At 56.3% G+C, this 56,508-nt stretch carries 54 protein-coding genes, 1 tRNA gene and 1 pseudogene (2 of these 56 cut by a window edge); 26 read left to right on the top strand and 30 right to left on the bottom strand.

Translation table 11 applies throughout. The features are described 5' to 3' along the window. Positions 1–105, bottom strand: the start of a protein-coding gene (locus ACR0BI_RS00880) for a Zn-dependent hydrolase (RefSeq protein ID WP_170563162.1). It extends 1,146 nt beyond the left edge of the window; 105 of the gene's 1,251 nt are visible here — the first part of the coding sequence; it begins with the start codon at positions 103–105; its stop codon lies off the left edge, out of view. 171 nt (positions 106–276) lie between these two features. On the opposite strand from ACR0BI_RS00880, the gene ACR0BI_RS00875 reads away from it, so the two are divergent. Together ACR0BI_RS00875 and ACR0BI_RS00870 are read left to right on the top strand one after the other, a co-directional pair. Then, complete coding sequence (locus ACR0BI_RS00875; RefSeq protein ID WP_170393378.1) at positions 277–885, top strand: TetR family transcriptional regulator C-terminal domain-containing protein; 609 nt, start codon at positions 277–279, stop codon at positions 883–885. 37 nt (positions 886–922) lie between these two features. Further along, entirely contained in the window at positions 923–1,144 is a 222-nt protein-coding gene (locus ACR0BI_RS00870; RefSeq protein WP_480561695.1) for an N-(5'-phosphoribosyl)anthranilate isomerase, read from the top strand. A gap of 51 nt (positions 1,145–1,195) precedes the next feature. Here ACR0BI_RS00870 and preA read toward each other — a convergent pair whose 3' ends face one another. The 3 genes and pseudogenes from preA to ACR0BI_RS00855 form a co-directional block, all read right to left on the bottom strand. Further along, positions 1,196–2,500: an NAD-dependent dihydropyrimidine dehydrogenase subunit PreA gene (gene preA / locus ACR0BI_RS00865; protein WP_170731922.1), complete on the bottom strand. Its 1,305-nt coding sequence runs from the start codon at positions 2,498–2,500 to the stop codon at positions 1,196–1,198. Between the two features lie 45 nt (positions 2,501–2,545). Next, positions 2,546–3,880: an NAD(P)-dependent oxidoreductase gene (locus tag ACR0BI_RS00860; RefSeq protein WP_170405122.1), complete on the bottom strand. Its 1,335-nt coding sequence runs from the start codon at positions 3,878–3,880 to the stop codon at positions 2,546–2,548. A gap of 159 nt (positions 3,881–4,039) precedes the next feature. Next, positions 4,040–4,672: pseudogene (locus tag ACR0BI_RS00855) on the bottom strand (cupin domain-containing protein). 152 nt (positions 4,673–4,824) lie between these two features. On the opposite strand from ACR0BI_RS00855, the gene ACR0BI_RS00850 reads away from it, so the two are divergent. The 3 genes from ACR0BI_RS00850 to ACR0BI_RS00840 all read left to right on the top strand — a co-directional run bounded on the left by ACR0BI_RS00850 (position 4,825) and on the right by ACR0BI_RS00840 (position 7,900). Continuing rightward, positions 4,825–5,820: a hypothetical protein gene (locus tag ACR0BI_RS00850; RefSeq protein WP_480561696.1), complete on the top strand. Its 996-nt coding sequence runs from the start codon at positions 4,825–4,827 to the stop codon at positions 5,818–5,820. 72 nt (positions 5,821–5,892) lie between these two features. After that, the gene (locus tag ACR0BI_RS00845; RefSeq protein ID WP_170393386.1) at positions 5,893–7,185 is read left to right on the top strand and encodes an O-acetylhomoserine aminocarboxypropyltransferase/cysteine synthase family protein; all 1,293 of its coding nucleotides are present in this window, start codon (positions 5,893–5,895) and stop codon (positions 7,183–7,185) included. A gap of 4 nt (positions 7,186–7,189) precedes the next feature. Further along, positions 7,190–7,900 carry a GNAT family N-acetyltransferase gene (locus ACR0BI_RS00840; protein ID WP_170662233.1) on the top strand — a complete coding sequence of 237 codons (711 nt, stop codon included), beginning with the start codon at positions 7,190–7,192 and terminating at the stop codon, positions 7,898–7,900. Position 7,901: 1 nt separating this feature from the next. Here the strand turns inward: ACR0BI_RS00840 and ACR0BI_RS00835 are convergent, their stop codons facing one another. Further along, entirely contained in the window at positions 7,902–8,597 is a 696-nt protein-coding gene (locus ACR0BI_RS00835) for an SIMPL domain-containing protein (RefSeq protein ID WP_170421149.1), read from the bottom strand. 164 nt (positions 8,598–8,761) lie between these two features. Here ACR0BI_RS00835 and ACR0BI_RS00830 point away from each other — a divergent pair, with 164 nt between their 5' ends. Then, a complete protein-coding gene (locus ACR0BI_RS00830; protein WP_170801161.1) occupies positions 8,762–10,648 on the top strand; it encodes a hypothetical protein in 1,887 nt (628 codons plus the stop codon). Positions 10,649–10,704: 56 nt separating this feature from the next. Here ACR0BI_RS00830 and hppD read toward each other — a convergent pair whose 3' ends face one another. Then, positions 10,705–11,802, bottom strand: coding sequence for a 4-hydroxyphenylpyruvate dioxygenase (gene hppD, locus ACR0BI_RS00825; protein ID WP_170393394.1), 1,098 nt, complete (start codon positions 11,800–11,802; stop codon positions 10,705–10,707). A 147-nt stretch (positions 11,803–11,949) separates the two neighbouring features. Here hppD and ACR0BI_RS00820 point away from each other — a divergent pair, with 147 nt between their 5' ends. Beyond that, the gene (locus tag ACR0BI_RS00820; RefSeq protein WP_170405101.1) at positions 11,950–12,405 is read left to right on the top strand and encodes an Lrp/AsnC family transcriptional regulator; all 456 of its coding nucleotides are present in this window, start codon (positions 11,950–11,952) and stop codon (positions 12,403–12,405) included. Between the two features lie 20 nt (positions 12,406–12,425). Further along, positions 12,426–14,309: a monovalent cation:proton antiporter-2 (CPA2) family protein gene (locus ACR0BI_RS00815; RefSeq protein WP_170393396.1), complete on the top strand. Its 1,884-nt coding sequence runs from the start codon at positions 12,426–12,428 to the stop codon at positions 14,307–14,309. Here ACR0BI_RS00815 and cobT read toward each other — a convergent pair. After that, a complete protein-coding gene (gene cobT, locus ACR0BI_RS00810; RefSeq protein ID WP_480561697.1) occupies positions 14,306–15,316 on the bottom strand; it encodes a nicotinate-nucleotide--dimethylbenzimidazole phosphoribosyltransferase in 1,011 nt (336 codons plus the stop codon). The two genes, ACR0BI_RS00815 and cobT, sit on opposite strands and share 4 nt — an antisense overlap. A gap of 79 nt (positions 15,317–15,395) precedes the next feature. Here cobT and cobS point away from each other — a divergent pair, with 79 nt between their 5' ends. Then, positions 15,396–16,160 (top strand): adenosylcobinamide-GDP ribazoletransferase, encoded by a 765-nt coding sequence (gene cobS, locus ACR0BI_RS00805; RefSeq protein WP_480561699.1) that lies wholly within the window; start codon positions 15,396–15,398, stop codon positions 16,158–16,160. Here the strand turns inward: cobS and ACR0BI_RS00800 are convergent. The 6 genes from ACR0BI_RS00800 to ACR0BI_RS00775 all read right to left on the bottom strand — a co-directional run bounded on the left by ACR0BI_RS00800 (position 16,157) and on the right by ACR0BI_RS00775 (position 22,061). Further along, positions 16,157–16,918 carry an ion channel gene (locus tag ACR0BI_RS00800; RefSeq protein WP_170406404.1) on the bottom strand — a complete coding sequence of 254 codons (762 nt, stop codon included), beginning with the start codon at positions 16,916–16,918 and terminating at the stop codon, positions 16,157–16,159. The genes cobS and ACR0BI_RS00800 overlap by 4 nt on opposite strands. A 124-nt stretch (positions 16,919–17,042) precedes the next feature. Further along, entirely contained in the window at positions 17,043–17,552 is a 510-nt protein-coding gene (locus ACR0BI_RS00795) for a CarD family transcriptional regulator (RefSeq protein ID WP_010439402.1), read from the bottom strand. A gap of 284 nt (positions 17,553–17,836) precedes the next feature. After that, positions 17,837–18,175, bottom strand: a complete 339-nt coding sequence (fdxA, locus tag ACR0BI_RS00790; protein WP_010439399.1) for a ferredoxin FdxA — start codon at positions 18,173–18,175, stop codon at positions 17,837–17,839. A gap of 65 nt (positions 18,176–18,240) precedes the next feature. Continuing rightward, entirely contained in the window at positions 18,241–18,606 is a 366-nt protein-coding gene (locus ACR0BI_RS00785; RefSeq protein ID WP_480561700.1) for an RNA-binding S4 domain-containing protein, read from the bottom strand. Between the two features lie 6 nt (positions 18,607–18,612). Next, entirely contained in the window at positions 18,613–21,429 is a 2,817-nt protein-coding gene (locus tag ACR0BI_RS00780) for a helicase-related protein (RefSeq protein ID WP_480561702.1), read from the bottom strand. A gap of 23 nt (positions 21,430–21,452) precedes the next feature. Continuing rightward, the gene (locus ACR0BI_RS00775; protein ID WP_480561703.1) at positions 21,453–22,061 is read right to left on the bottom strand and encodes a tetratricopeptide repeat protein; all 609 of its coding nucleotides are present in this window, start codon (positions 22,059–22,061) and stop codon (positions 21,453–21,455) included. A 30-nt stretch (positions 22,062–22,091) separates the two neighbouring features. Between ACR0BI_RS00775 and ACR0BI_RS00770 the strand changes: the two genes are divergently transcribed. The 3 genes from ACR0BI_RS00770 (at position 22,092) to ACR0BI_RS00760 (ending at position 25,253) form a co-directional block, all read left to right on the top strand. Then, on the top strand, positions 22,092–22,382 hold the full coding sequence (locus ACR0BI_RS00770) for an SCP2 sterol-binding domain-containing protein (protein ID WP_170393409.1): 291 nt from the start codon (positions 22,092–22,094) through the stop codon (positions 22,380–22,382). Beyond that, a complete protein-coding gene (locus tag ACR0BI_RS00765) occupies positions 22,382–23,353 on the top strand; it encodes an alpha/beta fold hydrolase (RefSeq protein ID WP_480561704.1) in 972 nt (323 codons plus the stop codon). Before ACR0BI_RS00770 ends, ACR0BI_RS00765 begins: the two co-directional genes overlap by 1 nt. 79 nt (positions 23,354–23,432) lie before the next feature. Beyond that, complete coding sequence (locus tag ACR0BI_RS00760; protein ID WP_170626041.1) at positions 23,433–25,253, top strand: M3 family oligoendopeptidase; 1,821 nt, start codon at positions 23,433–23,435, stop codon at positions 25,251–25,253. Positions 25,254–25,280: 27 nt separating this feature from the next. Here the strand turns inward: ACR0BI_RS00760 and ACR0BI_RS00755 are convergent, their stop codons facing one another. The 3 genes from ACR0BI_RS00755 to ACR0BI_RS00745 are packed head-to-tail and all read right to left on the bottom strand — an operon-like array spanning position 25,281 to position 27,490. Then, complete coding sequence (locus ACR0BI_RS00755) at positions 25,281–26,174, bottom strand: DMT family transporter (RefSeq protein WP_480561706.1); 894 nt, start codon at positions 26,172–26,174, stop codon at positions 25,281–25,283. A gap of 15 nt (positions 26,175–26,189) precedes the next feature. Next, positions 26,190–26,459, bottom strand: coding sequence for a DksA/TraR family C4-type zinc finger protein (locus tag ACR0BI_RS00750; RefSeq protein ID WP_480561707.1), 270 nt, complete (start codon positions 26,457–26,459; stop codon positions 26,190–26,192). 56 nt (positions 26,460–26,515) lie between these two features. Then, positions 26,516–27,490 (bottom strand): Gfo/Idh/MocA family protein, encoded by a 975-nt coding sequence (locus tag ACR0BI_RS00745; protein WP_480561709.1) that lies wholly within the window; start codon positions 27,488–27,490, stop codon positions 26,516–26,518. Positions 27,491–27,828: 338 nt separating this feature from the next. Between ACR0BI_RS00745 and ACR0BI_RS00740 the strand changes: the two genes are divergently transcribed. After that, entirely contained in the window at positions 27,829–28,896 is a 1,068-nt protein-coding gene (locus tag ACR0BI_RS00740) for a fasciclin domain-containing protein (protein ID WP_480561711.1), read from the top strand. Between the two features lie 47 nt (positions 28,897–28,943). Here the strand turns inward: ACR0BI_RS00740 and rpoH are convergent, their stop codons facing one another. Both rpoH and ACR0BI_RS00730 read right to left on the bottom strand, forming a co-directional pair. Then, positions 28,944–29,840, bottom strand: coding sequence for an RNA polymerase sigma factor RpoH (gene rpoH, locus ACR0BI_RS00735; RefSeq protein ID WP_170393423.1), 897 nt, complete (start codon positions 29,838–29,840; stop codon positions 28,944–28,946). Between the two features lie 148 nt (positions 29,841–29,988). Then, entirely contained in the window at positions 29,989–31,023 is a 1,035-nt protein-coding gene (locus ACR0BI_RS00730) for an RluA family pseudouridine synthase (protein ID WP_170817634.1), read from the bottom strand. Here ACR0BI_RS00730 and ACR0BI_RS00725 point away from each other — a divergent pair. Beyond that, positions 31,022–31,324 (top strand): DUF6476 family protein, encoded by a 303-nt coding sequence (locus ACR0BI_RS00725; protein WP_170563212.1) that lies wholly within the window; start codon positions 31,022–31,024, stop codon positions 31,322–31,324. The genes ACR0BI_RS00730 and ACR0BI_RS00725 overlap by 2 nt on opposite strands. A gap of 2 nt (positions 31,325–31,326) precedes the next feature. Here ACR0BI_RS00725 and ACR0BI_RS00720 read toward each other — a convergent pair whose 3' ends face one another. The 5 genes from ACR0BI_RS00720 to ACR0BI_RS00700 form a co-directional block, all read right to left on the bottom strand. After that, a complete protein-coding gene (locus ACR0BI_RS00720) occupies positions 31,327–33,327 on the bottom strand; it encodes a tetratricopeptide repeat protein (RefSeq protein WP_480561713.1) in 2,001 nt (666 codons plus the stop codon). 155 nt (positions 33,328–33,482) lie between these two features. Further along, on the bottom strand, positions 33,483–34,616 hold the full coding sequence (gene nagA / locus ACR0BI_RS00715; protein ID WP_480561715.1) for an N-acetylglucosamine-6-phosphate deacetylase: 1,134 nt from the start codon (positions 34,614–34,616) through the stop codon (positions 33,483–33,485). Next, positions 34,613–35,641: an SIS domain-containing protein gene (locus ACR0BI_RS00710; RefSeq protein ID WP_480561717.1), complete on the bottom strand. Its 1,029-nt coding sequence runs from the start codon at positions 35,639–35,641 to the stop codon at positions 34,613–34,615. Before ACR0BI_RS00710 ends, nagA begins: the two co-directional genes overlap by 4 nt. Positions 35,642–35,653: 12 nt before the next feature. Beyond that, complete coding sequence (locus ACR0BI_RS00705) at positions 35,654–36,409, bottom strand: GntR family transcriptional regulator (protein WP_170393434.1); 756 nt, start codon at positions 36,407–36,409, stop codon at positions 35,654–35,656. Continuing rightward, complete coding sequence (locus ACR0BI_RS00700) at positions 36,396–37,283, bottom strand: glucosamine kinase nucleotide-binding domain-containing protein (protein WP_480561719.1); 888 nt, start codon at positions 37,281–37,283, stop codon at positions 36,396–36,398. Before ACR0BI_RS00700 ends, ACR0BI_RS00705 begins: the two co-directional genes overlap by 14 nt. A 159-nt stretch (positions 37,284–37,442) precedes the next feature. On the opposite strand from ACR0BI_RS00700, the gene ACR0BI_RS00695 reads away from it, so the two are divergent. The 6 genes from ACR0BI_RS00695 (at position 37,443) to ACR0BI_RS00670 (ending at position 43,467) form a co-directional block, all read left to right on the top strand. Further along, entirely contained in the window at positions 37,443–38,366 is a 924-nt protein-coding gene (locus tag ACR0BI_RS00695) for an N-acetylmuramic acid 6-phosphate etherase (RefSeq protein WP_170421117.1), read from the top strand. Beyond that, positions 38,363–39,613 carry an ABC transporter substrate-binding protein gene (locus tag ACR0BI_RS00690; RefSeq protein ID WP_170393441.1) on the top strand — a complete coding sequence of 417 codons (1,251 nt, stop codon included), beginning with the start codon at positions 38,363–38,365 and terminating at the stop codon, positions 39,611–39,613. The genes ACR0BI_RS00695 and ACR0BI_RS00690 overlap by 4 nt, the downstream gene beginning before the upstream one ends. A gap of 66 nt (positions 39,614–39,679) precedes the next feature. Further along, positions 39,680–40,594 (top strand): carbohydrate ABC transporter permease, encoded by a 915-nt coding sequence (locus ACR0BI_RS00685; RefSeq protein ID WP_170421115.1) that lies wholly within the window; start codon positions 39,680–39,682, stop codon positions 40,592–40,594. A 10-nt stretch (positions 40,595–40,604) separates the two neighbouring features. Beyond that, positions 40,605–41,444: a carbohydrate ABC transporter permease gene (locus ACR0BI_RS00680; RefSeq protein ID WP_170393445.1), complete on the top strand. Its 840-nt coding sequence runs from the start codon at positions 40,605–40,607 to the stop codon at positions 41,442–41,444. Beyond that, the gene (locus tag ACR0BI_RS00675; protein ID WP_480561721.1) at positions 41,441–42,475 is read left to right on the top strand and encodes a Gfo/Idh/MocA family protein; all 1,035 of its coding nucleotides are present in this window, start codon (positions 41,441–41,443) and stop codon (positions 42,473–42,475) included. The genes ACR0BI_RS00680 and ACR0BI_RS00675 overlap by 4 nt, the downstream gene beginning before the upstream one ends. Next, entirely contained in the window at positions 42,472–43,467 is a 996-nt protein-coding gene (locus ACR0BI_RS00670) for an ABC transporter ATP-binding protein (protein WP_480561723.1), read from the top strand. Before ACR0BI_RS00675 ends, ACR0BI_RS00670 begins: the two co-directional genes overlap by 4 nt. Positions 43,468–44,170: 703 nt before the next feature. Here ACR0BI_RS00670 and ACR0BI_RS00665 read toward each other — a convergent pair. Then, positions 44,171–44,782, bottom strand: a complete 612-nt coding sequence (locus tag ACR0BI_RS00665; RefSeq protein WP_480561725.1) for a recombinase family protein — start codon at positions 44,780–44,782, stop codon at positions 44,171–44,173. Between the two features lie 424 nt (positions 44,783–45,206). On the opposite strand from ACR0BI_RS00665, the gene ACR0BI_RS00660 reads away from it, so the two are divergent. Continuing rightward, on the top strand, positions 45,207–45,962 hold the full coding sequence (locus ACR0BI_RS00660; RefSeq protein WP_480561727.1) for a hypothetical protein: 756 nt from the start codon (positions 45,207–45,209) through the stop codon (positions 45,960–45,962). A gap of 63 nt (positions 45,963–46,025) precedes the next feature. Here the strand turns inward: ACR0BI_RS00660 and ACR0BI_RS00655 are convergent, their stop codons facing one another. From ACR0BI_RS00655 to ACR0BI_RS00645, 3 genes are all read right to left on the bottom strand, one after another. After that, positions 46,026–47,114: an SH3 domain-containing protein gene (locus tag ACR0BI_RS00655; protein ID WP_480561729.1), complete on the bottom strand. Its 1,089-nt coding sequence runs from the start codon at positions 47,112–47,114 to the stop codon at positions 46,026–46,028. Positions 47,115–47,552: 438 nt separating this feature from the next. Next, the gene (locus ACR0BI_RS00650) at positions 47,553–48,608 is read right to left on the bottom strand and encodes an AAA family ATPase (protein WP_480561731.1); all 1,056 of its coding nucleotides are present in this window, start codon (positions 48,606–48,608) and stop codon (positions 47,553–47,555) included. Positions 48,609–48,778: 170 nt separating this feature from the next. Next, a complete protein-coding gene (locus ACR0BI_RS00645) occupies positions 48,779–50,014 on the bottom strand; it encodes a hypothetical protein (RefSeq protein WP_480561733.1) in 1,236 nt (411 codons plus the stop codon). 351 nt (positions 50,015–50,365) lie between these two features. Between ACR0BI_RS00645 and ACR0BI_RS00640 the strand changes: the two genes are divergently transcribed. Then, complete coding sequence (locus ACR0BI_RS00640; RefSeq protein WP_480561735.1) at positions 50,366–50,818, top strand: hypothetical protein; 453 nt, start codon at positions 50,366–50,368, stop codon at positions 50,816–50,818. Continuing rightward, positions 50,815–51,057: a helix-turn-helix domain-containing protein gene (locus tag ACR0BI_RS00635; RefSeq protein ID WP_170645865.1), complete on the top strand. Its 243-nt coding sequence runs from the start codon at positions 50,815–50,817 to the stop codon at positions 51,055–51,057. Before ACR0BI_RS00640 ends, ACR0BI_RS00635 begins: the two co-directional genes overlap by 4 nt. Before the next feature lie 92 nt (positions 51,058–51,149). Here the strand turns inward: ACR0BI_RS00635 and ACR0BI_RS00630 are convergent. Continuing rightward, positions 51,150–51,236: transfer RNA gene (locus ACR0BI_RS00630), tRNA-Leu, on the bottom strand. A gap of 129 nt (positions 51,237–51,365) precedes the next feature. Here ACR0BI_RS00630 and ACR0BI_RS00625 point away from each other — a divergent pair. Together ACR0BI_RS00625 and lipB are read left to right on the top strand one after the other, a co-directional pair. Then, complete coding sequence (locus ACR0BI_RS00625) at positions 51,366–52,025, top strand: DsbA family oxidoreductase (protein ID WP_480561737.1); 660 nt, start codon at positions 51,366–51,368, stop codon at positions 52,023–52,025. Positions 52,026–52,064: 39 nt separating this feature from the next. Then, positions 52,065–52,721: a lipoyl(octanoyl) transferase LipB gene (gene lipB / locus ACR0BI_RS00620; protein WP_480561739.1), complete on the top strand. Its 657-nt coding sequence runs from the start codon at positions 52,065–52,067 to the stop codon at positions 52,719–52,721. 314 nt (positions 52,722–53,035) lie between these two features. Here lipB and ACR0BI_RS00615 read toward each other — a convergent pair whose 3' ends face one another. Then, positions 53,036–53,971, bottom strand: coding sequence for a cation diffusion facilitator family transporter (locus ACR0BI_RS00615; RefSeq protein ID WP_480561741.1), 936 nt, complete (start codon positions 53,969–53,971; stop codon positions 53,036–53,038). A gap of 486 nt (positions 53,972–54,457) precedes the next feature. Beyond that, on the bottom strand, positions 54,458–54,877 hold the full coding sequence (locus ACR0BI_RS00610; protein WP_170393458.1) for an HIT family protein: 420 nt from the start codon (positions 54,875–54,877) through the stop codon (positions 54,458–54,460). A gap of 278 nt (positions 54,878–55,155) precedes the next feature. Here ACR0BI_RS00610 and ctaD point away from each other — a divergent pair, with 278 nt between their 5' ends. Continuing rightward, positions 55,156–56,508 carry the 5' portion of a cytochrome c oxidase subunit I gene (gene ctaD / locus ACR0BI_RS00605; RefSeq protein WP_170393460.1) on the top strand. Its footprint extends 306 nt past the window's final position, so only the first 1,353 of its 1,659 coding nucleotides appear in the window; the start codon lies at positions 55,156–55,158; its stop codon lies beyond the right edge, outside the window.

Here is a 56,508-nt window from a genome sequence, read left to right as displayed (position 1 = left end):
ACGGTTGTTCCCACCCGCGACGCCCGGGCCGATCTTGGCCATCTCCATCAGGCTGTCCCATAACCTGTCGCCATTGATCCTGAGATTCTGCGCCGGAGCTGCCATCTTGTTCTTCCCTGTTGCTTGCGATTTGGCTCGCTTTTGGTGTCTTGATTTGACCATCTGGTCAAACTCACGCTATCACGGGTTCGACATCAGTCAAGAAATTGCAGTGGCCTGCCGGAATTTTCGACATAATTGACGCCCAACTGGCCGAAAAAAGGACAACAGGTGAACATGCCCAAAGACCGCGCCCCAACCCGGATTCAGCAAAAGAACCGAGCAGCGATTCTCGAGGCGGCCCTGAATGTGTTCTCAGCCCACGGTTTTCGCGGCGCAACCGTCGACCAAATTGCAGCTGAGGCGGGGCTGAGCAAGCCCAACCTGCTCTATTATTTTCCATCGAAAGAAGCGATCCATACAGCCCTGTTGTCGGGTCTGCTTGAAGTCTGGCTCGCTCCCCTGCACGCGTTGAATGAAGATGGCGACCCACTGGAAGAAATACTATCTTATATCCAACGCAAGCTTGAGATGAGCCGCGATCTGCCGCGCGAGAGCCGCCTCTTTGCCAATGAGCTTGTTCAGGGCGCGCCGCGCATTCATGAAGCTTTGTCCAGCGATCTCAAAAAACTGGTCGATGAAAAAACCACGATTCTGACAAGCTGGATGGCTCAGGGCAAAATTGCACGAGTCCATCCCTATCATCTGATTTTCTCGATCTGGGCACTGACACAGCATTATGCGGATTTCGATGTTCAAGTCCGGGCAATTCTTGGGGAAGAAGACCCATTCGAAGGCGCAGTTCCGTTCGTGGAAACGCTCTATCGAAAACTGCTTACACCTTAAGAGACACTTAACCCTATTGAGAAAAGCTCGGAGCATGATGACGTATCGCTCAGATCCCGAGCTTTGGATCACCCAGCTTTTCTCGTCCCGATCTGCTCGAACGGGAGTTGTTGTACGACGCTCAGTTGCTTGGGTCGAACGCGAGGTTGGTCACGCGGCTTTTCAGGCAGAAATGAAACGGCGCGGATACCATTTGATCCGCACCGCCAATCAATATGTCATCATCTGCCACAACAGACCCATCGACATTCTGTTCTGAGAAAACTCGCTGAATTTTCTACGCCAAGATTTTTCGACGAAAAATCTCTGACTACTCCGCCGCTTTCGCCATGGGATTGTTGGGGTGTGTCGTCCAATTGGCATATTCAGGATCAACGACCTTGCCTGTGCGCGGATCAACCGCTCCGGCGGCCATCGGCTCCATGGAAATACACCCCTCTACAGGGCACACATCCACGCAAAGATTGCAGGCCACGCATTCCTCGTCGATAACCTCGAACACCCGATCCTCCGACATCGAAATCGCCTGATGGCTGGTGTCTTCACAGGCTGCAAAACAGCGACCGCATTTGATGCACTGATCCTGATCGATCTTCGCTTTGGCGATGTAGTTGAGGTTCAGATATTGCCAATCCGTCACATTGGGCACTGCGCGTCCGATCACTTCGTCGATATTGGCATAGCCTTTCTCATCCATCCATTCCGACAGGCCAGCCGTCAATTCATCGATGATTTTAAACCCATAGGTCATCGCTGCAGTGCAGACCTGAACATTGCCGCAACCCAGCGAGATAAACTCTGCTGCATCGCGCCAAGTGGTGACGCCACCGATGCCTGAGATCGGCAGCCCATGCGTGGCTTCGGCCCGCGCAATCTCGGACACCATCGACAACGCGATTGGTTTCACCGCCGGTCCGCAGTAGCCACCATGGCTGCCTTTACCGTCAATCGAGGGTTCGGGGCTGAACGTGTCCAGATTGACACTGGTGATCGAGTTGATCGTATTGATCAGCGATACCGCATCCGCGCCCCCATTCTTCGCCGCCGCCGCAGGTTTGCGGATATCCGTAATGTTCGGCGTTAGCTTCACGATAACTGGGCGGTCGTAATACTGTTTGCACCAACGGGTCACCATTTCGATGTATTCCGGCACCTGCCCGACGGCAGACCCCATACCCCGCTCGCTCATCCCGTGCGGACAGCCAAAATTCAGCTCGATCCCGTCCGCACCGGTTTCAGCCACACGCGGCAGAATGGCCTTCCAAGCAGCCTCCTCACAGGGCACCATGATCGAGGCGATCAGGGCGCGATCTGGATAATCCGCCTTTACGCGGGCCATTTCCTCAAGGTTCACCTCAAGCGGCCGATCTGTGATCAGTTCGATGTTGTTGAGTCCCAACAACCGGCGGTCCGCGCCATAAATCGCGCCATAGCGTGGGCCGTTCACATTCACGACCGGAGGCCCCTCGGCCCCCAAGGTCTTCCACACTACGCCGCCCCATCCGGCCTCGAAGGCGCGGCGAACATTGTACTCCTTATCCGTCGGTGGCGCGGAGGCCAGCCAATACGGGTTCGGGCTTGATATTCCAAGAAAGTTTGATGTTAAATCAGCCATTTATCCGGCCTCCCTGATGCAGTTCTGCATCTTTGTCTTTGAGTTTCACGCGCTCAGTGCAGCGTGGATATCCATCGCGGCATCGCGACCTTCGGCTACGGCGGTCACGGTCAGGTCTTCGCCACCTGCCGCACAGTCTCCGCCAGCCCACACACCGGTCATTGAAGTGCGTCCCGCCCCGGTCACGGCAATCTTATTGCCATCCAGCGTTAGGCCTTCCGGCGCACCGTCAAGCGTCTGACCGATGGCCTTAAAAACCTGATCGGCGGGCACACGGACAGTTTCACCCGTTCCGGTCAGTCGACCATCATGGCTAGCAGTATACTCCAATTCGATCTCTGCTGCGGCACCATTTCCGTGAATAGCCACCGGCTGAACATTGCAGAGAATCCGAACACCATGCGACGCCGCCAAATCCTGTTCGTACCGGCTGGCACCCATCGCGTCGCGACCTCGGCGATAGGCGATGGTGACGTGCTCAGCGCCTAGCAGTTTCGATTTCACTGCCGCATCTACGGCAGTCATACCACCGCCAATCACAACGACATTGCGACCCACAGGTAGATCAACCAGATCGCTGGCCTGTCGCACATCCGAGATAAAGTCGACCGCCGGGCGCACCCCGTCTTTATCGACCCCATCAGCCCGCAGTGCGTTCACCCCCGCAAGTCCTATTGACAGGAAAACAGCGTCATAGTTCTCCTGCAACCCTTCCAGAGAAATCGTCTCTCCCAGAATCGAACCGGTCTCGATCGCGATCCCGCCTATTTTAAGCAGCCAATCGACCTCGGCCTGTGCAAAATCATTGGTAGATTTATACGCCGCAATCCCGTATTCGTTCAGACCGCCTGGCTTGGGCTTGCCTTCGTGGATCACCACATCGTGCCCCTGCATCGCCAGACGATGCGCACAGGCCAGACCGGCGGGCCCTGCCCCAACTACGGCAATTGTCTTGCCGGTTGATGCGGCGCGCTCGAACGGATGCGCACCCGAGGCCATCACATCATCGGTTGCATAACGCTGCAGGCGTCCGATCTCGACCGGCTTGCCTTCGGCCGTCTCACGCACGCAAGCCTCTTCACACAAAGTTTCGGTCGGACAAACCCGGGCACACATGCCGCCCAGAATGTTCTGCTCCAGAATGGTCTGCCCTGCCGCCTGCGGTTGCCCGGCCTGAATCTGGCGAATGAACAACGGAATATCGATATCCGTCGGACAGGCCGTCACACATGGCGCGTCATAGCAGAAATAGCATCGATCGGCGGCCACGGCGGCCTCGTGCGGGGCCAGTGGCGGATGCAGATCGGTGAAATTCGAGGTCAGCTCATCGCTGGAAAGCCGCCCGGAGACGATCCCGGGTGCCATCTGGCCCTGTGCCATCACTCTACTCCCTGTAGATATGTTTGTTATGGACCCTAGCTTGCCACAATCTGATTTTTTATCAATTGGTAAAATTTGCCAAATGGTCAAAAAATGAAAAATCCGGGCGGAATGGCCCGGATTCAGTCAGAAATTGCCTATTTTGTTGGCAGCGGTGGCTCAGACCATCCCACCCAGGTGGCCGGATTTGATCCAAACACGGGCTCCGCCCTCACCTGCTACAGCAGCAAAGCGTGATCCAGGCGGCAAGCGCAACCAGTCCCAAGTGCCAAATTCTTCGCCCGCCTCGGCAAAGCCACCTTCGATAACAAAGACCTCAAACCCCTTATCGGCGTCCAATTCAATATGTTCGTCCGCGCCCCAGGTTTGCACCTGGACATCCTCATGCACATCCTTGAACAAATCGATATCTCCGCCCCCGTTGATCGAGCGCCGAACCTCGGTGCGGTCATCGGGGTCGAACTGATGCAATTTGACCAGAATAGTCGCGCCTTCGCTGGCCGAGGGTGTATGGGAGGACGTCGGGGGATTGCGTACATAGCTGCCGACAGGGAAATCTCCGGTTTCATCCTGGAACACTCCGTCCAGCACCAGATATTCCTCACCCCCGTCATGAGTATGCGACGAAAACGCGCTGCCGGGGGCAAAGCGCACGATGGTTGTGGCACGCGCCACTTCCTAGCCAATGCGGTCCAGCATCTTGCGTTCGACGCCAGCAGCCGGTGACGCGACCCATTCGGTCTGATCAAAGTGAACGGCGACCCGCTGTGTGAAATCTGCATTGACCCGCATATGCAATCCTCCTGCGTTGCTGTCACATTAGATGGGAGCACGAGCCGGATTTGCAAACCGGTCATGTTTGGGGTTTTGACGCCCTTCACAGCTTGTTGTACTTCCGGTTGAGGCGGCGGCCGAATACCGGCCCGATCAGAAAGCGCGACACGATGCAGGCAAGCCCGGCGACATTTAACATCCTCATCATCGGGCAAAACAACCGGCTGCAATACGAGGCGCTTTTGTTCGCCGCCTCGCTGCGCCACAGCTCACCAGGGTTCAAAGGTCGGCTGTTCGTGGGGGTACCACAGCCCGGCCCTCTTTGGCCTCAGAACCCCAGCATTCAGGATGCCGAAGTTCTTGAAGCCCTGCAGCATCTGGGTGCCGAGATTCTGCCTTTTGAGTCTCATGCTTTTGGCTCGAGCTATCCCAATGGCAACAAGATCGAAGCTTTGCTGGCGATGCCAGAGGGTAAGCCCTTTGTCTTCTTCGACTCCGACACTCTGATCACCGGCGAAATTTCCGACGTCCCGTTCGATTTCGAACAGCCCGGCGCCTCACTTCGGGTCGAGGGAACATGGCCCAAACCCACGCTCTACGGCCCAGGAAATGAGGGTATCTGGCGCGCACTGTATGACCGGTTCGGGCTGGATTTCGAAAGCTCTCTCGATCCCAGCCAGCCCGAGGGTTATTGGCGGCGCTACCTGTATTTTAACGCCGGTTATTTCTTCTACAAATGCCCCCGCCAATTTGGTGAGCGGTTTATGGGCTATGCCCGCACCATTCGCGACGAGGAAATCCCCGAACTGACCGGGCAAGTTCTGAACCCGTGGCTAGATCAGATCGCCTTGCCGCTGGTCATCCATTCCTTCGGTGGCGGACGGGATGCCCTGCCCGAGGGCCTGCTGGATGGTCGGATCAGCTGCCACTATCGCCTGTTCCCGATGCTCTACGCCCGCGAAAGCGATCATGTGGTCGAGATATTGGAAACCGTCGTGGCCCCGAACAAGATCAAAAAAGTGCTCAAAGGCTATGATCCACTGAAGAAGCTGGTGATACAGCGCAAGGGTGCGAAGATCCGGGCATTGTTCGACCGAAACAACCTGCCCGCACGCGAACAGGTCATTCGCAAAACGATCAAGTCCAAGGGGCTTTGGCTGCGGTGACGCGGACATTGTGCCGGGCGAGCCAATGTCCTAGAGATTCAGCAACACACATTCCAACAGGAGATTTCCTCGATGTCTGACGGACCCACCTACGGTTTTGACACGCTGCAAATTCACGCCGGGGCCCGCCCCGACCCTGCCACAGGCGCGCGCCAGACACCGATCTACCAGACCACCGCTTATGTCTTCCGCGACGCTGACCACGCCGCCGCGCTGTTCAATCTGCAGGAAGTGGGGTTCATCTATTCCCGCCTGACCAACCCGACGGTTGCCGTGCTGCAGGAACGTGTGGCGACGCTTGAGGGCGGCGTTGGCGCGGTGTGCTGTTCCTCGGGTCACGCGGCGCAGATCATGGCGCTGTTCCCGCTGATGGGACCGGGCTGCAACGTGGTGGCTTCGACCCGTCTGTACGGCGGCACGGTCACGCAGTTCAGCCAGACGATCAAACGCTTTGGCTGGTCGGCCAAGTTTGTCGACACCGATGATCTGGACGCCGTCAAGGACGCTATCGACGAAAACACCCGCGCGGTGTTCTGCGAATCCATCGCCAACCCGGGCGGTTATGTCACCGATATCCGTGCGCTGGCGGATGTGGCGGACGCAGCAGGCATTCCGCTGATCGTCGACAACACCTCGGCCACGCCCTACCTGTGCCGCCCGATTGAACACGGCGCGACTCTGGTCGTTCACTCGACCACCAAGTACCTGACCGGCAACGGCACCGTGACCGGCGGCTGCATCGTGGATTCGGGCAAGTTCGACTGGTCGGCGAATGACAAGTTCCCCTCGCTCAGCGAACCCGAATCCGCCTATCACGGCCTGAAATTCCACGAGACCTTCGGCCCGCTCGCCTTTACATTCCACGGCATCGCGATCGGTCTACGCGATCTGGGCATGACGATGAACCCTCAGGCGGCGCATTACACACTGATGGGGATAGAAACGCTATCGCTACGGATGGAGCGCCATGTCGAAAACGCGCAGAAAATAGCAGCGTGGCTCGAGGCAGACGACCGTGTGGATTACGTGACATATGCTGGCCTGCCATCCTCGCCTTATAGCGACAGGGTAAAAAAGCACTACCCGCGCGGCGCGGGCGCCCTGTTCACCTTTGCGGTCAAGGGCGGCTATGACGCCTGCGTAAAGCTGGTGAACGCGCTTGAGATCTTCAGCCACGTGGCCAACCTTGGCGACGCACGGTCGCTGATCATCCACTCGGCCTCGACCACACACCGTCAGTTGACGCCCGAGCAGCAGGAAGCTGCAGGCGCAGGCCCTGGAGTGGTGCGCGTGTCCATCGGGATCGAGGATGCAGACGATCTGATCGCTGATCTCGATCAGGCTCTGTCCAAAGCCAGCGCCTGATCCGATGACCGGGCACAACACAAATGAACTGGGTCAACCCATCGGTTTTTCGGTCACGGGCGAGTTCCCTCGCCCCACGCCACCTTACACACCGATGCAGGGCCGGTTCTGTTCCGTTGTGCCATTGGATGTAAACAGGCACGCGCCCGGCTTGTACCGGGCGTTTGCCAATGACATGGACGGCCGCAATTGGACTTACCTTCCCTACGGCCCGTTCGACTCTGAGGCGGATTTCACCGCATGGGCGCAGTCAAATTGCATGGATGCGGACCCGATGTTCCATACAGTGCTCGACGCGGATGAGGTACCCGTCGGGATGGCCTCGTACCTTCGAGTCGAACCAGCCGCGGGTGCGATCGAAGTGGGCCACATCCATTTCTCACCTCTGCTGCAGCGTAAACCGCAATCGACCGAAGTGATGTATCTGATGATGCGCCGGGTATTCGATGAGCTTGGCTATCGCCGCTACGAATGGAAATGCGATGCGCTGAACGCGCCATCAAAACGCGCAGCTGAACGTTTGGGTTTCACGTTCGAGGGCGTCTTCCGGCAGGCGACACATTACAAAGGACGCAACCGGGATACGGCGTGGTTTTCGATTATCGACAGCGAGTGGCCGCGCATTCGCGCGGCATTCGAGAACTGGCTTGCGCCGGGGAATTTCGATGCATCGGGCCAGCAGCGCCAACCGCTGCAAGCCCGCGTTGGATCGTAGCTTACTCCGCGATTTCGAACTCCATCGCGATATTGACCGAAACGGAAATCTCTCCGCCTGCGACCGGCACGCCACCGGCGTCCGACATCGCCATCTCGCGCATCTGAGCCATCGGGCGAACACCTCCGCCGTGGTCGTTGATCGATAGGACGGGACCCAGGGTAACTCCGGACGCCTGCGCCAGTTGCTGCGCCTTCTCGGTCGCATCTGCCACAGCTTTGGCCCGTGCTTCAGCCTCAAGCGGTTTGGGCTCTTGCACGCCAAAGCTCAGACCGCCGAAATCATTGGCACCGTCCTTGATGACCGCATCCATGATCTGGCCCAGATTATCCAGATCCCGCACGCGTACCGAAACGCGGTTGGACGCGGTGAACCCAGTGATCTTGGGTGGCTCATTGCTGGAATTGCTGCGCCCCGACCAGACCGGTGAAAGCGAAAGATCGCGCGTCTGAACATCGCGCGCCTCCAATCCCATTTCGTCCAGTCGTTTGAGGATCTGCGTCACCGCGTCCGAGGTCGCCTGCATCGCTACCGATGCCTGCGCATCCTGATTGGTCACGCCCAGTGTTATCGTTGCCATATCGGGTGCAACCAGAGCCGTACCGGTCCCGCTGACCGAGATGCGACGTTCTTCCGCATGGGCGGGCAGAGTCGCGGTGGCAGCGGCCATGGCGGCCAAAAAAGCAAGTGTCTTCAAGATGATCCCTCCTTGATGCTTGCTCTCAAGATGGGTGGTCGGGCCCGTACACGGCAAGGGGGAAACGTGCCTTTTTCTTTCCCTCGGCGAGTTCCTGCTCTAATCTCGGCGGGCAGACATCTAAGCGTTTGCATAAAAGCCGACAATTATGGTTCATCGCGATTATGAAACCCGCCTTTGCGCTGTCATTTTCTGAAAACGGCATTTCCTTGCATCATCAGTCGGATGGAGACTGGTACTGCATTGGAACCGTTCCGTTAGATGCGTCGGATTTCGCGGACCAGATGCAGGCCCTTCGGGATCAGGGATTCGCGCTGGAAAATGACCTGAGTTGCAAGCTTGTTATTCCATCCGATCAGGTGCGCCTCTTGGTTGTCGACACCGATGGTTTGGACACCGATGCAGCGGCGAAAAAGGTCAAGGATACGTTGGCCGCAGCCACGCCCTATGAGCTATCAGAGCTGGCTTATGTCGCGGGCAACGCGGGGACTGAGACCCCGGTTGCCGCTGTGGCCCAGCAAACGCTGGACGAAGCCAGCGCATTTGCCACCGATCATGGCTTTATCCCCGAGGCATTCTGGGTCAGCGCAACCGGCAACGATGCTCTGGACGCGCCATTTCTGGAACTGCCGATCATTGTGGATGAGGACGCTGTGATTGCGGCCCCCAAACCCGTTGATACGCCGGACATACCGGTTCACGCCATCGCTGAAGATGCAGCCCCCCCTGCATTTGAGCCTGCTACCAAAGCACTGCCCTCGTCTGCCAAGACAGGAACGGATCTGAAACGCTTTGCAATTCCTGCGATCGCAGCGTCGGTTGTGGTTGGAATGTTGCTGGGTGTCTGGTCTTACAACAGCTCTGACCCCGAAATTGTCGAAGTGGCCGAACCGTTAGAGCCCGAGCTGCAGCCAGAGCCAGAAATTGCAACTGCAGAACCGCAGGCACAACCCGAACCTCAGGAAACCGAGATCGCAAGCCTCCCACAAGAACCTGAAGTGGCAGAGGAAGAACCGGTGCTCACCCCCACGGACGAGGCCATTCTCGAAGCACTGAAGATTGAACCGGAGCCGGTCGAAGACATCGCTGATCTGCCAGAGAGCAGAACCGAGTTTCGTGAGTTTACCGGCACCGCCCCTGTTGAACCTTCAGAACTGGAGCCAGCGCCTGTGGCTGGCGTGGATAATCAATATCTCACATCGGTCGATCGCTCGGACCTGTCGACCGATTCCGTCGCACTACCCGAACTTGCCAGCCTCGACACAGATGCGTCTTTTGAGTCGATCTCTTTGCCAGGCCAAGCGGGGCAGCGGTTCAACCTGGATGAACGCGGACTTGTGACGCCAAGTGCCGAAGGCACGCTGAACCCGGCCGGTGTAATGGTTTATCTGGGTCGTCCCGCGTCCGTGCCCCCCGAACCCCCAACCAGGTTCGAAACAGAACCCGTTGTCATAGAAGAGTTCGATGAGAGACTCGCGGCGTTTCGCCCACGGCCACGCCCGGAAAATCTGGTGGATCAATTCGAACGCCAGCAACTTGGCGGTCGATCCCGGCAAGAACTGGCCTCGGTCCGGCCCAAGCTGCGGCCCGAGTCTCTGCAAACCCCTCCGCAGGTCGATGAAACCCCGACTGCGCTGGCTGTTGTACGGGTACCCCGTCCAAAAATCAGGCCTGCCAGCATCACGGCGCGCGCGACACGGCAACCTAGTTCTGGGAGTGCAGCGCTGGCCTCGACCGCAAATGTGGCCAGTAATGCCGATGAAGTTGGTTCGTTCCAACCCAGAACGGTCAATCCCAAAATTCCGTCTTCCGCGTCAGTTGCGCGACAAGCAACCATCGACAACGCGATTAACCTGCGCAAGTTGAACCTAATCGGCGTGTACGGCACCCCGGCAAACCGCCGTGCTTTGGTCCGCCTGCCCAGCGGACGCTACAAAAAGCTGAAGGTGGGCGATCGCATCGACGGAGGTAATGTCATCGCCATCGGCGACAGCGAGTTGCGCTATCAGAAGCGCGGCAAGAACATCACGCTCAAGATGCCGCGCGGGTAAAGAAAAAGCGCCATGTCGGTCAGACACGGCGCTCGGTTGATTTCATTGATTCATGTTTAGGCTGCCGAGATTTCACCCGACTCGATCTGCTCGCGTTCGATCGATTCAAACAGGGCTTTGAAGTTGCCCTCACCAAACCCGTCATCCCCTTTACGCTGAATGAACTCAAAGAAGATCGGGCCAATGACTGTTTTCGAAAAGATCTGCAGCAGAATCTTGGTCTCACCGCCATCAACTACACCTTCGCCGTCGATCAGAATGCCGTGCTTCATCATCCGATGCTTGGGCTCATCATGGCCGGACACACGGTCGTAAGACATGTCATAATAGGCCTCGTTCGGACCGGGCATGAACTTCAGACCCTTCTCGGCAATGGCATCGGTCGAGGCGTAGATGTCGTCGCTGCCCACCGCGATATGCTGGATGCCTTCGCCATTGTACTTCTTCAGGTAGGAGACGATCTGTCCGGTCTCGCCACGATCTTCATTGATCGGAATTCGGATGCGACCACAAGGTGAAGTCAACGCGCGACTGTAAAGCCCGGTGAACTTACCTTGAATGTCGAAAAAGCGGATTTCACGGAAGTTGAACAGGTCGCCGTAGAATTTGAACCACTTGTCCATGTTGCCCTTGAACACGTTGTGGGTCAGGTGATCGAGATAGTAGAACCCATCGCCGCGCGGTTTTGACTGCTCCAGCCATTCAAATTCCTCGTTGTAGGGCGAGGTGTCATAATACTGATCGATGAAGTAGATCAGCGAACCACCAATGCCCTTGATCGCCGGAACATTCATGGTCTTGTCTGCGCCATCATAAGGCTCAGCCCCTTTGGCGATCGCGTGTTCATAGGCCTTCTGAGCATCAACAACGCGCCAGCCCATGGCAGGGGCGCAGGGGCCGTGCTCGGCCACGAATTTGGCTGCAAAACTGTCAGGATCCGCGTTCAGGATGTAGGTTACATCACCCTGTTGCCAAAGCTCAACCTTGGGGGTGTTGCGGTGATAGCCGACATAGTCGAAGCCCATTCGCGCAAACAGGTCTCGCAGCTCTTGCGGCTCGGGGTGTGCGAATTCAACAAACTCAAACCCATCGGTACCGGCTGGGTTTTCTTCGCTGATGACAGATTTCGGGGCGTTATGCGGGAAAGGACCCATGGCGCGTCTCCTCGGAAAACAGGAATTTCTTTGCTGATTCAAAAATACGCCTTAATGAGTGCTGTTTCTGCGCATTGTTTTCGTATAAACTAAGTTTAGATGCGTACTTTCCGCATATTGATTGCAAATTTTGGGGAAACGCCGCACGTGCTGGATCGGATTGATATCGGAATACTCGCAGCTTTGCAGCGCGACGCGCATCTGACGTCGCAGCAATTGGGTGATGTGCTGAATCTATCCGCCAGTCAGGCGGGCCGTCGCCGACAGCGCCTTGAGGCCGAGGGTTATATCACTGGGTACACCGCACGACTGGACCCGCTGAGGCTGGGGCTACAGGTTCAGGGGTTCATTCAGGTGCATCTGGGCACTCATGGCCCCGAACAATCCGCAGGCTTCGCCCGCATGGTCAACACCCGCCCCGAGATCACCAGCGCCTGGACGATGACAGGTGAGGCAGATTACCTGCTTCATGTCTATTGTGACGACTTATCCGCACTCAATACCTTGCTTCACGAAGTGATCCTGCCGCATCCTGCAGTTGCACGGGTGCAAAGCCAGATCGTGATGGACCAATTGAAACGCGACGCGCCGCTCCCGACCTGAGCGGATTTAAGAGGACAATAATGAACGAGTTCCTTTATCAGGCATCGATCTATCTGGCAGCTGCGGTGATCGCGGTGCCGCTTTCCGCCCGTTTGGGTCTGGGATCGGTGCTGGGTTATCTGGCCGCAGGCATCGCGATTGGTCCCATTTTGGGCCTTGTCGGGGCCGAGACGGAAAGCCTGCAGCATGTGGCCGAATTCGGCGTCGTGATGATGCTGTTCCTGATCGGGCTCGAGCTTGAGCCCCGTGCCTTGTGGGATATGCGGGACAAATTGTTAGGCTTGGGCGGGCTGCAGGTCGGCCTGTCGACCGCAGCAATCGCAGCTGTGGCGTTTTATGCTGGTCATCAATGGTCGGTGGCGCTGGCGGTTGGATTAACCTTGTCACTTTCTTCCACGGCAATCGTGCTGCAGACCCTGTCCGAAAAGGGCCTGATGCAAACCAACGGAGGTCGAGCAACCTTCTCGGTCCTGCTGACGCAGGACATTGCCGTAATCCCGATCCTAGCTTTTCTGCCGCTGCTTGCCCTGCCCGCAAGTATCCATATCGAAGATGACGGCTCCATCAGCCGTGGCGTAGGCATAGCCAAAGACGCGGACTATCACGCCAAACTCTCGCTGGTCGAAGGACTGCCCGGCTGGGCCGTTACGCTTGTCACCATTGGCGCCGTCGCGTTTGTCGTATTGGCCGGCATCTACCTGACCCGCCCACTGTTCCGTTTCATCCACGCCACCCACCTGCGCGAGATGTATACGGCACTGGCGCTAATGATCGTGGTCGGCATCTCGTTCCTGATGACCCTTGTGGGCCTGTCGCCCGCTCTTGGCGCGTTTCTCGCCGGAGTGGTTCTGGCCAGTTCGGAGTTCCGACACGAAATGGAAAGCGACCTTGAGCCGTTCAAGGGGCTGTTGCTGGGCCTGTTCTTCATCACCGTGGGCGCTGGGATCGATATCGGGTATTTCTTCGCCGACCCGTTTGACCTGATCGGTTTGGCCTTGCTGGTCATACTGGCCAAGGGGATCATCCTGTTCATCGTCGGGCGCGCCTTCAAGCTGCGCGGGCGCGATCACTGGCTGTTCACGCTGGGTTTGGCCCAGGCCGGCGAATTCGGCTTTGTCTTGTTGGCGTTTTCTACGCAGCAGAACGTGATTCCACCGGGTTTGTCGCAAAAACTGTTGATGATCATTGCGCTGACCATGTTGATCACACCGCTTCTGTTTATCGTCTACGACGTACTTTCGCGCTTTCTCGGCGAGAGCAATCCGCAGGTTGAACCCGATCAGATCGACGAAAAAGGCCCTGTCATCATCGCCGGGATCGGTCGCTTTGGGCAGATCGTGAACCGGCTGGTACAGGCAAGCGGGTTTAAAACAGTTGTTCTGGACCACGATATCGAAACGATCCAGCTGATGCGACGGTTCGGTGTCAAAGGCTTCCTTGGCGACCCCACTCGCCCCGAATTGCTGCGCGCTGCTGGAATCGAAAAGGCAGCGGTCCTTGTCGCGGCCATGGATGACTACAAACAGGTCACACGTCTCGTCGGATATGCCCGCCGCCAGCGGCCCGATCTGCACATCATCGCCCGCGCCCGCGACCGCAACCACGTCTATGAACTCTATCAGGCCGGGGCCAACGACATTGTCCGCGAGATGTTCGACGGATCGCTACGCGCGGGCCGCTATGTTTTGGAGAATATCGGCCTCAGTGAATACGAGGCCGCACAGGCCGAACAGACCTTCTATCACCACGACCGGGGATCGGTGCGCGAGCTTGCAGAACTGTGGATCCCCGGCATGCCGACAGCCGAAAACAAGAAATACATCGAGCGTGCGCGGCAACTGGAAAAAGATCTGGAAACCGCGCTGCTGGAACTGGCCGAGGAACACGCCAAGAAGTCGGCTTAACCGGCCGACACACCCGCTTCAGCGAATGTCGCCATGCCGGAATGGCAAGCAACCGCGCTTTTCAGAATATTGATCGCCAACGCTCCGCCCGAGCCTTCGCCCAGGCGCAGGCCGAGGGTCAGCAATGGCTCCTTGCCGAGCTTGCCCAGCATCGCGGCATGCGCGCCCTCGGCGCTTTGGTGGCCCGCGATGGTGTGATCCAGCGCTGTTTCCGAAATCTGCGCCAGACAGGCTGCAGCTGCGGTGCAGATGAATCCATCCAGAATGACCGGTATCCGCAATACGCGCGCGGCGGCTATCGCACCAGCCATAGCCGCAATCTCGCGTCCGCCAAGGCACCTTAGAATATGAAGTCCATCGCCCTGACCATGCAGAGCGACGCCTTCCGCAACAACCCTGGTTTTGTTCGCCAGACCTGCATCATCCACACCGGTCCCGCGGCCAGTCCAGTCGGCAGCATCCCCGCCAAATAGCGCGCAAGCGATGGCGGCAGCCGGCGTGGTATTTCCGATCCCCATCTCTCCAACAACCAGCAGATCGGCCTGCGGATCAACCGCCTGCCATCCTGTGCGCAGTGCGCTTAGAAATTCCTCTTCGCTCATCGCGGGGGTATGGGTAAAATCTGCGGTCGGACGGTCCAGCTCCAGCGCGTGCACGTCCATCTTAGCGCCCGCAGCCTTTGCCAACTGGTTGATCGCCGCGCCGCTATGTTCGAAATTCATGACCATCTGCACCGTCACTTCGGGCGGGAACGCCGAAACGCCTTGCGCCGTGACACCATGGTTGCCCGCAAACACGATGACCTGTGGCGCGTTGATCTGAGGCCGCGCATCCCCGCGCCAACCTGCATACCAGATCGCTAGATCCTCAAGCCGCCCCAACGCGCCGGGCGGTTTGGTTAGTTGACCGTTGCGCTCTTCCGCGCCCTGCTTGGCAGCGGTGTCCGGACCGGGTGCGCCGGTCAGCGCATTGCGGAAACTGTTCAGGTCATTGAGTTCGGGCAGCATGGAAAGCCTCGTTGCATCAGAGTGGTTGTGTGTGTTTAACCAATGCTGGCAAAGCAACAAGACCCGGAAAGGCCTGGGAGTGACCAAAAACGACACCGCCCCGTTTTCCCTGTGGGATATCCCGCTGGCTCTGGTCCTTTTGACGCGCCTGCCCCTGCCACCCCTGCCCGATCAAGCGTTCACCCGCCAGTCGCGTGCGGCTTGGGCCCATCCCCTTGCCGGGCTTGTTGTGGGGGCGCTGGCTTGCGGCGTCGCCTGGATTGCAATCTGGGCGCAGCTGCCAACCCTTGCCACCGCCGCCCTGCTGGTCGCCACGTTGATCATCGCAACCGGAGCGATGCACGAAGACGGGCTAGCCGATACGGCCGACGGGCTTTGGGGCGGCTTCACAACCGAACGTCGACTGGAGATCATGAAGGACAGCCATATCGGCACTTACGGCGTACTGGCCCTGTTGCTGGGCCAACTGCTTCGAATTGCTGCTGTCATGGCACTGATCGGTGCGGGTCTGTTGACGGGCATATTGGCCGCCTGCCTGTTCTCACGCGCCGTGATGCCCGTGCTGATGCGCGCGCTACCCAACGCTCGCAAATCGGGGCTGAGCCATTCGGTTGGTGCGCCCCCCTTGTCTGCGGTGCTGGCCGGTATCGTGCTGGCTATCGTCCTGTCGCTATTGCTGCTGGGTGGATCAGCCATCACGCCGATGCTCTGCGCCCTGCTTGCAGCGGCTTTTGTCGCTCGCATCGCCAAGACCAAGATCGGTGGCCAAACCGGTGATATTCTGGGGGCCACGCAGCAGACCTCGGAAATCACCTTCCTCCTGGCGCTGACAGCCTCAATCTAAGACGCCCCACCGGTTTCAATGCGCAGCGTCGCGCCACAGTGTTTGCAATGCACAGCATCCGGATCGTGCCGGAACAGGCCGCAGCTTGGGCATTTGTAGCGCACTTTCTGCGGCATGAAGATTGCCTGCGCCAGACGGACAAACAACGCCACGCCAACAACCATGATGAAAACGGAAAACAGCTTTCCAGCTGGTGTGCCCAGCGTGATATCTCCGAACCCCGTTGTCGTCAGGGTCGCCATAGTGAAATAAAGCGCGTCGATATAGGGGGTCTGCGCATCTTCGGGGACGAAAAAGACCAGTACTGCAGTCGAGGTTGCAAAAACAAAGACCATCAGATTGATCGCCGCAATCACCGCGTCTTCGTGGGTTCGAAAGAAAGGACTATCTCGGCGCAAATCCCGCAGCAGATGATAGGAATGGATCAGCCGCAATGCGCGCAATATCCGCAAGAACGCGAGATTGCCGGTCAGGAACGGGTCAAGCAGCAGCGACACGATCACAACGATGTCTGCCATCGTGTAAATCTGGCGCAGCAGTTTCCAGCGGTCTTTGGAAATCCACATCCGCGCGCAGAAATCCATTAGGATGATCAGCCCGACACCCAAACTTGCCGCCGTCAGCCCAGGCCCATGCGGGATATTCGCCGTGGAGACAAAAAAGATGATCGAGGCGATATCGAACAGGATCAGCCCATAGCGAAACCAGACCGAGACCGGCTCGTGGCTGATGTAGAGAAACTTGACAGTTTGCTTCATCATGTCCCCGTATCTTCCTGCAGTTACAGAAAAATACCCGACACACACCACAAGACCAAGCGCCTAGTCGCGAAAAAGGGCCGCCCCGGATATCGGGACGACCCTTAAATTGGCTTGAACGCGATCAGGCTGCGCGTGAGGTCAGAACCTCATCGACCTGTTTGGCAGCCGAAATCTCATCGGCGCCAGAAACTGCGGCCACTTCGCGTGTCAGACGTTCCAGCGCGGCTTCGTACAGCTGACGTTCGGAATAACTCTGCTCGCGCTGGTCGTCGGTGCGGTGCAGGTCGCGGACCACTTCGGCGATCGAGATCAGGTCACCCGAGTTGATCTTTTGCTCGTATTCCTGCGCCCGGCGCGACCACATGGCACGCTTGACCTTGGCTTTGCCCTTCAGCGTCTTCATTGCCTGACTGATCACATCCGGTGAGCTGAGCGACCGAAGCCCCGATTCAGTGACCTTGTTAGTCGGCACGCGCAGGGTCATTTTGTCTTTTTCAAAAGAAATCACGAACAGCTCAAGCGAGAAGCCTGCAACTTCCTGCTCTTCGATTGATACGATCTGACCTACGCCATGAGCCGGGTAGACGACATAATCGTTCGGGCGGAACTCAAGCTTTTTCGATTTCGACATTCATATTCATCCTTCATTTCTGATCGGGATATGAGACGACAAAAGCGCCACAGCCGAGGCCCTGCATGGCCCCGTCAGGCGGCTTATTTGTCATAAATTCAGAACTCCAAAGCGAGCATACTTACGGAGCACATCCCAATCACAGTCATCATTCGGTCCCTAGGATATCACAAATTTGCGACACTCAAAAGACCGCGCCAAGGTAAATGGGAAATTCCCTTTCTACCTCAACTAATTAATGCACAGATTGATGCCAAATGAACGGTAACCGGCTGCCGAATCGGTCAACCGCCTTCGCCGGGGGCTTCCGAGAAATATTTTTCCATCTTGCCTTCTTCGCCGTCGCGTTCCTCGGCCTCGGGCAAGGGGTCTTTTTTGGTCACGATCACCGGCCACATTTCCGAGTATTTCCGGTTGAACTCGACCCACTGCTCCATCCCCGGCTCGGTGTCCGGGCGGATGGCGTCGGCGGGGCATTCGGGTTCGCAGACACCGCAGTCAATGCATTCGTCGGGGTGAATGACCAATGTGTTTTCACCTTCGTAGAAACAATCCACCGGACAAACCTCGACACAGTCGGTGTATTTGCAGCCAATGCAGTTTTCGGTGACAACGTAGGTCATGTTGGATTTCCCGTTTGCGCTTTGGCGACTAGCTAATCCAGTCTGACCGCCGCTTCAAGGTCAGATCACCCCTTTGGGATGCGAGAAAGATCAAGCGCGCGTCTTTCTTTCTTGGTTGGACGACCTTTTCCCTCAAACGTAGGATTCTTGGGCGATACGTCCTGCTTTTCGGTCATATCGAAGTACAAAGCTTGCGCCTCGGGGGCCGGGCCGCGACGCACGCCAAGCGCTTCGATACGTACAACCCGAACAATACGCCCCTGCGGAAAGGTCAGGACATCTCCGGGTGCCACGGCTTGCGCCGGTTTCAGCACCCGATTTCCGTTCAGACGCACATGGCCGCCGCTGACCTGTTTGGCGGCCAGGCTACGGGTCTTGAAGAACCGCGCCTGCCACAACCATTTGTCGATCCGCAGCTTGGCCTCGGCCATCGCGGATCAGTTGCCGTCCTTCAGACCCATCAACGCTGCCGCAAACGGGTTATCGGGATCGATTGCCTTTTCCTTTTTGGGTGGCCGTGACGAGAAGGTCTTGGCGCCCTGAGGCTTGCCCCCCTTCTTGCCATGCGGCTTGCCCTGAGGTTTACCACGCGGCTTGCCCTTGCCCTGCCCCTGCTCGCGACGCGGACCACGGTTTTGCTGACGTTGGCGCCCCCAAGTGAAGGTGTAGAACACCTCAATTTCGGGCTCATCCAATTTGGACTCTGCTGATTTCTCAGTGGCCGTAACCTCTGCTGCCGCCTCGGTGCTTTCGGAGGCTTCGGCTGACGCCTCGGCGGTTATACCGACGTCATCCGCTTCGGCATTTGCGGTCGGTGTCTCATCGAAGACAGGTTGTTCCTCGGCTTCCGCCACAGGCTGCTCCGTGGGGACCGGCTTGGCCTTCTCACGTTCGCCGCGTTCGGCCTTGTAACCCAGTCCCTGCATCAGGTCTGCAAACTGTTCCAAGGTCATGCCGGTAATCGACAACATGTCGGGTTTGGCTTCGAACCCACCGCGGCTATCCTCGGACCGCAGCATGTCGGCCAGCCGTTCCAGCATATCGATCCGGATTGAGCGTTCGCCCGCATCGCGGTAGCCGCACATGGTGTCATAGCCCTGCGGCGCATCCTTGGCGACCGGAACGGTAACCAGACCCGGAGGTGGTGCTTCGGGGAACTCCTGCAAGCCGCCGGACAATGCCCATAGTACCAGACGCAGGCGCGTTGGCGCGGGTTTCAGCAGCAGCGGCATGAAGATGGTGAATTGACCGAACCGGATGCCATGTTTGCGCAGCGCACCACGGGCGTCCTGATCCAGATCCTTGACCTCTTGCGCAACCTGCACACGGGGCAGCACGCCCAACGACTCGACCATACGGAAGGCAAAGCCCTTCGCCAGGCCCGTCAATTCTTCATCCCGCGACAGGTTCAGCAGCGGCTCGAACAGGGCTGCCACTTTGCGGTCGATGAAATGCTGCAGGCGGCGCTGAACCTTCTGTTCCACGTCCGGCCCGGCGGCCTCATCGACAAAAACCTCGACCACAGGCTTGAGAGGCTCGACACCGGCAACAAGTTTGCCCACGGCATACTCGCCCCACATCAGGCCACCCTGATCGGTGAAATCAATTTCGGTATCGGGCGCATTGTAGAAGCGATCGGCACGCAGATGGAATTGCGGCGCGAGTGCTTGCAGAGAGGCTGACTTCAAGGCTTTCGCTTCAGTCCCCTGCGCGCTTTTGTCCGGGGTAAACCGGAACCCTTCCAGACGACCGACGAATTCACCTTCGACGGTCACTTCACCCTTGTCATTTACTTCGGCCAAAAGGGCCTCCTTCTGTTTGAGCCGGCGCAGCAACACTGACGTGCGCCGGTCCACAAATCGCTGAGTCAAACGGTCGTGAAGAGCGTCCGACAGCCTGTCTTCTACAGTGCGCGTTTCCTCGCGCCAATGGGATTCGTCACGCACCCAACCGTTTCGTTGCGCAACATATGTCCAAGTGCGAATATATGCCAACCTTTTGGACAATGCATCAATGTCGCCATGGGTTTGGTCGATACGGCGGATTTGCCGCGCCATGAAATCATCGGGGATACTTCCGCGCTCATGCAGATGGCCATAGATCACCTCAAGCAGGCTGGCATGTTCGGCATGGCTGATGCCACGAAAATCGGGGATTCTGCACACATCCCATAGCAAACGGATCGACGGTCCATCGCTGGCACGGGCAACGACTTCGGTGACTTGGGACAGAGATTTCAGGACGTTCAGATCGTCAGCTGGCCGCGCTTTGATCAGGTACTCATTGTCTGGGCTGACCTCAAGCGAGTCGATCAGTGCGTCAATCGAGCCGAACCTGAGGGCGGCATTCCGCCAGTTCAGCTTTTTCATCGGCGTAAAGCGGCTGTCCATGATCGCCTGCGCCACGCCTTCGTCCAGCGGCGGGGCCTCGCCGGTCACACCAAAGGTGCCGTCGGACATTCCGCGCCCGGCCCGTCCTGCGATCTGGGCCAACTCGTTGGGGGCCAGAGGCCGCATTCGGCGGCCATCAAATTTGGTCAGAGATGAGAACGCCACATGGTTCACATCCAGGTTCAACCCCATTCCGATGGCATCCGTAGCCACCAGATAATCAACCTCACCATTTTGATAGAGGTCAACCTGCGCATTCCGCGTGCGAGGGCTAAGCGCCCCCATGACGACCGCCGCCCCGCCCTTTTGGCGACGAAGCAGCTCGGCGATGGCATAGACATTGTCGACCGAGAATCCGACGATCGCACTGCGCGCAGGCATTCGGCTGATCTTTTTCGAACCGGAATAGACCAGCTGAGACATCCGTTCACGCCGGATGAACTGCGCTTCGGGCACAAGGGCCGCGATGGGGCCGCGCATGGTGTCAGAGCCGAGGAATAGCGTTTCATTGGTGCCGCGCGACCGCAACAGGCGGTCAGTAAAGACATGGCCGCGTTCGGGGTCCACGCAAAGCTGAATTTCGTCAATCGCCACAAAATCAGTGCCCATGCCTTCTGGCATCGCCTCAACTGTACAGACCCAGAATTGGGTGCGCGGCGGTACGATCCGTTCCTCGCCTGTCACCAGCGCCACCACAGACGGACCGCGAATAGCGACAATCTTGTCATAGACTTCGCGCGCGAGCAGCCGCAGCGGCAGACCGATGACACCGGTCCGGTACCCCAGCATACGTTCAATCGCGTAGTGAGTTTTACCTGTGTTCGTCGGGCCAAGTACGGCCACGATTCGGGATGACCCGCTCACCTTTGCCCCCTGCGCCCTAAGACTTACAGCGCCTTGCCTTCAACCTGAGGCTTCAGCCGATTCACGGCATTGGTTACTTCTTCATGATGGGGATGTATAGCCAGCGCACGTGAATAGGCCTCAAGTGCTTGTTCTGGCTTGCCCACGATCTCAAAGATGAGGCCAAGGCCGTAGATAGCGTCGTAGTTGTTCGGATTCAGGGTCAATGCCTGTTCAAGATCCGCCGCAGCCATGCCAAACCTGTCAATGCCGAAGAAAACCGAAGCGCGCACATGCCAACCCTCGGCAAATTCGGGTGCGTGATCGGTAAGCGCCGTCAAATGATCAAGCGCGGCCTCGACATCCCCATCATCCAGCGCTTCGCGTCCGCGTTCCAACAGCAAATCCGCCGAAGCCGAACCTGATTGTGACCACAGCGCCTGCAATTGCCGATCCAATCCGATGGCCTGTTCGGGCGTCGATTGCGCCAGTTGCTGCAACAGTGATGCCTCGTCCCGCGAATCCGCCTGCTGCGCGATGCAACTGGTGGAAAACGTGACTATGACGGCAAGTGCCGCGACGGTACGTTTGAGATTGGTGATTGCAATACCCATAACAATGTTCAGTGTAGCGTAGCGACCGGGGATGTCCATTCACGGCGCATGAACAATATGAGGAAGACCATGAGCGATATTCTGGAAAAAGCCGCGGCGGCATTGAATGAGAAACTGTCGGGCGGCGATTTCGATGCGTCAGCCAAATTTGCCATTGCCGATCTGGGTTCTATCATTCTGGATGCAAGCGGTGCGCGGGTAAGCGACGAAGATGCTGATGTGACCCTCAGCGCCGATGCGGACACCTTTGAACAGATTCTCAGCGGTGACCTGAACCCAACCGGTGCGTTTATGTCCGGCAAGCTGAGCGTTGACGGAGACATGGGTATTGCCATGAAACTCGCCTCGGTGCTGGCCTGATGGAGTTTTCGCCGGCCCCCTTATTCGAAGACGTGGCCGGCGGCCCTGCCGATGGTGCGGCGCATTGGCTGATCACCGAAGATGGCAAACGTATCCGCGTGGCACATTGGCTGCCCGGAGGCGATACGCACGGCACGGTGATGCTGTTCCCCGGTCGCACGGAATACATCGAAAAATATGGTGATACCGCCAAGGAATTTGTGAACCGGGGCTTTGCAAGCTTCGCGGTCGATTGGCGCGGGCAAGGGCTTGCAGATCGCCTGCTGGATGATCCGCGGATCGGTCATATCGAACAATTCACCGATTACCAGCACGACGTTCGCTCAATACTGAAACTGGCCGAAAAACTGGAGTTGCCCAAGCCCTGGTACGTCATAGGCCATTCCATGGGCGGAGCTATAGGGCTTCGCGCCGTTCTGGAGGGGGCTGATTTTGCGGCCTGCGCCTTTACGGGCCCGATGTGGGGGATTTTCTTTACACCAATCATGAAGCCGCTCAGCCAGCTAACTGCCTATTGGGGGCCACGCTTGGGCTTGGGCGAGAAAACACCGCCCACCACCACGCTAGAGAGCTATGTGGCCTCACAGCCCTTCGAAGGAAACGTGCTGACACGCGATCCGGCGATGTACCGAATGATGCAGGATCAGTTGGCCGCACACCCTGAACTTGCTTTGGGCGCACCGTCTACCATCTGGCTGCGCGAGGCGCTGGATGAATGCACCTGGCTGATGGAGCAGACCGCGCCCGAGATCCCTGCCCTGACCTTCTTGGGTAGCCATGAACAGATCGTAGACCGCAAGGCCATTCGGGCACGTATGGCCAACTGGCCTAGCGGTACTCTGGTCGAGATCCCCGACGGCGAACACGAAGTTCTGATGGAGGCACCCGAGGTGCGCGGGCCGGTCTTTGATCAACTTGCTGCACATTTCGCGGCAGCCGCGGCGAAACCAAAACCCGAGCCCTGTCATTAAGGTTTGGCCAGACAGCTTGCTTGTGATCCGGACGTGCCGCGCCTAAATGTTTGCCAACGCAGTTTATTCGAGGTGTTCCATGCGCGACCTTCCCTTTCCCGTCCGTGATGCAAATGCAGGCGGCGGTGCCGATGATCTGGGCAATTTGCCGGAATGGGATCTGACGGACCTCTATGCCTCGGAAGATGCACCCGAACTGGCACGCGATCTGGACTGGTTGGAGGGCGAATGTGCGTCCTTTGCCGCAGATTATGAGGGTAAGCTGGCCGAATTGGACGCAGCTGGACTACTGACCTGCGTGCTGCGCAACGAAAAGATCAACGCCATCGCCGGGCGGATCATGTCCTTTGCCGGATTGCGCTATTACCAACTGACCACCGACGCGGATCGCGCCAAGTTCCTGTCTGACATGCAGGAGAAGATCACCGTCTTCACCACGCCTCTGGTGTTCTTCACGCTGGAACTGAATCGCATCGACGATGACGCGCTGGCTGCTCATTTTGCCGCCAATGCCGATCTGGCGCGATACGAGCCCGTGTTCCGTCGCATTCGCGCGATGAAACCCTATCAACTGTCTGATGAGTTGGAAAAATTCCTGCACGACCTCGGCGTTGTCGGCGACGCGTGGGAACGCCTATTCGACGAAACAATCGCGGGCCTGACCTTCACCGTCGATGGTGAAGAGCTGAACATCGAAGGTACGCTGAACCTGCTGACCGAGCAGGATCGCGCCAAGCGTGAAGCCGCAGCGCGCGAACTCGCCAACGTTTTCCAAAGCAACATCAAAACCTTCGCGCGCGTTCATAACACGCAGGCCAAAGAAAAAGAGATCGTTGATCGCTGGCGCAAAATGCCATCTGCCCAGACCGGTCGTCACCTGTCGAACGATGTCGAGCCCGAAGTGGTCGAAGCCCTGCGCGAGGCTGTTGTGGCCGCCTACCCCAAGCTAAGCCATCGTTACTACGAACTGAAACGCAAATGGCTTGGTCTGGACGTGATGCAAGTGTGGGACCGTAATGCTCCGTTGCCGATGGAGGACACCCGCATCGTCGATTGGTCCGAGGCCGAGAAGACGGTGATGGACGCCTATAACGCGTTTGATCCTCGGATGGGTGAGATCGCAGCTCCCTTCTTCTCGAAGGGTTGGATCGATGCGGCCGTGAAGCCCGGCAAAGCGCCTGGCGCCTTTGCGCATCCCACCGTGACCGAAGTTCATCCCTACGTGATGCTCAACTATCTGGGCAAACCGCGCGATGTGATGACCTTGGCGCATGAATTGGGCCACGGGGTGCATCAGGTATTGGCCGCCGATCAGGGCGAGATGCTTTCATCGACCCCGCTGACCTTGGCCGAAACTGCTTCGGTCTTTGGTGAAATGCTGACCTTCCGCAAAATGCTGGATCAGGCCGAGACAGCGGAGCAGCGCAAGGTGCTTCTGGCCGGTAAGGTCGAGGACATGATCAACACAGTCGTTCGCCAGATCGCCTTCTACGACTTCGAATGCAAACTGCACGCCGCCCGTCGTGAGGGCGAGCTGACACCAGACGACATCAACGCCCTTTGGATGAGCGTTCAGGCTGAAAGCCTTGGCCCCGCATTCGAATTCATGGACGGGTACGAGACCTTCTGGGCCTATATCCCGCACTTCGTCCACTCACCGTTCTACGTCTATGCCTATGCGTTTGGCGACGGCTTGGTGAACGCGCTCTATTCGGTTTACGAAAGCGGTGCGGACGGGTTCGAGGACAAGTATTTCGAAATGCTGCGTGCCGGTGGCTCCAAGCACCATAAAGAGCTTCTGGCCCCGTTCGGACTGGACGCCAGTGATCCCGAGTTCTGGGACAAAGGCCTGTCGATGATCTCGGGCTTTATTGACGAACTGGAAGCGATGGAAAGCTGATGTTGAAAGGCAGCCTGTATGGCTGCCTCATTTCTCTTTGGCTGATTTCATCGTCGTCACGAAAATGGCCGTGACAATCAATACCGCGCCAACAATCGAAAGCGGTGTGATCGTTGCGCCCAGAAACAGTGCCGAGTTGACAAAGGTAAACACAACCGAGGCGGCGAATAGCAACGTCGCCGTCAATGTCGACACGCGGGCGGCGGCCTCGTACCAAAGATAATAGGCAAGCGCGGTGGGTAAAACGCCCAGAAGGATCAAGAAGATCACGTCGTTTGCGGTCGGCATCTGAATAGAAAAAGCCGCCAGTGGCACCAGCAAAACGCCCGAACACAAAAAGATGCCAAACAGGAAGTTCAACCTTTCGGCAGTGGTCTCCGATGACTGCATCGCGCGGCTGCTGGAAATCAGGAACACCGCCCAGCTAAGTCCCGCCCCGATTTCCATCAGATCGCCCAGCAGGGGCTCTCCCCCGCCTTTAAAATCCCGATAGACGGTCAGAAACACACCGAGGATCGCCAGCAGGGTTGCCAATACATCAGTCCGGCCAACGGTGGTATCCGCGAAGAAATACAGAAATATCAACACGAAGAACGGCGCGGTATTCTCAAGCACCATCGCATTAGCAGCACCTGTATGTTCCAAACCTATGTGGAACAGGATATAGTTCACCACCGTCGACAACACCGCCAGCCGGAAGTTCCAATCCCTGTACTGGATTGAAACCCGTGCGCCCATCACCCGCAGCATGCAGTAAATCGCAAACGCAGCGATGAACAGGCGTGATACGGCAATCTGCAACCCGCCGAGATCACTGGTCAGGTACCGCACGATAACGCTGTGCGTGCCCCATAGAAACGCGGCTAGGAACCCAAGAACCAACCCGTTTTGCAGTACTGATCTCTGCGGCTGATCCTTCACCGGGTGCTCCTCGCGTTATTTCAACTGACTGTCTTTCGAACCCCGCCGATTGATCCCGCCGCGGGAATTGAAGCTGCTGTCACGCTCTTGCTGGCAATCCAGGCACAGCTTTACGCCGGGCAGAGCAAGGCGGCGTTTTTCGGGGATCGGTTCTTCGCATTCAGCACAATGGGTCAGGCTTTCGCCCACAGGTCGCTTTTGCGCCTGCATCCGCGCCAGTTCATCTGAAATCGACGCTTCGATCTGTTCACTCACCGCGCCATCGCGCGCCCAGCCGCCCGCCATTTAGCCCTCCTGATCCGGTCGGGACAGGATACGCGAGACACCACAGGCGTGGCAAGCTAGAGCGAAACGGCGGCGTCAAAGACCTGATCGATAACCTCTTGTGTGCCCCTCACGAATTCCAACGAACAGGGATATTCAACCCCTTCGCGAACCGATCGGCAGAACGCTTCGACCTGCAATTGATAGTGGTTGTCCGCAGGAAACCGGGGCACCAGAACCTCAAGGCCCGGTCGGTGCAGTTCAACCCGCGCCTCGCCGAACACACGGGCATTGAACGGAGCAGTCAGACGGATCATGCCACCTTCTCCGTGAAACACCATTTCCTGATGTGGATGCATGCGTGTTGAGACGTAGGCGGAATAGGTAAATTCGGGAAACTGCGCGCGTATTTCGGTGAAGACATCCACATCATTTTCCCACCGGATCGCACCGCTGACCAAGACCGGCTCTTGCCCAGTCGCAAACCGAGCGCTGCCGATAACATACACCCCGATGTCACGCAGCCCGCCCCCACCGGTTTCCGCACGGTTGCGGATGTTGCCCGTGTCCGCCTGGTTGTCATAGCTGAACGCCCCGGTGACATGGACCAGCCGGCCGATCGCTCCGTCCGCGATCAGTTTACGGGTCAGATGCCACTGAGGGTGATGCACGATCATATATGCTTCGGCAGCCAGCAAACCCGTCTGGTCCCTCTTTGCGATCAGCGCGTCAAACTCATCGGCCCGCATGGTCATCGGCTTTTCGCACAGCACATGCTTGCCCGCATCCAGCGCCTTCAGGCTCCATTCGACGTGAAGATGGTTGGGCAGCGGGATGTACACCGCCTCAATCTCAGGATCGGCTAGCAATGCCTTATAGCTGTTGTAGACATTCAAATCAGGGCAATATCTGGCAAAGGGCTCGGCCTTGGCCGGATCCGAGGTCGCCAACCCCGCCAGCCGCGCGCCCTCTGCCGCATGGATGGCGGGCGCCATGTGTTGTCGTGCGAATCTGGCTGCACCCAGAACACCCCAATTGACCGGTTTATGCATGCGCCCCCCCAAAAATTGATGTAACCCACTCACGGCGAGCTCAATGTAATTCAGTTCCTGATCTGTTTATCAACCACCTGCCAATAAGTCAGTCCTTTCTCTATCTATTTGAAAATCATACGCCTCGGTAAATTTTTTGATGAGATTAAAAAACCCCGATAACCTTATACTTTATATCGATAATCTAAAATCGATCGGCGTCAAACCTGCCCTCGCAAATCAGTTTTGTTGATCCAGTCTAATACTGCCGCCGTAGCTCAAACATCGACTGAATCATGCTCGGAAGGTGCTCTGGCAACATCCGGAGCAACGGCAAACAGGGTGGGAGGCTTACTGAAATGCCAGCAACACATACCATTACAGGAACAGTGCTAAAAAGCGGTGATCCCGGAACGTTTGACAGCGACAATCAGGATTTCGACATTCTCCGCGAAGCGGTGATTGCAGCCGGGCTGGCGGAAACGCTGGACAATCCTGAGGCAGAACTGACCGTCTTTGCCCCAAATGACGCTGCCTTTATTACTCTGGCACAAACACTTGGGTATCAAGGGGATGACGAGGCCGGGGCTTTGGGCCACATCATCAAGGCGCTCACCCTGCTTGGCGGCGGAGACCCTATCCCTTTGCTAACCAACATTTTGAAGTATCACGTGGTCGATGGTGAGTTCGACAGCACCACAGTGGTCGGTTTAGGCGACGGGGCTGAAATCCAAACTCTGCTTGGGTCGTCAGTCGAACTGAACCTTGAAAGCGATCCCCCCAGTCTGGGCGATGCCGATCCGGGCATCGACGATCCCGGCTTGATCGCGTTCGACGTGGATGCGTCAAACGGTATCATTCACGTACTTGACGGCGTACTTCTACCCGTCTCGGTGTCGGGCATTCTGGGCAAAAAGAACACGGACTTTATCCTGGGTGTCAGCAGCGATGAATTCATCTTTACCGGACGCGGCAAAGACTTTGTTCACGGTGATGGTGGCAATGACGTGATCAACACCGGCTCGGGCAATGATGTGGCGCTTGGCGGTGCCGGGAACGACATAATCTTCGGGGGGCGCGGAAAGGATATTCTGCGTGGCGATGAAGGCCATGACAAAATCTTCGGAGGTCGTGGGAAAGACATCATCGACGGCGGCGAAGGCAATGACAAACTCTTTGGTGGGCGCGGTAAGGATACGTTTGTATTCGATGAAGGCGACGGTCACGACTGGATTGTCGATTTCCGCGTCGGCAAGGACAAGATCGACCTGTCCGAATATGATGGCATCAACAGCTTTGAGGACATCGAAGACGATATCGACGGTAAGTGCTTCGGGACCAAGATCGAGTTGGACGACGGAGACAGCATCTATCTGTCAGGCGTCTGGGCAAGCCACCTGTCCGAGTCCGATTTCATTTTCGCATAACAAAAAAAATCAGCCCGCTCATATGGCGGGCTGATATCAGTCTGGGGTTAGTTTGAACCCAGCATACCTTTTTCGCGCGCAAGCTCACGCATCTTCTTTTGAAGCTTCTCAAACGCGCGCACTTCGATCTGACGAATACGTTCACGGCTGACATTGTACTGCGTGCTCAGCTCTTCCAGCGTAACAGCCTGGTCCATCAGACGGCGCTGAGTCAGGATGTCTTTCTCGCGATCGTTCAGAACATCCAGCGCAGCAGCGAGCAATTCGCGCCGGGCTTCCAATTCATCGCGCGCCTCGTAGTCACCAGCCTGATCGGCATCTTCATCTTCCAGCCAATCCTGCCACTGCATGGTGCCTTCGCCTTCGGACCCCACGGTCGCGTTCAGCGAAGCATCGCCACCGGACATCCGACGGTTCATGCTGATCACTTCTTCCTCTGTCACTCCGAGGTCTTCTGCAATCTTGGCCACGTTTTCAGGACGCAGATCACCCTCTTCCAGCGCGCCAATGCGTGCCTTTGCTTTACGCAGGTTGAAGAACAGCTTTTTCTGCGCCGATGTTGTACCCAGTTTCACCATCGACCACGACCGAAGGACGTATTCCTGGATCGAAGCGCGGATCCACCACATGGCATAGGTCGCCAGCCGGAAGCCTTTTTCGGGGTCGAATTTCTTGACCGCCTGCATCAGGCCCACATTGGCCTCAGAAATCACCTCGGCCTGCGGCAGGCCATAACCGCGATATCCCATGGCGATCTTGGCCGCCAGACGCAGGTGTGACGTGACCATTTTATGCGCGGCCTCGGTATCCTGTTCCTCGACCCAGCGCTTGGCCAGCATATATTCTTCCTCCGGCTCCAGCAGAGGAAACTTGCGAATCTCCTGCATATAGCGGTTCAGCCCACCCTCGGGTGTCGGCGCTGGAAGATTTGAGTAATTTGCCATTTATTTTCTGCCCCTTGGACAAATGTTTAAGCCCTTAACATGGGATATGGGTACCAGACCCGATACATTCAAGAGGATCTGTTAACAGTCTGAGATTAACCCTATGTAAAGGAAAGCTGAAAAGGCCTTTTTCACAAGCCTTTGCAGTTTATTTCAGTGGTTTTCTGAGATTTTCCAGCAGGTCCGCCATATCCTGCGGCAGCGGGGCTTCAAAACGTAATACCTGGCCCGAAACCGGGTGTTCGAAGCCTAACACTGCTGCGTGCAGAGCTTGGCGGGGGAAAGCCTGCACCGCCTCGGCGGCCTCAGGCGTGAATGACCGCGCAGCCAGTTTGCGCTTTCCGCCGTAAACCGGGTCTCCGACAAGCCCGTGGCCGGCATGGGCCATATGGACACGGATTTGATGCGTTCGGCCCGTCTCAAGCCAGCATTCGATCAGAGAGAGGCTGCCCGGCGTTCCAAAAACCTCGACAATCCGTGCGCGCGTTACCGCATGGCGCCCACCGTGAAACAGCACAGCCTGCTTTTGTCGATCGGTCTTGTGCCGTGCCAGCTGTGTCGTCAGACGCATGATGTTGCCCGGCTCAAAGCTAACACCCTTGATCCCACGCAACCGAGGGTCATTGGCATCCGGCACACCATAGCAGATCGCGCGATAGTAGCGCTCGACGCTATGCGCCTCGAACTGGGCAGCCAGCCCGTGATGCGCCGCATCCGATTTCGCCACAACCAGCAACCCGCTGGTTTCCTTGTCGATCCGGTGCACGATGCCCGGGCGCTTGACGCCCCCAACACCCGAGAGATCATCCCCGCAATGATGCAGCAGCGCATTGACTAGCGTACCATTCGGCGAGCCCGGCGCCGGATGCACGACCATCCCTGCTGGTTTGTTGATCACGATCAGATCGTCGTCCTCATAGACGACTTCAAGTGGGATATCCTCAGCGCCGATATGACTATCTTCGGCTTCGGCCACGGTGATCCCAATCTGCGCGCCTTCGGTTATCTTAGCTTTGGGGTCTTCTACGGCGACGCCATCAACGGTGACGGCACCCTCATTGATCAGTCGGGCCAGCCGGGTGCGCGACAGGTTCTCTTCCGCTGGCACATCCCGCGCAAGCGCCTTATCAAGGCGGGGCGGCGGAGCGGCCGCGATATGAAACTCTATCAGGCGGGTGCCCATGACTGTCCCTTCCGAACCTCAGGAACCGCAGGAAACACCGCAGCTTCGACTGCTGCGGCGGATGGTCATGCTGTTGACCGCGGTAATGATTGGCGGGGTTCTAGTGACATTCGCCCTGATTGTCATCCGCCTATCGGACCGCACTCCGAAGCTGCCCGACCAGATCGAACTTCCGGACGGCGCAAAAGCGCAAGCGTTGACCATCGGCAACAACTGGTATGCGGTCGTGACCGAGGACAATCGGATTCTGATCTTCGACAAGACAACCGGAAAACTACGGCAAGAGGTCGCGCTGGATTAGCGTCAGGCCTGACCTGAAAGCCGGTTCAGCTGATTGGTAAAGCGCTTGTGAGGCGGATAGAGATCGCGCGCTTTCTCAAGATAGGGACGTGCCTTGTTCTTGTTCCCGCGCCGCATGTGTATCTGGCCCGCCATGCCCTGAATAACGACGGTGACTTCATCCAGATCGGCAGCTTTCAGAATGAACTTTTCACCCTGACCGGTCTTGCCCGTCCGCTCTAGCAAGCGCCCCATGGCAAACAGAAGAAACGGGCTTTCCGGGTCACAAGCTAGCGCCTCTGACATCGTTCGATGCGCAGCTACGGTATCGCCTTCTGCTTCGTAAAGTTCGGACAGCCGCTTTTGGTACAAGGCACTTTCCGGCACTTCAGCTACGATCTGGCGGGTTTTATCAATGGCGTGGGCCCCCGACAATTCCCCCAGATGCCTCTGTAGTATCACCCTGGCGCCCAAGAATCGCGGGTCGTCTGCCGGTACGTCGTGAACCTCATCGAGTGAGGTAGAAAGCGCTTCCAATTTTTGTTGGTGATCAAAGATACGACTTGCGCGTTGATCCAGCGCCAACTCGGCCCAATCCAAGAGTATGAAATCGAAGTTGCAAGGACGCCTGACGACAACCTTACGCTGAACCAGATACAGGTTATTGAACGGTGCAAACCGGCGTTGCCGAACGACCTTTTGCAATGACCAGTCCACAGGCGGCATCAGCCTAAGCGCGAGTTGAGCACGGTAGAGCATTCTGGACCCCAGAACCACAATATCCGGCCGTAACGACTTGGACCAGAACGCTTTTGCAAAATGGTGTGTCGCCGCACCACGCTTGCCTTGCATGCCGAGAACAGCGCCACGCAAGGCGCACAAAACAGAATAGTCTTCGGGCCAGAGATGCGGGTTCTGCAATCCCGCTTTGGCAAGTGCCTCGCTTTCCTGCCACTTCGACAGGTAAAAACAGTTCAGGGATTGTAGAAGTGGCATAAAGGCGTTGTCGACCCCGGCGTCCAGAATAGGTTTCGCATTATCATACGCCTCTTCGCAGCGATCCTGCGCTGACAGATATTGCACCGCCTTTGAATAGATATGCGCCGCCTCTGAGGGATTCGGAAAGGCCGATGGCCCCTTCGCAACCCGTTCGATGAACCGCGCATTGGCCGCCTGCATCTCATCCTTGGACAATACATCGCGGAACACTTTACGCTGCTGCCCCGAAATCCGGGCTGCAGCCATTGAAAAGCCAGATATGTGTGGCGCGATCACCTGATCCGCCCGTGACATCGCAAAAAGCTCCAGAAAGTCCCGCTGCACCCGGGTCAGAGCCGACAGATCAGCGATATCCGACATCTGCATGAGCTCCGGAAACCGTTGCTTGAAACGGTCTATCACCTCTGGCTGATCCGAAAACATGATCGCCGTCTGGCCCTTGGATTTCTCCAGATGGGCCTCGTAAAACTCGTCAGGTTCGATCTTGGCGGGCCAGATCGAATGCTTCCATGGTAATCCGTTCAGGATTTCTCCGCGCCGAATGTGGTAAGCCGAAACCCCCTGCCCCGAGAGCTTCTGATCCGCGCGATCCATGATCTGACGAACCTCATCCACAAATCCAACGCTATGTATGAAATCGCGATAGCGGGGACGGATGGTTTCGATATCTTCCCACGGGAAGGCAAATATCTCGCTCGCTTCTTCGACCAGAACCGAACGGCCAGACGCCAAATGGTCGATCAGCCGCTCGGGCGATGGATCGTGTTGGAAGGCCCAAATTGGCAGAGCGGTCGCGCTTATCGTGTCGAACTCTGCCTGATCAAGGAAATGCGCATCCATCCAGTCTTTGGTGAATAACTCCTCAGGATGATCCAACTCCGGCGCATCGGTGCCTTGCGGGAACCAGTTCACCCGGTAGTCTGTCCCAAAGTCTTCGGCCAGACGGATACAGGTCAGGATCATCAGCAGGCGCGCGCCCAAACAATCCGTACGCCGACCAATGAAAACGCCACGCGTTTGGATCATTGCGCGATCCGGGTGGTCAATGCCCTGCCAATTATTCCAATTATCTGATACATACAGACATTCCCAAACCACGTTCGCCTAAGGTCTTACACGACCGCTACAGTTGAGGCGAGATGTGAAAAACGCGGTGTTTCGCAATTTGTTGCAACACAAGGTTAAGCAACTGCCGGACGGGCCTGCGACAAATCCGGAGAAATGCGAATGGCCTGCGAGATCAAGTTCAGGCGCGCGATTGAGCGCTGGGAAATGATATCCGCCGGAATGCGTGTGGCCGCTGCCAAGGCGTCCGTCAGTGAAACGCCGACATCCGTTGTCAACACGCGCAGCGCGGTGGTCAGGTTCAGATCGGCCCCGGCCAGGGTTCCATCCGGCAAGGTCAGCCTGCTGTTTTCACGTTGGATGACACGCCCTTCCAGTTTGAATTCCTGCAGATCCGTTCCAGCAACGGCCATCGCGTCGCTCACCAGAAACAGATGCCCCGGCCCCTGTTTAGCTGCAAAGGCGGCGCGCATCGTCTGCGGGTGAACATGGATTGCATCCGCTATCAACCCGGCAGACATCGCACCGCTGGACAAGACTGCGCCAACCAGCCCCGGTTCGCGGTTGCCCAACTGACTCATCGCGTTAAACAAATGGGTGGCGCAGTGCGCGCCCGCCTGTGCGTAAGCCACGCAGGTTTGAAACTCGGCATCACTGTGCCCCAACGACACGATGACCCCCGCCTTGCTGAGCGTTTCGACCTGAGCAATCGTGACGCTTTCCGGCGCAAGCGTGACCATCAATGCAGGCAACGCCCCTGCCGCTTCTATCAGCTGTGCAAGATCAGCGTCCTGCATCCGGCGGATCAGCCCGCCGTCATGCGCGCCCTTGCGTCGCACCGAGAGATGCGGCCCCTCAAGATGCAAGCCGACAATCCCCTGAACTCCGCGCTGAATGGCCTGAGAAGCAGCAGAAATGGCAGCCGTTGTCTTTTCGGGCGTGTCCGTGATCAGCGTCGGAAGGATCGACGTCGCGCCAAGCTTGCGATGAGCCGCCGCAATACGCTGTAATGTCTCGACCGATGGATCGTCGTTGAACATGACGCCTCCGCCGCCATTCACCTGCAAATCTACATAGCCGGGGCTTAAAATATCACCCGACAGATCCTGAACCATCTCATCCGAAGGCAACTCGGCTTCGGGCAATATACTGTCGAGCAGCCCGCCGACGAAACGGGCGGCGTGGCCGTCCTTCAGGGTTTTACCATCAAAGATAAGCCCGCCCGCGAAGGTGATCGTCGCATCGGTCATACCGTCTCCGTCACTTTCCGCAGGTGACGCGGTGCATCGGGATTGATGCCCCGGCGCGTGGCCACAGTTTCGACCATACCGTAGAACGAAGCGATTGAGGCTACCGGATCTGTCATCCAGTGCGTGGTGCGGACATGTGGTAGCCTCACGGCATCAGACACCTGATTGGTCGTTGCGAAGACTTTTGCGCCCTTAGCTGCGAGCGAATCGGCGACTTCGGCGATGTTGGCCTCAGCCGCGTCTCCGGACGAGAACGCAATCACCGGAAAGCCCTGATCCACGATCGAAACCGGGCCATGCAGAACTTCGGCCGAGGAATAGCTTTCCGCATGAATCTGGCAGGTTTCCTTGAATTTCAGCGCCGCCTCATTCGAAATTGCCCAGGACATCCCACGTCCCAAAGTGAACAGGGATTGGCCATCGACTGCCTCGACCACCGCGCTCCAATCGCAGGTGATCGCCCGCGATAAATCTTCCGGCAATTTGTGAATTGCAGCCAGCAAGGTATCGTCGCCCTTGACCTCGGCCAGCAACCAAAGCCCGGCGACCAGAGAGGTTACGAAGGTCTTGGTGGCAGCCACGCTAAGCTCGGGGCCTGCAAGGATGGGCAGAGCCGAGGTGGCGTTCTGGGCCAGTGCAGACGTGGTATCGTTCGTGATCGCCACCGAATACGCGCCGCCTTCTGTCAGGGACTTCGTCAGCTGTACGATGTCGGGGCTTTGACCCGATTGGGATACCGAAATACACAGCGCACCGGGGCATCGCATATCGACCCCGTAGATCGATTTCACGCTCGGCCCAACCGAGGCCATGGGCAGGCCCAGCAGCAGTTCCGAAGCGTATTTCAGATAGCTGCAGGCATGGTCCGACGAACCTCGCGCAACCGAAATCAGGAAGCCGGGATCGTGCGCGTGGATCGCGCTTGCGGTCTTTGTAATCGCCGTGGCACCATCAGTGAGAAGCCGATCAACGGCAAAAGGTATCTCATTGATTTCCTGCCGCATTTGAGTTGTTTCGCTGGACATGTGCCCTGCCTTTCAGGTTGACAGACGCAGCTCTGCCACGAAATCGTAGGCATCGCCGTGATAGATGGATCGGGTAAGTTCAGCAACGCGCCCGCTTTCTAGGTATGAGGTCCGCTGAATGCGCAGCCCTGCCGTACCTTCGGCAACGTCCAGCAAACCGGCCTCGGTCGCTTCGAGATTGATGGCTGAGATTTTCTGGATCGCGCGCACCGGACGATTGCCCGAGTGTTCGAGGAACGCATAGAGCGATCCGGTAACCTCGGTCGGGTTGGGTAGGATATCCAGCGGCAACGCCGCGCGTTCCAGCGCCATTGGCCGCCCACCAGCCGCGCGCAGTCGATGAATGCGCGCGACCTGATCGCTGGCCGACAGACCCAGCGCCAGCATCTCATCAGGCGACGGCAGGAATATACCGCGCTCCAACCAGGTTGAAGTCGTTTCAAAACCGCGCCTCTCCATGTCTTCGGTAAACGAGGTCAAATGCGACAGCGACTGCTCAACCCGCGCAACCGCTTGACGCACGAATGATCCCGAGCCTTGCCGCTGTTCAATCGCGCCTTTGCGCACAAGTTCCTGAATCGCCTTGCGGACCGTCACCCGCGACAGGTCCGTCAGTTCGGCAATCTCGCGCTCGGGCGGGAGTGAACTGTTCGGGGCCAGAATACCCTCTTCAATCCCCTGCTCCAGCCGCTGCCGCAGCTGTACGTATCGGGGACCGGCGGTCTGACCCAGCCAACCCTCGGGCCGCAAGAAGTCAGCAACGCTCATGTCGGGTCTCCTTTTGAAAGGCGTGCGCCAACGCGATGGCACCGGTCAACGGATCGCCCAGCGGGTCGGCCAATTCCTGTTGCATTGACGCAGGCAGAAATTCCGCATATTGCGGGCCGATGCCGCCGGTCAGGCAGATCGAAAGGCCGGGAATCCAGCCCATCGCCAACATCTGATCTGTCAGATATTGTGCACTATCCTCCATGATCGACAGCGCAAGCGCATCTCCTTGCTTTGCGTGTTGCGTGACAACAGGCGCCAGCGCTCCGAACTCGGTAGGCGACATCTTGGAGGCGGTCCTGACAATCCCAGCAGCGCCATCAAAACGCGACAACAGGCTGTCCGCCAATTCAGACGCAGGCTTCAGAGCGTCCACAAAGTCAAGCGTACAGGCCAAAGCCCGCCGCCCAACCCATTGCGCCGAGGCCTGATCCCCGAGAACAGGTCCCCAGCCCCCGGCAAATGACCTGCGATCCCCATTCTGGACCGCCAGAAAAGAACCCGTTCCGCAATGCGCTACGAAACCGCCTTTCGAGCCCAACGCACCACGTAATGCGGCGGGCCTGTCATCTTCAATCAGAACATGGTCAAATGGCAGCTTTTCTGCCAGCCGATCAGCCAGCGCGCGCCCCGTGATACCGGCCAGCCCCAAGTAGGCTGGCGCACGAGAAATTTGAGTTGCCTCTAGTCCGGCAAGTCGGGCCAAAGCAGCAATTCCGTGCATCAACTCAGCGCAGGCTGCGTCAAAATCGGTTGATACATTTGCCGCACCAACCTCGACACACTGAACCGCAGAGCCGTCTGAAACAGCAAGACGGCAGCGTGTTCCACCGCCATCAGCGGCCAGCACAATGGTATCAGAAGGGCGACTCATGGAGATACCTTTATAATACCTTTTTCTAATATTGAAGACCAAATTACACAATAATGCAGTAATAGTTGTCTAGATCTTGAAAATAGTGGGCTTAAAAATAAAATGGTAGACTAATGGTATCTAAAAGGTATGATATTCAAAATCTCGGGGGAGAATCACGTGACCAAGCCAGTTACCGAACAGCTACATCAAGACGCGATCGGACTTGACGCCCGACCGCTGACTGAAGTGGCCGAGCTGCTGGCCCGCTCGCAAGCCGACGCTGCCGCTGCCCCGCTTTCCTCGCTGCCCACCCTCTGCGCAGGCGCAAAAGCTATGGCGCAATCCATCCGATCGGGCGGGGTTTTGCGCTATTTGGCGGCAGGCTCTTCCGGCTTGATGGCCGCCTCGGATGCGCTGGAACTCGGGGGAACTTTTTCGATACCAGCCCGCCAGATTCGCATCCACATGGCAGGTGGATTGCCCTCAGGAGTTGAGATGCCGGGAGATGTCGAAGATGCCACCGACAGCCTTGCCCGAGACCTGGCCGATCTTTCTGCCAAAGACACCTTGATCACCGTCTCGGCCAGCGGAACCACACCGTACACAACCGCAGCAGCGCGGATCGCGCGGGACAGAGGCGCCACAGTTATCGGCATTGCCAATAACGGGGGCACCGAACTGTTGCAGCTTTCTGACCATCCAATCCTGCTTTCGACACCACCTGAACTGATCTCGGGCTCTACCCGCATGGGTGCTGGTACAGCGCAGAAAATCGCACTGAACATGCTTTCGACGCTGATGGCGATGGAGCTGGGGCATATTCAGGACGGCATGATGATCAATTTGCGCGCTGACAATGACAAGCTACGCGCCCGAGCCAACGGGATCGTCTGTCAGTTGACCGGCGTTTCCTCCGCTCAGGCTACAAAGGCGTTGACTGCGGCAGAGGGCAACCTCAAATGCGCGGCCCTTTTGGCTGTAGGCGCAGGGTCCCTGGACGCGGCGCAAGCAATGCTAAGCAACACCGACGATCACCTCCGCCCTGCGCTGGAGCGGATGAAACAAAACCAAGAAACCATCAACCTGGGAGATATCAAATGACACGCAAAGTTCTGAGCCTTGCCTTGATGAGCACGGCGCTGGTCACAAGCGCCTATGCGCAAGAGGCCACTTTGACCATCGAAAGTTGGCGAAACGACGATCTGGCGTTGTGGCAGGAAAAGATCATTCCGGCGTTCGAGGCCGAGAATCCCGGCATCAAAGTGATCTTCTCGCCCTCAGCACCGGCAGAATACAACGCTGTCTTGAACTCGAAGCTCGAGGCCGGTTCGGCTGGCGATCTGATTACCTGCCGTCCGTTTGATGCCTCGCTTGCGCTATACGAGTCGGGGCACCTGACCGATCTGTCTGATCTTGAGGCCATGGGAAATTTCTCGGACGTGGCCAAATCTGCGTGGCAAACCGATGACGGTTCAGCCAGTTTCTGCGTCCCGATGGCGTCAGTTATTCACGGCTTCATCTACAACAAAGATGCGTTCAATGAGTTGGGCATCGAAGTTCCAACTACCGAAGCTGAGTTCTTTGCCGCCCTCGATAAGATCAAGGAAGACGGTACCTATATCCCGATGGCGATGGGCACCAATGACCAGTGGGAAGCCGCAACGATGGGCTATAACAATATCGGCCCGAACTACTGGAAAGGTGAAGAAGGACGTCAGGCGCTGATCAAAGGCGAGCAGAAGCTGACCGACCCCCAGTGGGTCGCCCCGTATGCGACACTGGCCAAGTGGGCCGACTATCTCGGCGACGGGTATGAAGCGCAAACCTATCCCGACAGCCAGAACCTGTTCACGCTGGGTCGTGCAGCGGTCTATCCAGCAGGCAGCTGGGAAATCTCGGGCTTTAACACACAGGCCGATTTCGAAATGGGCGCCTTTAAGCCACCGGTCCAGAACGCGGGCGATACCTGCTATATTTCGGACCACACCGATATCGGCATAGGCATGAACGCGGCGAGCGAAAACCAAGAAGCTGCGCGCACCTTCCTGGCGTGGGTCGCCAGCCCAGAGTTCGCCAGCATCTTCGGAAACGCCCTACCCGGCTTTTTCCCGCTGTCCAGCACTCCGGTCGAGTTGGAAGACCCACTGGCCAAGGAAATCGTCGGTTGGCGGGATGAGTGCGAAAGCACAATCCGCTCGACTTACCAAATCCTGTCGCGCGGCACACCGAACCTCGAAAACGAGACTTGGGGTGCATCCGTTGCAGCCATCAAGGGTGCCGAGACACCCGAAGCGTTGGGTCAGCAACTGCAAGACGGTCTGGCCAGCTGGTACGCACCGCATCAGTAACACCTAGGCCACTCACACCGGACGCGGCCACCGCGTCGCGTCCGGACCTTTCCCCCGGAGATTCCCATGCAGACCCGCCGCATACGCTGGCACATTGCCGTTTTCCTCGCCCCTGCGGTGCTGGTCTACACGGCAGTGATGATCTTCCCCTTGTTCAACACACTGCGCCTCGCACTGTTCACCGAGGTTGATCAGACACGTATCTACGTGGGCTTGCAGAATTTCCGCACCCTGTTCTTCGATCCGATCTGGTCCGAGCAGTTCTGGAACGCTTTGGGCAACAACTTCTGGTTCTTCCTGATCCACATGCTGGTTCAGAACCCCATCGGCATCGCTTTGGCCGCGCTTCTGTCGCATCCACGCTTGCGGTTTGCCGCGCTCTATCGGTCCGCGATCTTCATTCCGACCATTCTGAGCTTTGTGATCGTCGGTTTCGCGTGGAAGCTGATATTGTCCCCACTTTGGGGCATCGCACCTTCAATGCTGGACGCCATTGGTCTGAAGTCGCTGTTTGCACCATGGCTGGGCAAGGAAGAATACGCGCTGACAACACTGGCACTTGTCTCGGTCTGGCAATTCGTCGGCATCCCGATGATGTTGATCTACGCCGCCCTGCTGTCGATCCCTGAAGAGATCCTTGAAGCCGGAGAAATAGACGGCATCACCGGCGCTTCGGCGTTCTGGAAGATCAAGCTGCCGTTGATCATTCCCTCGATTGGCATCATCTCGATCCTGACATTCGTCGGCAATTTCAACGCGTTCGACCTGATCTACGTCTCGCAAGGTGCGCTGGCAGGGCCGGATTTCTCAACCGATATCCTAGGCACATTCATGTACCGCACCTTCTTTGGCTTCCAACTGCAACTGGGCGACCCGCATATGGGCTCCGCCATCGCTGGCGCCATGTTCGCGATCATCCTTGTGGGTGTCTGCATCTACCTCTTCGGCATCCAGACCCGGATGCGCCGGTATCAGCTGTGAGGGTGAACGCATGAACAAAGCACGCCATAACCCGCTGAACACGGCCGCCATGCACGGGGCGCTGATCCTCTACACGTTGATTGCCCTCTTCCCGGTCTTCGTGATCATCATCAACAGCTTCAAAACCCGACGCTCGATTTTCCGCGAGCCACTCGCCCTGCCCGATGCCGAAAGCTTCTCGCTGATCGGTTACCAGACGGTGATGAAACAAGGGGATTTCTTCCTTTATTTCCAGAACTCGCTGATCGTGACCGTGGTGTCGCTGGCCTTCGTTCTGCTATTTGGCGCCATGGCTGCCTTTGCCCTGAGCGAGTACAAGTTCAAAGGCAACACCCTGATGGGCCTCTATCTGGCCCTTGGGATCATGATCCCGATCCGCATCGGCACTGTTGCGATACTTGAGATGATGGTTGCCACCGGTTTGGTGAACACCCTCTGGGCGCTGATCCTTGTCTATACTGCACAAGGGCTGCCGCTAGCCGTGTTCATACTGTCCGAATTCATGCGACAGGTCTCAGACGACCTGAAGAACGCAGGCCGCGTCGATGGGCTGTCCGAATACACCATCTTCTTCCGGTTGGTTCTGCCGCTGGTCCGCCCCGCCATGGCAACGGTCGCCGTTTTCAACATGATCCCCATCTGGAACGACCTCTGGTTCCCGCTGATCCTCGCGCCCGCTGAGGAGACTAAAACCCTGACACTGGGCAGCCAGGTCTTCATCGGCCAGTTCGTCACTGACTGGAACGCAGTTCTGTCGGCACTCAGCATGGCAATCCTGCCGGTACTAGTGCTCTACGTCATCTTCTCGCGCCAGCTGATCCGCGGCATTACTTCAGGAGCAGTCAAATGACCAAAGTTCTGATCGCTGGCCTCGGCAATATGGGGCTGAGCCACGCTTTGGCCCACCATCATCACCCGGACGCGCAGATTGTTGGGTTGGTGAACCGATCCGGTCGCGTGGATCATCCAGATCTGTCGATCTATCCGGCCTATTCGGATTTTCACACCGCTCTGGCAGAGACCAAGCCCGATCTGGTGGTCGTGGCGACCTACTCCAACAGCCACGCCGATTTCGCCTGCGCGGCGATGGAGGCCGGGGCGCACATATTTGTCGAAAAGCCGCTAGCGACCACTGTGGCAGATGCCAAGCGCGTTGTCGAAAAGGCCATTGAAACCGACCGCAAACTGGTGATCGGTTACATCCTGCGCCACCATCCTTCGTGGATGCGCCTGATCGCCGAGGCGCGCGACCTCGGCGGGCCGTATGTGTTCCGCCTGAACCTCAACCAACAAAGCAGCGGGGCCGAGTGGGAAACACACAAAGCTCTGATGCAGACCACCTCGCCCATCGTCGATTGCGGTGTGCATTATGTCGACGTGATGTGTCAGATCACTGACTCCGACCCCGTGCGAGTCCACGGCATGGGCCTGCGCCTAAGCGATGAGATCGCCGAAGACATGTACAACTACGGCCAGTTTCAGGTGGTCTTCGAGGATGGCTCGGTCGGCTGGTATGAGGCCGGTTGGGGCCCGATGATGTCCGAAACTGCGTTCTTCGTGAAAGACATCGTGTCGCCCAACGGCTCGGTCTCGATCACCGATGGCAACAAGGGCGCATCCGCCGATATCAACGGACACACCAAGGTTGGCGGCCTTCTGGTCCATCGCCCCGATGGCGACCAGACAATCGACATGCCCGATGAGCCCGGCCATCAGCAGCTCTGCGATGCCGAACAAGCCTATATGCTGCGCGCCATCGCCGAGGACATCGACCTGACCCGCCATATGAACGACGCCGTGCAATCGCTGGCCATCTGTCTAGCTGCCGATGAAAGCATCCGCACTGGCCAACCCATTTCGCTGAAAGAGGCACGCACATGACCGCCCTGACGCTGACAAACGTGAACAAGTCCTTCGGCACTGTCGAGGTACTGAAAGATATTAACATCGAAGTCGAAGACGGAGAATTCGTCGTCTTCGTCGGCCCCTCCGGCTGCGGCAAGTCCACCCTGCTACGCGTGATCGCGGGGCTGGAGGACGTGACCTCAGGCGAAGTGCGCATTGGTGGAGAGCTAATGAACCTCACCCCACCCTCCAAACGCGGCATCGCCATGGTGTTCCAAAGCTACGCGCTCTATCCCCACCTGAATGTGCGCAAGAACATGTCGCTGGCACTGAAACAGGAAGGACAGAGCAAGCAGGTCATCGAAGAACGCGTCGCCAAGGCCAGCAAGATGCTGAACCTTGAGCCCTATATCGACCGTTACCCCTCAGAACTGTCAGGCGGCCAGCGCCAACGTGTCGCCATCGGGCGTGCCATTGTGCGTGAACCCAAACTGTTTCTGTTTGACGAACCCTTATCCAATCTGGACGCCGCCCTGCGTATGAATACGCGACTGGAAATCGCCAACCTGCATCAGCAGCTCGATGCATCGATGATCTACGTCACTCACGACCAGACCGAGGCGATGACACTCGCTGACAAGATCGTCGTCCTGCGCGACGGGCGCGTTGAACAGGCTGGCAGCCCGATGGAGCTATATAATAACCCCGCCAACCAGTTCGTCGCGGGTTTCCTTGGCGCTCCGTCGATGAATTTCTTCCCCGCCAGCGTGATCGGCGACAGCGCGGACACAACATTGGGCATCCGCCCAGAGGACTTGTACTTATCCGACGAAGGCCCCCTGACCGCAAACGTGACCCATGTTGAGCATCTGGGTGGAGACACAAACGTGATCGCGATGATGCAAGATCACCAGATCACCGCGCGCCTGTTCGGCCAGCATCAGGTCAACGCTGGTGAATCCGTCCATTTCGGCTACGCCCATGATCGAACCTATCGCTTCAACCAACAGGGCGCCCGTCTCACCTGACAATTTCGGGTAACGATTTCAGGATGTTGGTGCGGTCGAGAAGACACACTCAATGCAGCAGGTTGTTGCAGACTGAGGCACGAACAATTTAAATTCAATAGCTTACCCGGAGTCCTGTTGCCAGGCGCCGCATGCAGATGCAGAAAATCGCAAGTCAAATGTGGGGCTAATTGTGGGGCCGAAGGCAAGGAAATGAGTAGAGCAAGACACAAACTAAGTGCGTCAAAAGTCAAAAACGCTGAAGTCGGGACCCTAATTGATGTAGATAGGTCGAACGTCCGCCGGCACATTGGGAGCATGTTTCCAAGCGTCCTTTTCGACCCTCGTCAAATCGCTCAGCTTGTCCGAAATCAATGTTGAAGGAACTACGGATTGCGGCGCTGCCTTTGCTTTACACCAAGCGGACCCTCCAACAGTTCCCTGGTTATGGAGGTTTCCCGAAGTTGTTTCTGCGGCCCGCCTCTGAGACAACCAAGTCAAAAACGTTTTTTCGCCAATCTGCCAACGGCCGTGATTATCTTTGTATGCATAGATACTCCCCAAGGCTATTGCTCGTTTTATTGGGTTTTTGGTGGTGCTCGCCAGGAAGCAGGCATGCGGCATTGTTATGTATCCCATGTTTCATCCTTAAAGTTTCAGGCAATCGGCCCTGAACCTTAGGTTGTCGAAAAGTCGAAAAATACAAACCACCCTAAATCTGAACTTAACCTGTAGCTGCTGGCTGTCTTTTCTCCGGAGCCACCATGCCGGGCCGAACTTGAAATCCTAACTCCTTCCCAATCGCATACACGGTACTTCTGGAGATCTGCATTTCTCTGGCAATTTGAGCAACAGGCAGTCTCAATTCCAAGCGGCGCCGTACATCGTCTCGGTTCACAGCAGGCTTCCGGCCTTTGTACTTCCCTGCGGCCTTAGCCTTGGCGATGCCTTCCCTCTGCCTTTTCCGGATGATCGACCTTTCAAATTGTGCAAACGCCCCCAACAGGTGCATTTGTAATGTTGCCGCCGCATCATCTGTATCCGGATTGCCTGAGAACTTCAGGTTTTCATTGATGAAGTGGATGCTTGCGCCGGACTTGCTGATAGTTTGAACGATTTCCAGAAGGTCAGACATAGAACGTGCCAGGCGGTCGATGGACCAAACGTGGACTTCATCACCAACCCACAAGAAATCCAACATCTTGGCTAGCTCGGGGCGCTTCATAGATCCGCCAGAAACTTTCTCTTCAAAAACACGATCACAATAGCTCAAATCTTGGCGTTCAAGGTTCTGTTCGTTGGAGCTTACGCGTCGATACCCGATCTTTCTGGCCATAGTTTTACCTCTGTTCACTTTACTTCTAGAACTTACTCGGAATGTGTTAATTTGGAGTGAAAACCACCCTAATTGAACACTTCTCCATAAATTTCTCGACCACTTGGACTGTTGCCTTGGGGTCCACTCAATTTGTGCGCAACTTACTGTGTTGCAGCCGTTAGCAACTCAACAAAAAACGAAATAACACCTACCGCAGCTTGTCTCCGTAAGAGGCGCAGTTTGAACGCCTGTTTGGTCTGAACCTGAACTCTGGCCTACTTTAAGGAGACTAAGTATGGGCAAAACTGTGCTGGGGGTAGTTGTGAACACGTTGCTTGTCAGACACATGCAATAGTTGTTCCGAAGCCATGACAACACATGCATTGAGAGTGATTTGTGTGCTGGGTTACCCAGTGTTTACAACACTACAAAAGGCTCACCGATGACCCCCCAAGAAACGAGACACGATTCCCTAAACCACGAAGATTTGAGCCCACCAAACACTCACTACAAAGCTTGGGAAAAATTCGACCAAAAACTCAATGTTGCTGTTAATATTGGTCAATTCCTCGCGTGGGCGGCGGCTATTGGCGGGGTGATTTGGGCCTGGGTGAATCCAGGAGCCGTTGCAAACTACATGGTGGAAGTCCAGCGATTTGCAGCCGAAGCAAATGCACAGCTTGAATCGATTGACGCTTCAGCGAATACAACGGCTAAAAACACAACCGCAATTGCGGAATCCAGCAGTGAAATATCAAAAAATGCGTCAATCCTTGCGAGAAGTGTCGCCGTTTGGCCCACTTTCTCTTCTCTCGGGTTTGAGTTTTCTCCACCCACGAAAGGGGCATTCTCGATAAGGGTTGAAAATCCGCGAAACGTAGTTGTACGGGATTTCCAAGCCTTCATTCGTTTCGAAGGATCGCTTGAGGGAGTCAATGTTGCTCTTGAAGGTGGCAAGATCATTCCGCCCAATGAGAGCTACATATTGTCTGCGAATATCATCCGCGAAAATTGGTTTGAAAAACAGTACCTGAACTACGACGGTCAAAAGTTATCGCTTTGCATTAGCGGCCTTGTCGAAGGAGACAGCGATACCTTTTTTGAAAGCCGCAGCTACTCTGCTAATAGTCTAGGAGAAGTTGGCTCTCTTCTTGACCGAAGTTTCAGCATTGGTAAACCCAGCGATGAGTGCAGTTAGAACACGACGTTAAAAAGGCTTTGAGAGCGCGCTCTTCTCGAAAGTCCAGCGCGCCACCCAAGCTTAATCATACATTGCCTGTCTCAAACCGACGGGAAGCTGGCCTTGAACGGAACCAAAAATCTCCCAGTTTTCACCTTCTTCCTTGACAGCAATAACGGGCTTTCCAGTACGAATGGAAATTGCCACCGCAGTCTTATTTCGGTAGCACATTGCTCGTTGACAGGCGCGCCCGACTATCCAGTCATCCACTTTTTTCATCCTGTTGCCGGCGCCGTTGGCCCCCCAACGAGCGCGCTCAAGATTGCTCCACCCAATTAGGTCTATGAGCATCCCTTCGTTTCCTGCCGCGCTTAGATAATCATAGGGGTGTTTTCCTTCCCAACTCAAAGGGTCAAAGACGTTCTCTACAATGTTGTCACGGAGCCCCAAAGAGCTTTCAACCACCTCGTTGCCATCATAGTCAAAAGCGACTTGGCCAACAGAAGCTGCACCGGCCATTACAACAACCCTGACAGAGCCCTCTCTTTCCTCAATTTCGAACCCGTCGAGACACGCGCCAAAAACTTCACTTAACACCAACTCTGGTCCATCTGCGTTCACCCACTGGAACATGGCGGGGCAAGCGGTTCCTCCGCTCAATCGTTGAATCAAAAACCAATGGTTAGTTTTGTGCACAATCGACACCAAGAAATCGTCAACGTCATAACTTTTCTCGCCGACAAAAATCTCTTCTTTCCTAGCCTTTCTGCGAAGAACCAAGTTTCCTATAGGAGTGCTGTAAGTTTCAGACAGGTTTTCCCAGTATAAAAGCCAGTCGCCGGAATCCTCTTTAGCTTCGTGTGCTTCGAGAGCACTAGGGCTTCTTACGAATTTCGTGCTTACCCAACCTTCGTAGATCTTCCATTCCCAACCGGTTTCTTTGCTTCTCGTGGACGTTTGGATTTTAACCCAATCGCCAGACCGAGATAACACTTTTAACCCCATACCTTTAGGCATGCGTGCGATGACTGTGTGACTACCACCCGGCCCTGCTCTAACATTCAACTTATTTGCGTCGACTACTGCGTAGCTTCCAACTTCGAGCGCAAGACTTGCTTTGACGCCAAGAAGTGTCGCCAACAACACAAGTACATAGGTTGTTTTACGCATCTTTTAAGTATTCCCTTCTCGCATAGGTTTAAAGGCACACAAACAAGAAAACAAAGTTCCGTCAAATGCCAGAGTAGAAATTAACCTAACGTCAACAAATACTAAGCGTGAGCCGTGAGGCAAGCTCACCTTCTATTTCTCAGGTTAACAGTCAGAAGAATGTATGCGAACCGTCCAAGCCATGGATACCCAACTCAACCATACCGATTATATCTAATCACCTGCCTGAGGCAGATGTTAACCGTGTTTCGTGGGAGCACGCAGGTGCGGTGATCGGTGATCAACTGCCTCTACTCCAGGCGTGTATATTTCACCGAGAAAACACTCCAACACAGGGCATTGGGGCACGTACTGGCTGGCCTTTCGACAGGAAGATGCAAGATGGCCCGACAACCAGCCCGGAATTTGCCATTTCGGCTCACCTGTCGCAATGACCGGCTAGTGTTTCAACGGCAATGTCTCCAGCCGCTGGACTTCCTCCAGAAGCTTAACAACCAAGCGAACGCTGACAGCGTTGTTGTTGATGGGCATCTGGATCGCTTGCCAAATCTGATCCATGCATTCCTCCGGCAACATCCGCCTTTTGACTTCATTTTCAATGAATGTTGCCAATTGGGCTCTGTTCGGCGGATCGATGTGGATTGCACGCACACGAGATCGAAGCAATGCCGGAAGACGGGTAGCATCATTAGCTGTCTTCAACCAATTGATCCGACTCATATCGAAACCAATTTGAAAATACGGACAGTGCCAATCAACGGCCGACACTGGCTCCAACAATCCAAGCAAAGCGGTATGCATGGATGTGCTGTGACCACTAGTACCGAAGGCAGTTCCCGCTTTGTCGACTTCATCAATGACGACCACTGGGTTTGCCACCTGTGTAGACAGCATGGTTTTAAGAGGCCGTCCACATTCGGCACCACCCCAGCCTCGGCTCAATCCAGCAACAGGAAACCCCTCTGAACTTGCGCCTCCATCAATGTGAACAACCGGCAAATTAGAAAGTTCTGCAACCCGACGAACAAGGTGAGTTTTCCCCAATCCAGCTCCGCCGATCAATAGCGTCGGCCTCATTCTCAACCCTGGCCCATGCTCAATGACATTGTGGCGCATGTCCAACCAGATTTCATGGATAACCCGCTGCATCCACGGCAACTCGTCATACAGCATTGCTGCGATTTCATCGACTTGATGTTCAGTTGACGGTCCACCTACCGCAACGCCATTCATAACAGGCCGCAACATCTTTCTGTCAGCTCGGGACAGATGCCGACCTTGAGAATACTTGCCACGGGCTTCGATAATTTTCTTTGCGCGGCGGCGGATCGTGTCAGTGTCTTGCCATGTCACTCGCTTAGGTTCTTCGGTTTTTCCTTCATTGCAGCTTGAGTACCGGAGTTCTTCCAAGTGGTTCCTCAAACGTCTTTCAATGTCATCATCGTCGGTTTCGAACAGCTTTAGATCGGTAAGCAACGGAACAATTCTTGGCATGTGAACACCTTCACGCGAGTGTCGCAGGTGATGAAATCCAAGGAGGTTTGTTTGGAAACTCTAAGCCTGCATTCAATAGATTTTCGAACAGCAAAGTTGCTGCTCATATCAATTGGATGTGGACCCGGTTTCTGTTCATTCGTGTAATGTATTGCAAGTTATATGAAAGTTCAATGGACATCCCAATTTTGATTGACGACAGTGCTTGAGGATGGCCTGCTGGTTTTGCCGAAAATTCCGTTCATGAAGCCTGTGAACCAATTCAAGACTGGGATCATTCTGGAAACCCAACGTCTTGGTTTTCTCGTAATACCTTTCTGGCCATAACTTCCACTTTGAACCGCCTTTTGGCATCGGGATCGTTGCTCGCGCTCGTTTTGAATCTGCCGAAGTGTCCTCAGAACACTAGGTGAGGCGATTACCGTGTAACTCTGAACATCAGCATCGCTGAGCAACCGTATGATGTCGTCGGCAAGCGGAGAAAGGAATTCCTTCAAGTCGAAGGGTTTTCCCGTGTTCGTCTCCCACGCATGTCGAGCGATCCGATTGACCTCAAACAAACTGCCCTGAACGCCCTTTCCCAAACTTGGCTCGAAGGATTTGTTGCAGAAGTCCTGGACGTACCCAAAAGCGACCAGGCGACCATCTGGCGACGCGACAGGGCGGCCGCAACCACAGTAGATGTTTTTTGCATTGCTCCCGGTCTTTGGCTTCGGCGTGTCTTGCCCCCTGCCCCCCTTGCGATCCACCTGTTCAATGGCTTCTGGTTCGCGGCCTCCACGTTTTTCCACAAGGCAGACAGAAAGACGGCCGGTATTTTCGCATTGGGAGAACTTCGTACGTCGCCCCTGCTCTTTTAACTCCTGCACTGTCTCCTTCAGCGAACCTTCCGTCCTTATAAGACGCCGCCCCTTGGAGACAGCCAGATAAGTTTCAAACACCTCTTTGTTTTTAGACGCCGCAATCTCATATGCGGTTTTGCTCGGCTTGGTTCCATATCGGATGAATCTGGCGACATCCTGATGTGCAATGCGTTTTAGATGAACGCCGGCCTTACATTGCAGCCAAGGCGAATTCTCCTTGATGAAGGCCAATGCTCTTTGACGATGGACATCACCAAGATCGAAGGTCAGGAAAATATGAAAATGCAGGTAGAACGTTTCCGTTTCAGGCTGAAATGGCGCTTCCAGTTGAACATACAAAAAGTCGCCCAGGTCGGATTTTTTGAGCGCAGTTTTGAGCTTGTTCATACGTTTGAACGCCAGGGCGACGCCAGCGTCATAGCCGTCAATCGAAACACGGCTTTCCAGGGCCGGAAATGTCAGCGCCGCCAACTGGGCCCGACCCTGCACTTTGGTTTCATAATGGTATAGGAGATTGGCCGCTGTCTGTGTTGTATCCACCATGGCAACTGAAGGTAGCCGCTTGTCGTGTTTGAATGCTGGGTAGCATAAAACGCCTGGATTTCACCTCGGCGCCTATTCTTGGGTTGAGGCCTGACTATTCTTGAGGGGGTCGAAAACTATTCTTGAACTGCCTATGGTTATTCTTGCAGCACTCAAGAACAGTAAAAAATGTTAAAAGTCAATGCCTTAAATCCACCCAAACACCGCACCAGCCCCAAATTGGAAATAATATTTTGCACGGATTTACTCCATTCGCTCTTCGCAAATAGCCTTCGAGCACCAAAGCGCCAATCCTAGCCTGAACATGAATTTAGGCACGGCGCGGAACCTGAAACCAGAATAGGAAGAAGAATGGAAGCAGAGCTAAACACCAATACGTCTGAGACGCCTTGCCCCCTTGAGGTTACGTACGTTGACTACCTTAACCTCCTACCAAATTTGGATCTGGCTGGCGAGCTGCTTGATTTGTACCGAGCCTGCAACCGAGATGCAGAAATGCTTCCTTTTGGACTTTCCCAAGACGTTCGAAGGGGACTGGCACTAGAAGCTTATATGTACAGGGCCGTCAAACGTCGCGAAATCGAAGACGAGAAGGAGATGTGCAATCAAAGTGAGATGAAATCAATAATTGCGACCATTCGCGATGTGGCCTCCTGCCTGCCCCTTGAAGAACTAGCGTACTGTCTGCGGCTTCACTTCTACCTGAAGGAAAAAGAACCTGATTCAGATCTATCAATTGTTCAGAACATGCTGTCGGAGCTTGTTCTTAGAGCGAAGGTTTCGGAGGGAGCAGCACTTAGATGAATGTGCAAAAACCCGCTAGCTTCTATGGAGGAGCCAATTCGAGCCTTCATGAGATTGCCGCGTCACCACCTGACTTGGCCCCCATCTATGTCCCTTTAAATGAATCAGCCAAGTGGTTCGGCGTTTCGCGTGACACGATTTACCGAGCTAGGAAACGTGGCCACCTCAAAATCTACAAAGCAGGGAGCCGATCCGTCTTGAAGGTTTCCGAAGTGAAATACTGGATCGAACATCGTTGATGTATCGCTTCCAGTGTGTGGGGCCGGTTGTGGGGCCGGCTCTACTCAACCCCACACTTCTACTATAAAAACAATATCTTGGGGGTTGACATTGGTGCGGTCGAGAAGACTCGAACTTCCACGGGTGTTACCCCACAGCGACCTCAACGCTGCGCGTCTACCAATTCCGCCACGACCGCACTGCCAATGACTTGGTAGAGGGGCGTATAGACGCTGAGCCGCGCGATGTGAAGAGGCAAAAACACAGCCGATTGAAATCACGTGCTTTAGCCATATCTAACCGCGATACAATGCAATCTGGAGCAGCCATGCCCTCGCCCGATCCCCGCCCTACCGTGCAGATTGATGTCGTCTCGGATGTGGTCTGTCCGTGGTGTATCGTAGGTTTTCGTCAACTCGATGCCGCGCTGAAGCAAGAGAATGTGCTGGCCCGATTGCGCTGGCATCCGTTCGAACTGAACCCCAGCATGGGCCCCGAGGGGCAGAACCTGCGGGAGCATATTGCCGAGAAATATGGCTCGACGCCCGAACAAAGCCAGCAGGCGCGCGAGCGGTTGACTGCGTTGGGCACTGAACTTGGGTTCACCTTCAATTTCACTGATGACAGCAGAATCGTGAACACCTTTGCCGCGCATCAACTGCTTGACTCGGCGGAAACACAGGGGCGTCAGCATCCGCTGAAACTGACCCTGTTCGAAACCTATTTCACCAAGCAACAGGATGTCTCTGACGTCGAAGTGTTGATGGGCGCGGTCGAGACGGCCGGGCTCGACCCGGAGGCGGCGCGAACCGCACTTGAATCAGGTGCGCATGCCCAACCGGTGCGTGAAAAACAAGATTTCTGGACCAGCCGAGGCATCTCGGGCGTGCCTTCGATGGTGTTTGGAGGGAAATATCTGCTGACCGGCGCACAGGGCACGGACACTTATGCGCAAGTCCTGCAACGCTGCCTGGCCGAGGCCGCCTGACCCCTTCCCCCTGCCCCGCAGACGGTCTAAGGAACGAGCATGGAATGGAAGACTACCGACGGGCTAATCGACTACGACGAGGCCACTGCCTTCATGGAGGCGCGCGTTGCCGCGATTGCAGCGGGTGAGGCGGACGAATGCATTTGGCTGTTGGAACACCCTCCGCTTTATACCGCTGGGACTTCTGCCAAGCGAGGAGATCTGACCGATCCGGATCGCTTTCCGGTCTATGAAAGCAAGCGCGGTGGACAGTACACCTATCACGGCCCCGGTCAGCGCGTTGTTTACGTCATGCTTGATGTGGGCAAACGCGGTCATGATGTGCGCCGCTTTGTGCAGCAGCTTGAGGCATGGGTGATTGCGGCTCTGGCCGAGTTCAATGTCACCGGTGAGATCCGCGACGGCCGCGTGGGCGTCTGGGTGCAACGGCAAGACAAGCCGCTGACGATCACCGGCCAGCCAGCCGAGGACAAGATCGCGGCCATCGGCATTCGCCTGCGGAAATGGATCAGCTTTCACGGCATCTCAATCAATGTCGAGCCGGACCTGTCACATTTCACCGGAATCGTGCCCTGCGGAATTCAGGAACACGGGGTGACCTCACTGGTCGATCTTGGGTTGCCGGTGACCATGGATGACGTCGATGTTGCGCTAAAAAAGACCTTTGATGAGGTCTTCGCCACCGAGGGCGCCTAGTTTATAGGTGATTCCACGTATTCGGATAGATCTGGCCAGAATACGCAAAAGACAATGCTAGTATTTGGGGCACTCTGTTTCGAAAATCATTCAGAAAATTCCTTTGAATGGCCTCAATTCGCCTCAAATTCAGGGATTCTTCACATCCTCTCCTTACAAACGCCATCTGACCACATAGTATGTAATGACCGTTCATGAGTGAGTGGTGTGTTAACCGGTGATCTCAGGGCTGCCCTGCGAAATCCGTGAAAGTGTTTGGTTACGAGTCTGCCGTTCCGACCCCATATCGGAACGGCAATTCTCGTTTTAGGCCCCTAAATCTGTTGATGCCCAAATCGGGTTGATCCGACGCAAGCGTGCCCGCTGGCTTCGATTTCAAGCGTAACATGACCAAGCCCAAACTTGTTCTGCAGAACCTGCTTGACCATCACCCGGATATCCTCGGCACTATCTTGTGCGTCGGGTTTGATGACCAGATGCGCCGACAGCGCGGGCTCACGCTCCTGCATGCTCCACAGATGGATGTGGTGAACTCCTGCCACGCCCGATACGCCTTCAATGGCTGTGGCGACCTCTTCCGTATCCAATTCTGTTGGCGCGCCCAACATCAGAACGCGTATGGTTTCACCGATCTCGGATTTGACGTGCCAAAGGATGTAAAGTGAGATCATGATGGTGACCGCTGGGTCGACCCAAGTCCAGTTGAAGACAATTACAGCGGTACCTGCGACAATCACGGCGACGGACCCCAATGCATCGGCCACATTGTGCAGGAATGCCGCACGAATATTCATGCTGTCCTTGGACATGGAATAGGTCAGCATAGCGGTGACAAGGTCGACGACCAATGCGATCCCAGCGATCCGGACAACGATCCAGCCATTAACCGGCTCGGGCTCGACAAACCGCATTACGCCTTCGTACAGCAGATAGACCGACAGAACGATCAGTGTTGTGTAGTTAACCAGCGCCGCTACAACCTCGGCCCGGCCATACCCGAAACTCATACGCGCGTTTGCGGGTCGACGAGCGATCTTGCGGGCAAAGAATGCGATGACCAGCGCAATCGCATCTGACAGGTTGTGCAAGGCGTCCGCAATCAAGGCGAGCGAACCTGAAATAACCCCGCCCACAACCTGTGCCAGCGTCAAGAACATATTGACCGCGATGGCCCAGGCAACGCGCGCATCTCCGGCCTGCGGATCAACATGCGCGTGGCTGTGCCCTTTGTGGGAATGCTGATGAGCCATTTTAGTGAGTCCTATTTTCTGAATCACCATGCTACATAATTCCTCTAGTGACTAGAGGTTCAAGGGGGTGTTTTCGAAAATGAATGCAATCGGGGCTCCCTCATTTCGCACTGGAATCAAAGCACCTACGATCCGGTTCTGGACTTCTACCGCCGTTCAAACCTACTGCGGGTAATCAGCGCCGCTATGACGAAACCGCGCTGCGGCGGTTGCAATGCGTACGCCATGGCCAAGATCTGGCCAGCCGCTGGCCTAATTAGAGGCTTTGCTCACGCTCGAAGGTGCAAATGGAAAAACTTGAACCGGGCTAATGAAATCGCCGAACAGCAGCCTGATGATTTACGAGTCCGGATCGCACGCCTGAAAAGAATGGAACAAGACTGATCCGTATTCCTCAGGCCTGCGACGGGCAGCGCGATTACGCAAGTGTCGTGTTCCATGCGTTTGGTGATCACGACGCCTGCGACAGCTCGCTTCGAAGGTGGATCAGGTCAGTGCCGCGCGGATCTTGTCGGCGTGTTGAGCAATCAGGTCAAAATCGCCCATTTTACCGGGCGGGCGTATCGAGACGCCCTCGTGGCGCGGCAATACATGCACATGCAGGTGAAATACCTCTTGCCCGCCTGCGGCCTCATTGAATTGCTGAACGGTGACGCCATCAGCGTCAAACGCTTCTTTCACAGCGTGAGCCATCTTCTGTACCGTCGCCATCACCGCTGCCAGTTGCTCGGGCGTTGCATCCAGCATGTTGCGACAGGGGGTTTTGGGGATCACCAACAAGTGCCCGTCCGCCCGGGGCATGATATCCATCAGCGCGACGGTGTCGTCGTCTTCATACACACGGTTTGACGGGATTTCTCCGCGCAGGATCTTGGCAAAGACATTTTCGGGATCATAAGCGGTCATTACAGGCCTCCGGTGTTGGACTTACCCGTTGTTCTGAGCCGCCGCTTGATGCGGGTCAAGCGGGTTTCCCCGTCACCACTTGTAATCGCGGACTGAATCCCCAAATCCCTCGCATCCGAGGTCAGATTATCGCGCAGCACAGTCTGCCCGCGACAATTAATCTTGATCCAGATCAAACTCGACCATTGAAGGTCGCCCCTTCGCAATCTAAAACCAGCAGGAATCCCGCGCGTTGGAGAGGTCCGACTGCGCGGTACAGTTGCAACAGGAGGCACCTAATGGCAGACGCAGCCATTCATGGTCACGAGCATGAAGATCAGCGCGGCTTTTTCACCCGCTGGTTCATGTCGACCAACCACAAGGACATCGGGATTCTCTACCTGGTCTTTTCGGCCCTTGCCGGTCTGATCTCGGTTCTGATGACTGTCTATATGCGGCTCGAACTGATGCACCCCGGTGTTCAGTATATGTGCCTCGAAGGTTTCATGGCCGATCCATGTACCCCCAACGGTCACCTCTGGAACGTGATGATCACCTATCACGGTGTTCTGATGATGTTCTTCGTGGTCATCCCCGCCCTGTTCGGCGGATTTGGCAACTATTTCATGCCGTTGCAGATCGGCGCGCCGGACATGGCGTTCCCGCGGATGAACAACCTGTCCTTCTGGCTGTATGTCGCTGGCACCTCGCTGGGCGTCGCCTCGCTGCTCAGCCCCGGTGGTAATGACCAGCTTGGTTCAGGTGTAGGCTGGGTTCTGTATCCACCGCTGTCGACGACCGAAGGCGGCATGTCCATGGACCTTGCGATCTTCGCCGTGCACGTATCGGGCGCCTCCTCGATCCTCGGCGCGATCAACATGATTACCACCTTCCTCAATATGCGTGCCCCGGGAATGACACTGTTCAAGGTGCCTCTGTTCAGCTGGTCGATCTTCGTCACTTCGTGGCTGATTCTGCTGTCGCTGCCGGTTCTGGCAGGCGCGATCACCATGCTGCTGATGGACCGCAACTTCGGCTTCACCTTCTTTGATCCGGCCGGTGGCGGCGATCCGATCCTGTATCAGCACATCCTTTGGTTCTTTGGCCACCCGGAAGTGTACATTGTGATCCTGCCCGGCTTTGGCATCATCAGCCACGTGATCGCGACCTTCGCGCGTAAACCAATCTTCGGCTACCTGCCGATGGTCTGGGCGATCATCGCGATCGGTGTGCTGGGCTTCGTCGTATGGGCGCATCACATGTACACAGTTGGCATGTCGCTGCGCCAGCAGGCCTACTTCATGCTGGCCACGATGGTCATCGCGGTTCCGACCGGCGTTAAGGTCTTCTCGTGGATCGCGACCATGTGGGGCGGCTCGATCGAGTTCAAAACCCCGATGCTGTTCGCCTTCGGCTTCCTGTTCCTGTTCACCGTTGGTGGTGTGACCGGCGTTGTGCTGTCGCAGGCCGGCGTGGACCGTGCCTATCACGACACCTATTACGTCGTTGCGCACTTCCACTACGTGATGAGCTTGGGTGCCGTCTTCGCGATCTTCGCTGGCGTGTACTTCTACTTCTCGAAGATGACGGGCCGTCAGTATTCCGAGTTCTGGGGCAAGGTTCACTTCTGGCTGTTCTTCATCGGCGCCAAC

This window comes from Ruegeria sp. E5, assembly GCF_056534105.1.
This window is presented reverse-complemented; position numbering and strand designations above follow the sequence as displayed.

Excerpts from the sequence above, each read along its gene's own strand:
- ACR0BI_RS00655 (WP_480561729.1), bottom strand. The coding sequence starts at position 47,114 with ATGCGTAAAACAACCTATGTACTTGTGTTGTTGGCGACACTTCTTGGC.
- ACR0BI_RS00795 (WP_010439402.1), bottom strand. The coding sequence starts at position 17,552 with ATGTCGAAATCGAAAAAGCTTGAGTTCCGCCCGAACGATTATGTCGTC.
- ACR0BI_RS00760 (WP_170626041.1), top strand. The coding sequence starts at position 23,433 with ATGCGCGACCTTCCCTTTCCCGTCCGTGATGCAAATGCAGGCGGCGGT.
- ACR0BI_RS00710 (WP_480561717.1), bottom strand. The coding sequence starts at position 35,641 with ATGTCCAGCGAAACAACTCAAATGCGGCAGGAAATCAATGAGATACCT.
- ACR0BI_RS00645 (WP_480561733.1), bottom strand. The coding sequence starts at position 50,014 with ATGGTGGATACAACACAGACAGCGGCCAATCTCCTATACCATTATGAA.
- ACR0BI_RS00635 (WP_170645865.1), top strand. The coding sequence starts at position 50,815 with ATGAATGTGCAAAAACCCGCTAGCTTCTATGGAGGAGCCAATTCGAGC.
- ACR0BI_RS00750 (WP_480561707.1), bottom strand. The coding sequence starts at position 26,459 with ATGGCGGGCGGCTGGGCGCGCGATGGCGCGGTGAGTGAACAGATCGAA.
- ACR0BI_RS00740 (WP_480561711.1), top strand. The coding sequence starts at position 27,829 with ATGCCAGCAACACATACCATTACAGGAACAGTGCTAAAAAGCGGTGAT.
- ACR0BI_RS00615 (WP_480561741.1), bottom strand. The coding sequence starts at position 53,971 with ATGGCTCATCAGCATTCCCACAAAGGGCACAGCCACGCGCATGTTGAT.
- ACR0BI_RS00670 (WP_480561723.1), top strand. The coding sequence starts at position 42,472 with ATGACCGCCCTGACGCTGACAAACGTGAACAAGTCCTTCGGCACTGTC.
- ACR0BI_RS00860 (WP_170405122.1), bottom strand. The coding sequence starts at position 3,880 with ATGGCACAGGGCCAGATGGCACCCGGGATCGTCTCCGGGCGGCTTTCC.
- ACR0BI_RS00665 (WP_480561725.1), bottom strand. The coding sequence starts at position 44,782 with ATGGCCAGAAAGATCGGGTATCGACGCGTAAGCTCCAACGAACAGAAC.
- rpoH (WP_170393423.1), bottom strand. The coding sequence starts at position 29,840 with ATGGCAAATTACTCAAATCTTCCAGCGCCGACACCCGAGGGTGGGCTG.
- hppD (WP_170393394.1), bottom strand. The coding sequence starts at position 11,802 with ATGGGTCCTTTCCCGCATAACGCCCCGAAATCTGTCATCAGCGAAGAA.
- ACR0BI_RS00640 (WP_480561735.1), top strand. The coding sequence starts at position 50,366 with ATGGAAGCAGAGCTAAACACCAATACGTCTGAGACGCCTTGCCCCCTT.
- lipB (WP_480561739.1), top strand. The coding sequence starts at position 52,065 with ATGGAATGGAAGACTACCGACGGGCTAATCGACTACGACGAGGCCACT.
- ACR0BI_RS00720 (WP_480561713.1), bottom strand. The coding sequence starts at position 33,327 with ATGATCCAAACGCGTGGCGTTTTCATTGGTCGGCGTACGGATTGTTTG.
- ACR0BI_RS00690 (WP_170393441.1), top strand. The coding sequence starts at position 38,363 with ATGACACGCAAAGTTCTGAGCCTTGCCTTGATGAGCACGGCGCTGGTC.
- ACR0BI_RS00800 (WP_170406404.1), bottom strand. The coding sequence starts at position 16,918 with ATGAAGCAAACTGTCAAGTTTCTCTACATCAGCCACGAGCCGGTCTCG.
- ACR0BI_RS00830 (WP_170801161.1), top strand. The coding sequence starts at position 8,762 with ATGAAACCCGCCTTTGCGCTGTCATTTTCTGAAAACGGCATTTCCTTG.
- ACR0BI_RS00745 (WP_480561709.1), bottom strand. The coding sequence starts at position 27,490 with ATGCATAAACCGGTCAATTGGGGTGTTCTGGGTGCAGCCAGATTCGCA.
- preA (WP_170731922.1), bottom strand. The coding sequence starts at position 2,500 with ATGGCTGATTTAACATCAAACTTTCTTGGAATATCAAGCCCGAACCCG.
- ACR0BI_RS00785 (WP_480561700.1), bottom strand. The coding sequence starts at position 18,606 with ATGGCCGAGGCCAAGCTGCGGATCGACAAATGGTTGTGGCAGGCGCGG.
- ACR0BI_RS00725 (WP_170563212.1), top strand. The coding sequence starts at position 31,022 with ATGACTGTCCCTTCCGAACCTCAGGAACCGCAGGAAACACCGCAGCTT.
- ACR0BI_RS00815 (WP_170393396.1), top strand. The coding sequence starts at position 12,426 with ATGAACGAGTTCCTTTATCAGGCATCGATCTATCTGGCAGCTGCGGTG.
- ACR0BI_RS00700 (WP_480561719.1), bottom strand. The coding sequence starts at position 37,283 with ATGAGTCGCCCTTCTGATACCATTGTGCTGGCCGCTGATGGCGGTGGA.
- cobT (WP_480561697.1), bottom strand. The coding sequence starts at position 15,316 with ATGCTGCCCGAACTCAATGACCTGAACAGTTTCCGCAATGCGCTGACC.
- ACR0BI_RS00875 (WP_170393378.1), top strand. The coding sequence starts at position 277 with ATGCCCAAAGACCGCGCCCCAACCCGGATTCAGCAAAAGAACCGAGCA.
- ACR0BI_RS00685 (WP_170421115.1), top strand. The coding sequence starts at position 39,680 with ATGCAGACCCGCCGCATACGCTGGCACATTGCCGTTTTCCTCGCCCCT.
- ACR0BI_RS00650 (WP_480561731.1), bottom strand. The coding sequence starts at position 48,608 with ATGCCAAGAATTGTTCCGTTGCTTACCGATCTAAAGCTGTTCGAAACC.
- ACR0BI_RS00705 (WP_170393434.1), bottom strand. The coding sequence starts at position 36,409 with ATGAGCGTTGCTGACTTCTTGCGGCCCGAGGGTTGGCTGGGTCAGACC.
- fdxA (WP_010439399.1), bottom strand. The coding sequence starts at position 18,175 with ATGACCTACGTTGTCACCGAAAACTGCATTGGCTGCAAATACACCGAC.
- ACR0BI_RS00850 (WP_480561696.1), top strand. The coding sequence starts at position 4,825 with ATGCAGGCAAGCCCGGCGACATTTAACATCCTCATCATCGGGCAAAAC.
- ACR0BI_RS00610 (WP_170393458.1), bottom strand. The coding sequence starts at position 54,877 with ATGACCGCTTATGATCCCGAAAATGTCTTTGCCAAGATCCTGCGCGGA.
- ACR0BI_RS00870 (WP_480561695.1), top strand. The coding sequence starts at position 923 with ATGACGTATCGCTCAGATCCCGAGCTTTGGATCACCCAGCTTTTCTCG.
- ACR0BI_RS00770 (WP_170393409.1), top strand. The coding sequence starts at position 22,092 with ATGAGCGATATTCTGGAAAAAGCCGCGGCGGCATTGAATGAGAAACTG.
- ACR0BI_RS00775 (WP_480561703.1), bottom strand. The coding sequence starts at position 22,061 with ATGGACATCCCCGGTCGCTACGCTACACTGAACATTGTTATGGGTATT.
- ACR0BI_RS00625 (WP_480561737.1), top strand. The coding sequence starts at position 51,366 with ATGCCCTCGCCCGATCCCCGCCCTACCGTGCAGATTGATGTCGTCTCG.
- ACR0BI_RS00845 (WP_170393386.1), top strand. The coding sequence starts at position 5,893 with ATGTCTGACGGACCCACCTACGGTTTTGACACGCTGCAAATTCACGCC.
- ACR0BI_RS00730 (WP_170817634.1), bottom strand. The coding sequence starts at position 31,023 with ATGGGCACCCGCCTGATAGAGTTTCATATCGCGGCCGCTCCGCCGCCC.
- ACR0BI_RS00840 (WP_170662233.1), top strand. The coding sequence starts at position 7,190 with ATGACCGGGCACAACACAAATGAACTGGGTCAACCCATCGGTTTTTCG.
- ACR0BI_RS00680 (WP_170393445.1), top strand. The coding sequence starts at position 40,605 with ATGAACAAAGCACGCCATAACCCGCTGAACACGGCCGCCATGCACGGG.
- ACR0BI_RS00660 (WP_480561727.1), top strand. The coding sequence starts at position 45,207 with ATGACCCCCCAAGAAACGAGACACGATTCCCTAAACCACGAAGATTTG.
- nagA (WP_480561715.1), bottom strand. The coding sequence starts at position 34,616 with ATGACCGATGCGACGATCACCTTCGCGGGCGGGCTTATCTTTGATGGT.
- ACR0BI_RS00765 (WP_480561704.1), top strand. The coding sequence starts at position 22,382 with ATGGAGTTTTCGCCGGCCCCCTTATTCGAAGACGTGGCCGGCGGCCCT.
- ACR0BI_RS00675 (WP_480561721.1), top strand. The coding sequence starts at position 41,441 with ATGACCAAAGTTCTGATCGCTGGCCTCGGCAATATGGGGCTGAGCCAC.